The sequence below is a fragment of the Fimbriimonadaceae bacterium genome (genome assembly GCA_019638775.1).
Taxonomy (GTDB): domain Bacteria; phylum Armatimonadota; class Fimbriimonadia; order Fimbriimonadales; family Fimbriimonadaceae; genus JAHBTD01.
Window position 1 is genome coordinate 1 of the sequence record JAHBTD010000003.1, and the last position, 57,671, is coordinate 57,671.

Annotated in this window: 50 protein-coding genes (1 of these 50 running past the window's edge); 27 read left to right on the forward strand and 23 right to left on the reverse strand. The window is 54.9% G+C overall.

The features are described from left to right. Window positions 1–108: 108 nt before the first annotated feature. A complete protein-coding gene (locus KF784_11630) occupies window positions 109–393 on the forward strand; it encodes a hypothetical protein (GenBank protein MBX3119708.1) in 285 nt (94 codons plus the stop codon). Window positions 394–529: 136 nt separating this feature from the next. Here KF784_11630 and KF784_11635 read toward each other — a convergent pair whose 3' ends face one another. After that, window positions 530–1,144 carry a hypothetical protein gene (locus tag KF784_11635; GenBank protein MBX3119709.1) on the reverse strand — a complete coding sequence of 205 codons (615 nt, stop codon included), beginning with the start codon at window positions 1,142–1,144 and terminating at the stop codon, window positions 530–532. 217 nt (window positions 1,145–1,361) lie between these two features. On the opposite strand from KF784_11635, the gene KF784_11640 reads away from it, so the two are divergent. Further along, window positions 1,362–2,492, forward strand: coding sequence for a TIM barrel protein (locus KF784_11640; GenBank protein ID MBX3119710.1), 1,131 nt, complete (start codon window positions 1,362–1,364; stop codon window positions 2,490–2,492). A gap of 131 nt (window positions 2,493–2,623) precedes the next feature. Here the strand turns inward: KF784_11640 and KF784_11645 are convergent, their stop codons facing one another. After that, window positions 2,624–2,848: a hypothetical protein gene (locus KF784_11645; protein MBX3119711.1), complete on the reverse strand. Its 225-nt coding sequence runs from the start codon at window positions 2,846–2,848 to the stop codon at window positions 2,624–2,626. Between the two features lie 163 nt (window positions 2,849–3,011). Between KF784_11645 and KF784_11650 the strand changes: the two genes are divergently transcribed. The 4 genes from KF784_11650 (at window position 3,012) to KF784_11665 (ending at window position 6,361) form a co-directional block, all read left to right on the forward strand. Beyond that, window positions 3,012–3,230: a DUF433 domain-containing protein gene (locus KF784_11650; protein ID MBX3119712.1), complete on the forward strand. Its 219-nt coding sequence runs from the start codon at window positions 3,012–3,014 to the stop codon at window positions 3,228–3,230. Between the two features lie 90 nt (window positions 3,231–3,320). Continuing rightward, entirely contained in the window at window positions 3,321–3,890 is a 570-nt protein-coding gene (locus KF784_11655; GenBank protein MBX3119713.1) for a GNAT family N-acetyltransferase, read from the forward strand. Between the two features lie 32 nt (window positions 3,891–3,922). Beyond that, complete coding sequence (locus KF784_11660) at window positions 3,923–4,255, forward strand: hypothetical protein (GenBank protein ID MBX3119714.1); 333 nt, start codon at window positions 3,923–3,925, stop codon at window positions 4,253–4,255. Between the two features lie 183 nt (window positions 4,256–4,438). Then, window positions 4,439–6,361 (forward strand): GAF domain-containing protein, encoded by a 1,923-nt coding sequence (locus KF784_11665; GenBank protein MBX3119715.1) that lies wholly within the window; start codon window positions 4,439–4,441, stop codon window positions 6,359–6,361. Between the two features lie 29 nt (window positions 6,362–6,390). Here the strand turns inward: KF784_11665 and KF784_11670 are convergent, their stop codons facing one another. Continuing rightward, complete coding sequence (locus tag KF784_11670) at window positions 6,391–7,917, reverse strand: alkaline phosphatase (GenBank protein MBX3119716.1); 1,527 nt, start codon at window positions 7,915–7,917, stop codon at window positions 6,391–6,393. Between the two features lie 193 nt (window positions 7,918–8,110). Here KF784_11670 and KF784_11675 point away from each other — a divergent pair, with 193 nt between their 5' ends. Continuing rightward, window positions 8,111–11,101, forward strand: a complete 2,991-nt coding sequence (locus KF784_11675; GenBank protein MBX3119717.1) for a hypothetical protein — start codon at window positions 8,111–8,113, stop codon at window positions 11,099–11,101. Between the two features lie 108 nt (window positions 11,102–11,209). Here the strand turns inward: KF784_11675 and KF784_11680 are convergent, their stop codons facing one another. After that, a complete protein-coding gene (locus KF784_11680; protein MBX3119718.1) occupies window positions 11,210–12,376 on the reverse strand; it encodes a TlpA family protein disulfide reductase in 1,167 nt (388 codons plus the stop codon). A 113-nt stretch (window positions 12,377–12,489) separates the two neighbouring features. Between KF784_11680 and KF784_11685 the strand changes: the two genes are divergently transcribed. From KF784_11685 to KF784_11700, 4 genes are all read left to right on the forward strand, one after another. Further along, on the forward strand, window positions 12,490–13,611 hold the full coding sequence (locus tag KF784_11685) for a Gfo/Idh/MocA family oxidoreductase (GenBank protein ID MBX3119719.1): 1,122 nt from the start codon (window positions 12,490–12,492) through the stop codon (window positions 13,609–13,611). A gap of 241 nt (window positions 13,612–13,852) precedes the next feature. Then, entirely contained in the window at window positions 13,853–14,296 is a 444-nt protein-coding gene (locus tag KF784_11690; GenBank protein MBX3119720.1) for a DUF559 domain-containing protein, read from the forward strand. 216 nt (window positions 14,297–14,512) lie between these two features. Further along, a complete protein-coding gene (locus tag KF784_11695) occupies window positions 14,513–15,493 on the forward strand; it encodes a hypothetical protein (protein MBX3119721.1) in 981 nt (326 codons plus the stop codon). Between the two features lie 198 nt (window positions 15,494–15,691). Continuing rightward, entirely contained in the window at window positions 15,692–16,747 is a 1,056-nt protein-coding gene (locus KF784_11700) for a hypothetical protein (GenBank protein ID MBX3119722.1), read from the forward strand. Between the two features lie 10 nt (window positions 16,748–16,757). Here KF784_11700 and KF784_11705 read toward each other — a convergent pair whose 3' ends face one another. Beyond that, window positions 16,758–18,998: a family 20 glycosylhydrolase gene (locus KF784_11705; GenBank protein MBX3119723.1), complete on the reverse strand. Its 2,241-nt coding sequence runs from the start codon at window positions 18,996–18,998 to the stop codon at window positions 16,758–16,760. 424 nt (window positions 18,999–19,422) lie between these two features. Between KF784_11705 and KF784_11710 the strand changes: the two genes are divergently transcribed. Continuing rightward, window positions 19,423–21,363, forward strand: coding sequence for a hypothetical protein (locus KF784_11710; GenBank protein ID MBX3119724.1), 1,941 nt, complete (start codon window positions 19,423–19,425; stop codon window positions 21,361–21,363). A gap of 57 nt (window positions 21,364–21,420) precedes the next feature. On the opposite strand, the gene KF784_11715 is transcribed toward KF784_11710, so the two are convergent. The 3 genes from KF784_11715 to KF784_11725 all read right to left on the reverse strand — a co-directional run bounded on the left by KF784_11715 (window position 21,421) and on the right by KF784_11725 (window position 27,160). Further along, on the reverse strand, window positions 21,421–23,358 hold the full coding sequence (locus tag KF784_11715; GenBank protein MBX3119725.1) for an MCP four helix bundle domain-containing protein: 1,938 nt from the start codon (window positions 23,356–23,358) through the stop codon (window positions 21,421–21,423). 175 nt (window positions 23,359–23,533) lie between these two features. After that, the gene (locus KF784_11720; protein MBX3119726.1) at window positions 23,534–25,597 is read right to left on the reverse strand and encodes a methyl-accepting chemotaxis protein; all 2,064 of its coding nucleotides are present in this window, start codon (window positions 25,595–25,597) and stop codon (window positions 23,534–23,536) included. Window positions 25,598–25,945: 348 nt separating this feature from the next. Further along, window positions 25,946–27,160 (reverse strand): hypothetical protein, encoded by a 1,215-nt coding sequence (locus KF784_11725; protein MBX3119727.1) that lies wholly within the window; start codon window positions 27,158–27,160, stop codon window positions 25,946–25,948. Window positions 27,161–27,231: 71 nt separating this feature from the next. Between KF784_11725 and KF784_11730 the strand changes: the two genes are divergently transcribed. The 7 genes from KF784_11730 to KF784_11760 all read left to right on the forward strand — a co-directional run bounded on the left by KF784_11730 (window position 27,232) and on the right by KF784_11760 (window position 34,233). After that, the gene (locus tag KF784_11730; GenBank protein ID MBX3119728.1) at window positions 27,232–28,074 is read left to right on the forward strand and encodes a hypothetical protein; all 843 of its coding nucleotides are present in this window, start codon (window positions 27,232–27,234) and stop codon (window positions 28,072–28,074) included. A 280-nt stretch (window positions 28,075–28,354) separates the two neighbouring features. Next, complete coding sequence (locus KF784_11735; GenBank protein MBX3119729.1) at window positions 28,355–29,926, forward strand: OmpA family protein; 1,572 nt, start codon at window positions 28,355–28,357, stop codon at window positions 29,924–29,926. Between the two features lie 5 nt (window positions 29,927–29,931). Continuing rightward, entirely contained in the window at window positions 29,932–30,720 is a 789-nt protein-coding gene (locus KF784_11740) for an ABC transporter permease (GenBank protein ID MBX3119730.1), read from the forward strand. Continuing rightward, the gene (locus KF784_11745) at window positions 30,717–31,523 is read left to right on the forward strand and encodes an ABC transporter ATP-binding protein (GenBank protein MBX3119731.1); all 807 of its coding nucleotides are present in this window, start codon (window positions 30,717–30,719) and stop codon (window positions 31,521–31,523) included. The genes KF784_11740 and KF784_11745 overlap by 4 nt, the downstream gene beginning before the upstream one ends. 42 nt (window positions 31,524–31,565) lie before the next feature. Then, window positions 31,566–32,492 (forward strand): hypothetical protein, encoded by a 927-nt coding sequence (locus KF784_11750; GenBank protein ID MBX3119732.1) that lies wholly within the window; start codon window positions 31,566–31,568, stop codon window positions 32,490–32,492. Window position 32,493: 1 nt separating this feature from the next. Further along, complete coding sequence (locus KF784_11755; GenBank protein ID MBX3119733.1) at window positions 32,494–33,195, forward strand: hypothetical protein; 702 nt, start codon at window positions 32,494–32,496, stop codon at window positions 33,193–33,195. Window positions 33,196–33,255: 60 nt separating this feature from the next. Then, window positions 33,256–34,233: a Gfo/Idh/MocA family oxidoreductase gene (locus KF784_11760; protein MBX3119734.1), complete on the forward strand. Its 978-nt coding sequence runs from the start codon at window positions 33,256–33,258 to the stop codon at window positions 34,231–34,233. Window positions 34,234–34,320: 87 nt separating this feature from the next. Here KF784_11760 and KF784_11765 read toward each other — a convergent pair whose 3' ends face one another. The 8 genes from KF784_11765 to mutL form a co-directional block, all read right to left on the reverse strand. Continuing rightward, on the reverse strand, window positions 34,321–34,497 hold the full coding sequence (locus tag KF784_11765) for a hypothetical protein (GenBank protein ID MBX3119735.1): 177 nt from the start codon (window positions 34,495–34,497) through the stop codon (window positions 34,321–34,323). A 175-nt stretch (window positions 34,498–34,672) separates the two neighbouring features. Further along, window positions 34,673–35,830, reverse strand: a complete 1,158-nt coding sequence (locus KF784_11770) for a DUF2961 domain-containing protein (protein ID MBX3119736.1) — start codon at window positions 35,828–35,830, stop codon at window positions 34,673–34,675. A gap of 37 nt (window positions 35,831–35,867) precedes the next feature. Next, window positions 35,868–36,539 carry a hypothetical protein gene (locus tag KF784_11775; GenBank protein MBX3119737.1) on the reverse strand — a complete coding sequence of 224 codons (672 nt, stop codon included), beginning with the start codon at window positions 36,537–36,539 and terminating at the stop codon, window positions 35,868–35,870. Window positions 36,540–36,580: 41 nt separating this feature from the next. Then, window positions 36,581–37,291 carry a hypothetical protein gene (locus KF784_11780; GenBank protein MBX3119738.1) on the reverse strand — a complete coding sequence of 237 codons (711 nt, stop codon included), beginning with the start codon at window positions 37,289–37,291 and terminating at the stop codon, window positions 36,581–36,583. 48 nt (window positions 37,292–37,339) lie between these two features. Further along, window positions 37,340–38,467: a threonine synthase gene (locus KF784_11785; GenBank protein MBX3119739.1), complete on the reverse strand. Its 1,128-nt coding sequence runs from the start codon at window positions 38,465–38,467 to the stop codon at window positions 37,340–37,342. 10 nt (window positions 38,468–38,477) lie between these two features. Continuing rightward, complete coding sequence (locus KF784_11790) at window positions 38,478–39,992, reverse strand: restriction endonuclease (protein MBX3119740.1); 1,515 nt, start codon at window positions 39,990–39,992, stop codon at window positions 38,478–38,480. 179 nt (window positions 39,993–40,171) lie between these two features. Beyond that, complete coding sequence (gene ruvC / locus KF784_11795; protein ID MBX3119741.1) at window positions 40,172–40,648, reverse strand: crossover junction endodeoxyribonuclease RuvC; 477 nt, start codon at window positions 40,646–40,648, stop codon at window positions 40,172–40,174. Window positions 40,649–40,754: 106 nt separating this feature from the next. Then, entirely contained in the window at window positions 40,755–42,659 is a 1,905-nt protein-coding gene (mutL, locus tag KF784_11800; protein MBX3119742.1) for a DNA mismatch repair endonuclease MutL, read from the reverse strand. 88 nt (window positions 42,660–42,747) lie between these two features. On the opposite strand from mutL, the gene motA reads away from it, so the two are divergent. Together motA and KF784_11810 are read left to right on the forward strand one after the other, a co-directional pair. Next, a complete protein-coding gene (gene motA / locus KF784_11805; GenBank protein ID MBX3119743.1) occupies window positions 42,748–43,602 on the forward strand; it encodes a flagellar motor stator protein MotA in 855 nt (284 codons plus the stop codon). Between the two features lie 116 nt (window positions 43,603–43,718). After that, window positions 43,719–44,612, forward strand: a complete 894-nt coding sequence (locus tag KF784_11810; GenBank protein ID MBX3119744.1) for an OmpA family protein — start codon at window positions 43,719–43,721, stop codon at window positions 44,610–44,612. A gap of 11 nt (window positions 44,613–44,623) precedes the next feature. On the opposite strand, the gene hutH is transcribed toward KF784_11810, so the two are convergent. Next, window positions 44,624–46,126, reverse strand: coding sequence for a histidine ammonia-lyase (gene hutH, locus KF784_11815; GenBank protein MBX3119745.1), 1,503 nt, complete (start codon window positions 46,124–46,126; stop codon window positions 44,624–44,626). Between the two features lie 115 nt (window positions 46,127–46,241). Here hutH and KF784_11820 point away from each other — a divergent pair, with 115 nt between their 5' ends. Continuing rightward, window positions 46,242–46,943, forward strand: coding sequence for a prepilin-type N-terminal cleavage/methylation domain-containing protein (locus tag KF784_11820; GenBank protein MBX3119746.1), 702 nt, complete (start codon window positions 46,242–46,244; stop codon window positions 46,941–46,943). A 96-nt stretch (window positions 46,944–47,039) separates the two neighbouring features. Here the strand turns inward: KF784_11820 and KF784_11825 are convergent, their stop codons facing one another. After that, window positions 47,040–47,666 (reverse strand): alpha/beta hydrolase, encoded by a 627-nt coding sequence (locus tag KF784_11825; GenBank protein MBX3119747.1) that lies wholly within the window; start codon window positions 47,664–47,666, stop codon window positions 47,040–47,042. A gap of 110 nt (window positions 47,667–47,776) precedes the next feature. Between KF784_11825 and KF784_11830 the strand changes: the two genes are divergently transcribed. Further along, on the forward strand, window positions 47,777–48,979 hold the full coding sequence (locus KF784_11830) for a bifunctional 3,4-dihydroxy-2-butanone-4-phosphate synthase/GTP cyclohydrolase II (protein MBX3119748.1): 1,203 nt from the start codon (window positions 47,777–47,779) through the stop codon (window positions 48,977–48,979). A 71-nt stretch (window positions 48,980–49,050) separates the two neighbouring features. On the opposite strand, the gene rplK is transcribed toward KF784_11830, so the two are convergent. The 3 genes from rplK to KF784_11845 form a co-directional block, all read right to left on the reverse strand. Then, window positions 49,051–49,476 carry a 50S ribosomal protein L11 gene (gene rplK / locus KF784_11835; protein ID MBX3119749.1) on the reverse strand — a complete coding sequence of 142 codons (426 nt, stop codon included), beginning with the start codon at window positions 49,474–49,476 and terminating at the stop codon, window positions 49,051–49,053. 228 nt (window positions 49,477–49,704) lie between these two features. Further along, window positions 49,705–51,177: a M28 family peptidase gene (locus KF784_11840; GenBank protein MBX3119750.1), complete on the reverse strand. Its 1,473-nt coding sequence runs from the start codon at window positions 51,175–51,177 to the stop codon at window positions 49,705–49,707. Between the two features lie 68 nt (window positions 51,178–51,245). Further along, window positions 51,246–52,205 (reverse strand): ABC transporter ATP-binding protein, encoded by a 960-nt coding sequence (locus KF784_11845; GenBank protein ID MBX3119751.1) that lies wholly within the window; start codon window positions 52,203–52,205, stop codon window positions 51,246–51,248. An 80-nt stretch (window positions 52,206–52,285) separates the two neighbouring features. Between KF784_11845 and KF784_11850 the strand changes: the two genes are divergently transcribed. The 4 genes from KF784_11850 (at window position 52,286) to KF784_11865 (ending at window position 56,317) form a co-directional block, all read left to right on the forward strand. Beyond that, a complete protein-coding gene (locus tag KF784_11850) occupies window positions 52,286–52,948 on the forward strand; it encodes a response regulator transcription factor (GenBank protein MBX3119752.1) in 663 nt (220 codons plus the stop codon). A gap of 98 nt (window positions 52,949–53,046) precedes the next feature. Next, window positions 53,047–53,607 (forward strand): hypothetical protein, encoded by a 561-nt coding sequence (locus KF784_11855; GenBank protein ID MBX3119753.1) that lies wholly within the window; start codon window positions 53,047–53,049, stop codon window positions 53,605–53,607. After that, window positions 53,607–54,164: a hypothetical protein gene (locus KF784_11860; protein ID MBX3119754.1), complete on the forward strand. Its 558-nt coding sequence runs from the start codon at window positions 53,607–53,609 to the stop codon at window positions 54,162–54,164. Before KF784_11855 ends, KF784_11860 begins: the two co-directional genes overlap by 1 nt. A 74-nt stretch (window positions 54,165–54,238) precedes the next feature. After that, window positions 54,239–56,317, forward strand: coding sequence for a beta-lactamase family protein (locus tag KF784_11865; protein MBX3119755.1), 2,079 nt, complete (start codon window positions 54,239–54,241; stop codon window positions 56,315–56,317). Window position 56,318: 1 nt separating this feature from the next. Here the strand turns inward: KF784_11865 and KF784_11870 are convergent, their stop codons facing one another. Then, window positions 56,319–56,765 (reverse strand): hypothetical protein, encoded by a 447-nt coding sequence (locus KF784_11870; protein MBX3119756.1) that lies wholly within the window; start codon window positions 56,763–56,765, stop codon window positions 56,319–56,321. A gap of 123 nt (window positions 56,766–56,888) precedes the next feature. Then, window positions 56,889–57,671, reverse strand: partial view of a dTDP-glucose 4,6-dehydratase gene (gene rfbB / locus KF784_11875; GenBank protein ID MBX3119757.1) — the 3' portion only. Its footprint extends 240 nt past the window's final position; 783 of the gene's 1,023 nt are visible here — the last part of the coding sequence; the start codon falls outside the window, past its right edge — the gene reads right to left on this strand; it ends in the stop codon at window positions 56,889–56,891.

Consider the following 57,671-nt stretch of genomic DNA (forward strand, 5'->3'; position numbering starts at 1 on the left):
CCCCCCCCCCCCCCCCCCGTATTTCCACCGTGTTTTTTGCAAGATGCAGATTTCGGAATGGATCTTGTCTGAAAGAAAAACGTTCGTAATTCTAAGGACTGCCCTCCCATGATTCACGCATTTATCGCATTAGTTTCTATACAGTCGGCGGACGTGACCTACAAAGTCATGGACGTCGAGACGCGCACCGTTCGTGTCGCCCGATACGGTACGCAACGTTCCGACACTCTCACGCTTGAGCGAAATGGTCAGACGATTACGATCAAGCTAACGAACATGACTGAGCGCTTTCAGGGTCGCCGAAACACCTTCTCCGTGGGGGATTCGGTGAGCTATGATCGAGAGCTCAAGAGCGGTATGGTGATTGACCGCAATTCGCTTCGCAAGAGTTAGCGGTTAGCAAAGCGCTAACAGCAGACAGTTATCGGCGATCTTTGCAATTCGTCGCTGGTGACTGCAAAAAATAGAAGAGGCTGATGGAGATTCCGTCAGCCTCTTTGTTTTGGTGAGATCGGATTTCTGATTGAAGTTAGAACCTAAATCCGTATCCAACCCAAACAACGTATTGCGCCTTCGCGCCCTTTAGATTAGGCTGTCCGTAGCTAGCGGTGAACGAGAATCCTTCAGGCAAGAACTTGATCGGGCCACTAACTCCGACCCATGACGAGCCATCACGCCCGGTGACGTGGTCCGCCATGATCGAATAGTCCTTGAAGATCGGGAAATCGACACCGAACATTCCGCGGCTATCGCCATCTTGCATCCACCCGAGATGGATGTTCGCGCAGCCTACGTCGGCGCGGCCCACAAGATAGGATTGCGAGTAGGGCTTGCTGACGGCCATGTATCCACCAGAGAGGGCATATTTGCCGTTGTCTGAATCGAAAAGTTTAATCTTCATGTGAAGGCTGGTGCCGCCGTCGAAATCGTTCTCCCAGCCACATTCCACGCGATCGGCAAAGCCAAAGTTTCCAGCGTTGAAGCTTGGCCAGCGCCTGATGCCGCGCTCTCCGGTGGCAAACCATTCGAGGGAGCACTCTCGATGCCCGAGCATATCGGCAATGGGCATCAGGTTCAGCCCTGTGGGACCCGCAAGGGTCGATGAGGCAGCACACATCAGTCCGCCTAAAACAAAGAATCTCATCCGCATTTGTGTTCTCCAGCTAAGGGCGCACCCTTGAGTGCGGATTTCAACTACGGCCTGCCCCAGCTTCGCCAAGCCCGAGACACGACAAATCATCCGCTTCTTGCTAAGTCATAGATTCCATGTCAGGAGCCGGGGTCTCCAGGTATTTCTTGCAGGTGAAGCAGTCACCGAGAATTCTTCGTGGGCTCGGGGCAATAATGGGTTGGGAGATTCAATGAACTTATCGAACGAAAAGCTGACACTGTTAGGATCGAAATACTCTGGCTATTTGGAGGGTTCGCTTGTCGATGACCTGATGTCGGACTTCGGTATCAACTTCGCGGCGGGGCATTGGTGTGCGGGGGAGTTCTTCGACCGCTTTTGCACTGTCGGCTACAACAGCAACGACCCCAGTTTCGTCGATGGTATTGTTCATCAGATTGAGCGGGTGGCCAAGGCCAGTATCAAGGGAATTGAGTTTCACGAAGTCGTGTTTTTGGATAAGGCGGGGCAGCCGGATCGAGCCCAAATCGACGCGGTTCGGGGGGCGCTGACGAAGTATGGCGTGGTCCCTACGAACATGAACATGAACACCTGGACGAACCCGAAATTTAAGTTCGGGGGCGTCACCCACCCCGATGCCGGCATTCGCAAAGAGGCTTTGGCGCAGATCCACACGGGCGTCGAATTGGCGAAAGAGATTGGCTGTGTGAGTTGCAATCTTTGGCCAGGATCGGACGGTTGGGATTACCACTTTGAGGTGGATTACGGTCAGCGGCTGCGGTGGTACATCGATGCGAATACCGAGATCGCCGAGCATTGCGACCGCCTTGGGCTGAAGTTCGGCAACGAATCCAAGCAGAAGGAGCCCCGCGAGGGCAACATGATCATCAATACCGTCGCCAAGGCGGCCTGTGTGGCGGTCGAAGTGAACCGCAACCTTGGCAAGACGGTGATGGGTGTGGTGATCGACTACGGGCACGAGCAGATGGTTGGCAACACCCCTGCCGATTCGCTTTATCTGCTCAAGACTCTTAATGTCCCCATCGCCAACTTTCACATCAACGGTGCAAAGTTCAACAGCAACGACGAGGACCGTATTGCGGGCACCGACGATATTTGGCGGCTCGTGGAGTTCTGCTATGCCGCCATCGACACCGGATACGACGGCTGGTTTGGAGAGGATCAGTTCACGTATCGGACCGAGCAAGTGGAGTCGATGATCCTCTCACGCGAGTTCTTTGCGAACTGTATGAAGAAGGCGTTGATGATCTATGCAAAGCGGCCGGACTTGGTTGCCGCACAGAACACGGGCGACGCGGGCCGGGTGATCCAGGTTGTGAAGAAGATTATCTATAACGGGTGAGTCGTGAGTCGTGAGTAGTGAGTCGGGAGTGGTGCTTGAGACTGTACGGCGATCATTCTTGAATGCGGGCAAGGCAAAACGCTCGTTCAGTTCAGATAACGGTCAGTACCCTTACAAAGTGAAGCAGAGCTCTAATCCCAGAGCCTCGCTGAGCCGTCACGCGGTCCCATTTCATTCCAGCTGCGGTCATCGATGTATTTCCAAACGATGATAGCGATTCCAGGGATCGTGACGAGAAGCAACCAGGGCGAGACAAGGAAACTGAGCAAGAGGGCGACAACGATGAGCCCGATACCCATTTCGTATCGGCCTGTTCCGAGCCAACAAAGGAATTCAAAGAAGGCGAAAATCTCCACGCTTAAGCAACTTCTACGCAGGTTCGGAGCTCGGGTTGCGTGGACCCGTCTAAGGGTTGATGCAGGGATCACTTGACTCGAATTGAACCCAGACGCTGCCTTTCCTGACCTCTGTCCCAAGTTTTTGGTCGCACATTTAGGAAGACCGTCGTATACTGTGTGCATGGCTTCGCCCGTAAAGATTGATCCGGAGATTCTCGCAGGTACCCCGGTCTTCTGGGACACGAAGGTACCGGTTCAAGCGTTGCTTGCCTATATTGAAGGTGGGGAAACGCTGGATGAGTTTTTGGTGGACTTCCCGTCGGTTAGCCGTGAAACGGCGATCACGTTTTTAGAATCCGCCAAAGCAGCGCTCGTCGAGAAGAGCTTGCAACTGGCTTGATTTTCTGTTACCTGTCTGTTCCTTGTGATATCTGAAGTCGGATATCCCAGTCTCCGGTAACAACTGCCACGGGGCTTTACCTATTTTCCTATGATCATTGCTGAAACGCACCGTCTTATCATTCGGCCCTGGACGCTTGACGATACTGCTGATGCTTATGAGGTGTACCGGCATGATGAGGTTACTCGCTGGCTCAACGCACAACCTATGGCAAGCATCGAAGCTCAGCGAGAGGCTTTGCAAACTCGGATTCACCTGTTTAAGGAGACCTACAACTGGGAATACGGCTTCTATGCCCTTGAATTGAAGAGCACTCAGAGGGTGATCGGCGCGGCGATCTTGAAGCCCTTGCCCGACGATGAGCGGGTCGAAATAGGGTGGCATCTCGGCCCCGAGCACTGGGGCAAAGGCTACGCTACGGAATCGGCGCGGGCGCTGCTTGCGTATGGTTTCGTGAAGCGAGACCTCAAAACAATCTACGCGATCACTCTTCCCGAGAATACACGCTCGCAAGCGGTTTGTCGGCGACTGGGAATGGAGGACATCGGACTCACCGAACGTTATCACGGTCTGGTGTTGAAGCTCTATTCTCTAACGCGGGAAGATTGGGATGCGGATACGCGGTCAAGCCTGCCGAACGAATTTTATCAGCCCATGTAGGGCGATGGGAATCTATGCCGCACATTCACCTTATGACCAGCGCGAACCTTGTGGAGAACGTCGATGTACCAGATATTCTGCGGTATCTCGTTGAAACGTTGTGTGGGCAGGACACGATTCAATCGGCCTCGGTCAAGGCTTATCACAGCATGTTTACCGCTTGGGAGATGGGTGAAGGAGCCGCGCATGGCTTCGCCCATTGTCAGGTCAGCATCTTGGCGGGGAGACCAGAGTCGACAAAAACTGCGATTGCAGACGCGATGTGGGCCACGCTTCGGGACGCGTTTGCACACTCGGTTGAAGGGCAAGAGGCCAACCTAACGCTTGAGGTTAGGGAGATGGAGATGCGAACATATCGGAAGTGAGCGACAGGTTGTGAGTGGTGAGTCGCTAGGCACGATTGCATGGTCTGAAATCGCTCTCAACCTCTTTCAGGAATCTTCAGAGATCGCATCACTTGATCCCAGTTCATCACCCATCGCGAAACACGACTCACTCCCATCAACTTTCCCCTAATTTTTACGGGCACATAACCGAAACCTAAAGTGATGGTCGAGCTTTTGTGTCGCCTGCTGGGAGCGTGGTTTCTCGCTGGCTTGTCTTATGCGTACGAAGTACCTCCTTTCGAGGGCGCTTGGAAGACGCTATTGTTCTTCGGCGCGTATTCGATTTTCGGGTATCTGCTTGAGCGTCGCAAGTTCAAAAACGCAGGCGTAGCCGGGATTTTCGCCGTTGCCGATGCCTTCTGCATAGCGCATCTTCTTGGCGTTGCCGGATACCTCGATCAGGCCGGCTTTCTCGTTTTAGCTCCACTTGTTTATGCGGCGGCTAAGTACGGCTCGCTTCCCACCGCAATGGCGCCGCTTTGTGCGGGCAGCCTGCTGCTGATGGACAACATTTTTCGCAACGCAAAAGCCCCCACTCCCATGCTGCTTGTGCAGGTGATTGGTGTGATGGCGGTCGGGGTGATGGCGAATCATCGGCGGATCATCGTTACGACGACCCGGCAGCTTATCCAAGAGGAGATTCAGCCACTTGCCGGAATTGAGCCTGAAGCGTACATGGAACTGCGCGAAAGCTTCCGGAAGCTACGCGATCTCTATCGTGATCTTGAGTTTAAGAGCCGCCGTGACCGACTTTCGATGCAGCTCTTTGAGGCTTCGCTTGGCGAAGGCGAGAATTTCTTCCGCAATCTTTCTGCCCAGATTCAAGAGACGACCGGGGCTGAGAGCGCGAACATCTATACACTGGCCCAGTTTGCAAACCACCTCGTCGTTCAGGCCTCTGCTGGAGAGGTTCCTGCGACTCTGCAAGATGCCTCGCTTAACGTCAACCTCAAGCAGGCTCCCTCCTCGATTCTCGCCGATGCTGAAGAGGCTCTCTCGGCGATCTCGGAGGAGAACCGCTCCACGTTTGCAAATGTTTTGCTTCGTGATAGCGGACGTGTGATCGGCATGCTCACTCTACGGCACTCCAATGCAGCGCAGCTCGATGAAGCACGGGTTATTGGCAGCGAGATTGAGGCTATCACAGTTAGGCTCATCAAGGACGAACAGGAGCGGCAGGTTGTACGGCGGCGAGTCAAGCAGGCCGAGCTTTTGTACGATATTTCGATCACGGCTGCGGGGGCGGAGACAGCGAATAGCCTCGGTGCGCGCGTTCTGCGCGAGATGGCCCCGATGTTCGATGTCGATCACCTGGGAATCAGTTGGCTTGACGGTGAGGAGGCGATCTTGGCTGCTCAGCACGGAAAGCCTGCTCGTGTGCTGGACATTATGAGTTTTGCGGGAGGACCCGGACTAGCGGGATGGCTGAACACAGAGGCTCCTGAGTTGATCCTCTTTGATACCGGCGACGATGCACGCTGTTCTTCGAAAGAGGCGCTCAAGATGCGCATCGGCAGTTTTGCGCTGATCCCGATCTCCTTTGACGATAAACCCTATGGCTATCTCACCGCCGCGACTCATCGCGTTGGGGGAGTGGACATTAAAGAGGTTGAGTCCTTGCGGATGATCGCAGCAGAGATGGGCCAAGCGCTTGCTCGACTCCTACAGCTTGAGTCGGGCGCTACTGGTATGGCGACACCCGGCGAGTTTCAGCGAATTGTTGCAGCTTCGGGGAACGGTTGCATGGTTTATTTGCAGCCGTTGAAAGTCGAGCAGATGATCGAAACCTTCGGCAAGCCGATGTTTGAGAACGCTCTGCGCACCTATGCACGACGATTGCGAGCGAAGCTCCCTATTGGTGGAGCGGCTTGTCGGCGGGCCGAGGGTGACTTTGTTGTCTTTCTGCGTGACGTGGACGACAAGGCGGCGCGAAGCTGGGCAAATGAAGTGGCGGCAATGGCCTCTTTTATCGGTATCACGCTTCCCGATCATAAAACGCGCGTTCCGCTTGCGATGCGCAGTAAGGTTGCGTTGATCGGTTCGGTGGCAGCGACAACGGACGAATCGGAGCAGTTGATCGCCTAGCGGTCAATGTTCATTCCACGCCTCATCCCTTAAAGGTGATAGCCGGATTCCTCTTCGTCATCGGAAGCGTAAAGCTCAATCCACTCTTCGGGAATCTTGGAGCCGCCTTTTTCCCGAGCCTTCATTGCTTCTTCAAAGGTCATCTGACGGGGGTTCTCCCACTTCAAATCCTTGGAAGCCAGCATATAGTTGAAGTAATCGACATTGTCGCACAGTCCAGCAAACTGCTCCATTCCCGGGCCGTAGGCCGTTGTGATGACGTACTCATTGGTGTGGTTTAGGCAGGTCCACCCGGTCTTTGAGTAGTTTCCGATGACCATTCCCAGTGTTGCGTTCAATCCCCGCATGAAGATTGACCCCCCGAAGGGGGATTTGCCGTCGGTGGCGTCTGCGATCAACTGTGCGTCCTCGGTCGACATTTTCAGACCGAGCTTGCTTTCCATAACATCCTTTACATGCGATGCCTTTGCTTTTGAGCCGAGGGCGGAGCTGAGGGGGCCGTAGCTGCACTTCATGCCAAGCAGGGTACGAAGACCGCCAGTGGAATCGAAGTATTCGTCGCCCGAGCCGTTAAGGTTTATTCCGCCAGTCGCGTGGTCAGCGGTGATGACGACCAGTGTTTCGCCGTCGGCCTGAGCGAATTCTATAGCGACCTTGACGGCTTCTTCAAAGGCGAGTTGATCATAGATCGCACCGGCGAGATCGTTTCCGTGGCACGCATGGTCGATGCGTGCCCCTTCGATCTGAAGCAGAAATCCGTTTGAGCCCCCCTTCAGATTGTCGATGGCGGTCATTGCCATTTCAGCAAGGGTGGGTGTGACGCGGGATATCTCTTCGCTGTTCATGGCATCCACCGAGTACGGGACATGACTGTCGTTAAAGATTCCGAGAATCTTGCCTGCTTTTAGACCCTTAAGCTCGTCGCTTGTCTTGACCACCTTATAGCCCGCAGATGCGTACTTGGCGTACAGGTCCATCTTGTCCTTTCGTTTGGCGGGGTTGAAGAACTTGTCGCCGCCGCCCATGAGAACGTCCAGCTTATTGTCAAGATACAGCTCAGCAATCTTCCCTTCGAGCCCTCGGCTTTCGATGGCGACACCGAATCCAGCCGGAGTCGCGTGGGTGATTGTTGCTGTGGTGACTAAGCCGGTGCGAACGCCTGCCTCGTGCATGATGTCGGCGATGGGTCGCAGCTTGGTGCCGTCCGGATACATGTTGACCTGGGCGTTCCAAATCCTCCTGCCCGACCCCCACGTGGAACTTGCCGCAGAGGAATCGGTGACCAGCGAGCTTAGCGAGCGGGTGTCTTGGAGGCCGTTGACGACGAAATCCTGGCGCATCAACCAGCTCCAATAGCTGGCGCTTCCGTTCATCATTTCCGAAAGTTGGGTTGCCATGGTTGGCACACTCGCAGCCATGCCGTCGGAAACGCAAAAGATGATGTTCTTGGCCTTTTTGCCGGGCCTCTGTGCATGGGCAAGTTTTGGGATGCCTAGGAGGCTTCCGGCGAATCCGGCAGAACCAGCAGCGAGCAGATTTCGGCGTGAAAGTTTCATGGCGTCGCTTTCATTTTACGCTCCTCTGACGCTCTTAAACCGGTGTTAACGAAGTCTTAGCAGAAGTCATGACTTGGCAGACCGTGCCGTTTCGTTACAGGGTTTGATCTTTCGCTCGCTTTCGATTTGACGTCGGATTGAGCCTGCCGCAGGGGTAATCTGCCTGTCATTGACTATACAGTCGAGGCTAACCGTGACATCAAGATTCCCCAAACTTCCCTTTGCGCTCCTTTTGCTGATCTTCGCAACGTTATCGCTCGCTCAGCAAACGACTCGCCCCAAGCCACCTATGGATACTCGGGAGGAGATCTCCAAATTCTTCCCCTACCGCAAAGGTTCCAACACGGCCGAGCGTCTTGCAGGGTACGAGATTCGGATGAAGATGGAGAAAGACTCGTTCTTCTCCAAGTTGATGTGGCGCAACGTCGGGCCGGAGCATCAGAGCGGGCGCGTCCTCGCTATCGCAACACCGCTGAACAAACCGGACGACCTCTATGTAGCGTTCGCTACAGGCGGGTTGTGGCGAACCCGAGATTGGGGTATTAGCTGGGAATCGCTCTTCGATCAAGAGAGCAGCTTTGGTATCGGGCAAATTGCCCTGAGCGCCGATGGTCAGACGATTTGGGTGGGCACGGGAGAGCCCAATAGCCAGCGAACCAGCTATCAAGGCACGGGAGTCTTTAAGAGCACCGACAGCGGCAAGACTTGGCAGCACATGGGGCTTGCCGATACGAATCATATTGGCGCTGTGGTGATGGACCCGAAAAACCCGAACACGGTCTATGTCGCGGCTTTAGGACACCTTTACTCGGCTAACGATGATCGTGGGGTTTTCAAGACGACCGATGGTGGTAAGACTTGGCAGCACGTCCTCAAGATCAACGATTTGACGGGCGTTGCTGAGCTTGTGATGGACCCCACCAATTCAAATGTGCTGTACGCATCGGGATGGGAGCGCGAGCGTCGGGCGTGGGACTTCCGTGATTCTGGCCCGGGCACGGCAGTTTTTAAGTCGGTGGATGCGGGCAAGACCTGGACGAAGCTCACGAACGGCCTTCCGAGTGGTGACCTTGGGCGTATCGGGCTTGCCGTGGCGAAGTCAAAGCCCAACGTCCTTTATGCGTTTGTTGACAACTGGAATGCCGACCCTGACTCGATCTACGAGGACGAATATACGCCCTCGGGCCAGCTGACCCCACGTCGATTTATGCTGCTCGACAAGGATAAGTTTGTGGCTGTCGAAAAGGCCACGATGACGGGATTCTTGCGCAGCACCATGCCGGCAGGAACCGATATCGACAAGGTTATCGCCGATGTCGGCAGTGGGAAGATGACGCTGAGCGATGTGATGGCGGCGATGGAGAAGAGGAACCCCGAGATCTTCACACTGGAGCGCGTCACCCATGAGATTTATCGCTCGGATGACTCGGGCAAGACCTGGAAGCGGACGCACGGATATAAGTTTGGCAATCACGGCGGATACTACTGGGGCAAGATTCGAGTAAATCCGAACGACGAAAATGACCTTGTGACGATGGGCGTGAGCCTGCTTCGATCACGCGATGGCGGCAAGTCGTGGGAGCGGACTGGCTTTGGCCTCCATGCCGACCATCATGAGTTTTTCTATGATCCAAAGGTCAAAGGAAGGCTGCTCTCTGGCAACGACGGTGGTCCCTACATCTCGGGCGATGACGGCAAAACTTGGCGACATCTGAATAACCTCCCGGTTGGGCAGACGACCACGTTAGCCGTGGACATGAAGACCCCTTACAACATCTACGTGGGCCTACAGGACAACGGCACGATCGTTGGGCCGAGCAACTCCCCGATCGGGCGAGGCTCGACAAGCCCGTGGAAGTCCATCGGAGGTGGAGACGGAAGTTGGGTTGCAGTTGATCCCCGTGATAATGGGGACGTCGTTTACATCGCGTCGCAGTTTGGATTTCACTCGCGGCTAAATCAGGCCACGGGCGAGCGTGCTTCGGTGACTCCGCCCGACCGTCCCGGCGAATCTGAGAACCGCTTTAACTGGATATCTCCACTCATCATCTCTTCGTTCCACCCGGACATCCTTTACTGTGGAGCACAGCGTGTTTATCGCTCATTTGACCAGGGCAGAACTTGGTCGCCGATCAGCGCCGATCTCACGAAGAACCGGCCTGTGGGCGATGTTCCGCACTCCACGATCAAAACGCTGGCCGAGAGTCCGCTGCGATTTGGGCTCCTTTATGCGGGGACCGACGACGGCAAGGTGATGATGACGCCGGATGGCGGCCTCACCTGGCGAGACATTTCGACTCCAGAAAACGACAAGTGGGTGTCACGCGTGGTGGCTTCGAAGTGGGATGTGAACACGGTTTACGTGACCCAGTCGGGCTATCGAGACGACGATTACAAGGCGTATATCTGGAAGTCCACGGATCAAGGCAAGACTTGGACGTCCATCGTCGGCGATCTTCCGGAAGGGTTTATCGAATCTATGTGTGAGGACCCGGTTCGGAAAGAGATGCTGTATGTCGCTGCTCTGAACGGGGTCTGGGTCTCGTTCAACGGTGGAAGGAATTGGGAGCCCCTAATGGCGGGCATTCCGCACATCGCAATTCATGATGTGTTGGTACACCTTCGCGATATGGATATCGTCGCGGCGAGTCACGGACGAAGCGTCTTTGTGATGAGCGCGAGGCCGCTGCAGATGCTAACGGATGAGATACGGGCCAAGGCTCTCCACGTTTGGACCGCCCCCGATATGCCGTACTCATCACGCTGGCCTTATCAGCAGCGTCCGAACTGGGACGCAAGCCCGCCCAATGAACCCACGGCGAGCGGTTGGTTTTGGTCGAAGACAGCCGGGCAAGCGTCAATCATCGTCAAGGATAAGGATGGCAAGACAGTCAAAACGGTCGAGTTTAATGCCGTGAAAGGGATGCAGCAGTGGGAGGTCTCGATGCTGCTTGATCCGGCAGGTGACAAATCGAAGGTAGACGTCAAGAATCGGAAGGTAACCACGGCCGAGGAAGCTCTTGCCGACCCATTGGCGGGCCTCCGTGCAAAGTACATCCAACCGGGTGAGTACACGCTTGAACTGACGGTTGGCGGGCAGAAGGCAACAACGGCCTGGAAGGTTGTCGTCCCTCAGCAGCCACAGGGTCCGGGTGGCAGAAGGCGTGGCGATGGAGATGGGTAGAAGCGGACAGCTTGGAGCCCGATGTTGGTATTTGGGAACTGAGGGCAGGGTCAAAAAGCCGCCAACCCTGGATAGGGTTGGCGGCTTTGTTTTTGATCGTTGTGTAGCTTACTTGCCGCCTTTGCTCTTGTTCAGGAGGGCTGTTCCAACGGTATCCACAATCTGTGGGCCGCGAAGCTTCGAGTGATCGGCGAGAATCTCGCCAGTGTCTCCATCGACGAGCAGCACGAACGGAATACCTTCCACGCCGTAACGCTTCACGAGGGAGACATCCCAGAACTTGCCTTCGTAAATCTGAGCCCAAGGCATGTTGCGCTCTTTGGTGAAGGCGTTGACCTTGTCCTTCATGTTTGCCTGATCCAGGCTGATGCCTAAAATCTCGAAGCCCTTGTCGTGATGGGTTTCGTAAGCCTTAATCACGTTCGGGAGTTCGGCGATACACGGTCCGCACCAGGTTGCCCAGAAGTCGAGAAGGACGACCTTGCCCTTGTAGCTCTTGGGGAAGCTGATCTTTTCGCCGTTGATTGTCTCTGCATCAAACGGGACAACCTTCTGGCCAACGCTGAGGTTTGGCGGGAGCGGAATCTCCTCAACTTGCTTTTCGCTTGCGCCTACGCTCAGTTTGCCTCCGGAATAGCTAATGACGTAGCTCTTGCCTTCAAAGTTAAATGGAGAGCCGACGACCACCGATTCCGAGCGTCCTTCGCTCTTGCCGTTGGCGTTGCGGTCGACCCACATGCGAGCCTTATCGCCAGGGAATCCGGCCATAGCGACGTTGTACGTCTTTCCACCGATGGTGGCTTTCCCTGAGTATCCAAAGTCCCCGTAGTAAAGAACAGTGTTCTTTAGGGCTGCACGGCCCGGATCGTTCTTGTCGAATCTGTACATTGAAACCGCGGCATCTTGACCATCAATTTTCACCGTGGCTGAGCCGAAGTACATGGTCGATTCGCCCTGCTTGCGAGCGTCCCATTTTGCGGGTGTGTCGTTGGTGAAATCGCCGTCGGCGTTCGAGTCGACGAAGAGGGCCTGACTGCCGTCGGCTTTCTCGTCAAGAACGAAAGCAAAGCTCTTTTCGCCGAAGACAAACGTTCCGTACATCGGAGAGCTCAGTGAACTCGGGGCCTTTTTGACACCGGTTGCTTCGGATTTCATCTCGGCTCGGACGGGTACATATCCGCCCATCTTCGCGGTCATACCGGAAGACACAAAGCTTAAGTTAAAGTCGTCGGCTAATCCAGCGCCGACCATGCTGAGGAGAAGAGTTGTAATCATAGATTGACCCCTAAGGTTTGGTTTACGTCTCAAGCGGACACGAAATCAGCCGTTCCGCGCTTCTTAGCGCAGAATACCGCGTTGGCGCTGAAGGTTCCGCCAAAATGGCATTGATGCACCCTGACACACTCCCTACCGGACACCCCACCGTTGGCGAACGACGATCCTATGGCACCCTTCCCGAATCCGAACGGTTTGGGATCGGCGTTTTGGGCTTGCATGAAGGCCACACAATGCTAGTTGCCCTTCGCGCAAGTGGGTTGTGCAAAGCCGTCGCCGGGTGTGACTTATCGCCGGGGAAGCGTGGAGCGGCGCTGGGGGCTGCACCAGAGATTCGGATTTTCGACGATTACGACGCGATGCTGAAAATGCCGGAGGTCAAGATCGTGGCGATCTACACACCCGACCATCTCCACGCCGAACATATTGAAAAGGCGTTTCGGGCCGGAAAGCATGTGATCTGCACGAAACCGCTCATCAACGACTTCGCCTCCGCGCCAGCTTTGAAGAAGGTCGCCGAGGAGACCGGGATGCGGCTGCAGGTGGGGCAGTCCACCCGGTTTTACGAGCCGATGCAGCGGCAGAGGGAGCTTTTTGAAGCGGGGCATTTTGGGGAGGTTGAGGTGCTGGACGCGCACTACAACCACCGGATGGATTGGTGGTACGAAAAGAGTCCATGGACGGTGGACAACACCCACTGGGCATACCTGGGAATGAGCCATCCGCTGGACCTGATGCGCTGGTATCTGGGGCCGATCCGCGAGGTCCACGCCTTCGGCACCACTACCGAGCTTGGCAGGAAGTACGGCATGAAGACCCCCGACGCAATTGTGGTCAACCTGATCGCGGAGAATGGGAAGATCGGGCGGGTGCTGGGCAACTACGGCATTCATGAGCTGCCGACCGGGCGGTCGATGATCGAGTGTTGGCTGATGGGGTCTAAGGGTTCCTCCGTGGCGCGGTATCCCGATCTGCGGTTTACGTATCACGACGGTCGGGGCGTGGAGATTGAAGAGGATTATCACCACGCAATGGCGGGCTATTACTATCGGCACGAGCTGAAGGGGATGCACTTCGGCGAGTTCTGCAACTACGCCGACTACTTTGCGTCCTGCCTGCTCAGCGGCAAACCGAACTCCCCAGACTTGAGCGAGGGGCTGGAAACCCTGGCGTTGATGGCCGCGGTGGTGGAGAGTTTGGAGTCGGGGAAGAGTGTGGCGGTGGGAGGGAAGTGAGTCGGTTGACTTGATAGGTCAGATAGGACGAGTAAGACCTATAGGATTTATCCATATCTGGCCAAAACTGATCATTCTCTATCCGTTGGATGGCTCACCCTCCCCCTCGACGGGGGAGGGACGGGGTGGGGGTGGCACTTGCCCAAGCCGCTAACTACAAATGAGGTCCCCTTCCCCCTTGACGGGGGAAGGAAGGGATGGGGGTGGCAGACGCACAAGTCTCAGGTGCTAGATTAACGCCATGCCAAGAAAGCTTAAGCGTCTCGTCGAGTTCGCCCGCGACAACCGCGTCAGCGCAACCGACGCCGAGCGGCAACTTTGGCAATATCTGAAGGGCAAACAAATAGGCTTTCGCTTCCGCCAACAACACCCACTCGACGACGATTTCGTCGTCGACTTCTTCTGTCCAGAGGCTCGGATAGCGGTTGAGCTTGACGGCTCAGTTCATAACGGAGAGGAGGCCTCTGACGCATCGCGTCAGAGGAAGATCGAGGAGCTTGGAATCTTGGTCATTCGATTTAGGAATGAGGAGGTTTATGACAATGTTGAGGCGGTGGTTCGGAAGATAGTTGAGGTTTGCGAGAGCAGGCTTGGGTTGAGAAGTGCGCGGTATTTGCGGAAAGAAGAAGTGCCACCCCCACCCCGTCCCTCCCCCGTCGAGGGGGAGGGTGACTTCACTTCATAAATGTGAATAGAGAACATGTCTCCCCATCCTCAACCTTTTCCAACCTCTTCACTTGGTCGGAGCCACAGTCGAGGCGGAAGGAGACGCTTTCCGACGCTTTAGGAGGAATCTCCACAACCGCACAGAAATCAGCACAAGAGGTTAACTGCTGACGTGCATGCCATGTTGATACAATTCATAGCACTGATATGCTTTGCGCCAACAGATAGCCCCGAAATGCGAGCATACCGGGAGGCTATTCACGTCTTCGAATCCTCGCCGCTCAAGACGGTTCAGGATGAACGAGTGGCTTGGTTCCGGGCTCAGAAACCTTTGGGCCAAATGTTGCGCAAGTGGGTGCCAGGAAAGTCACCGGACCAGTCGATCAACAAGTGCCTGAACGCACTATCGTCACAATCCAAAGAGCAGGGGCTTATCTTTTGTAACACCTCCTGGCTCAATGTTCGAGAGGCGACCTCGGTTGTCAGGGTACAGCCTGAAAATCAGGATGTACTCCTAAACATCTCGTATTCCTCCAATTTAGATGAGAACAACAAGTACACACAAGCCATCTTGTACCTGCAACGGACCAAGGACGGATGGTCGGTTCAGCGGCTCTTAACTCAAAAGGGCGTCACTGATGAATTGCCGTGGCCGACCTCTGCTGTCCGCGTCGGTGACCAACTGCTTATTGGAACTGCCTCTTGGTGGATGAGCAACAGCCCCAAAGTCTCCGCTGAGCTGCTTCGCTTGACTCCTGGAGGTTGGCGATGCGAACAGCATCTCATGCCTAAGTTTGAATGCTGGCAGATTGATAGATTTTCAAAGAACGGGAAACTGTGGGAAAGATCGGTCAGCGGATACGCCTATCCCAAGAACGTATCCGTCGCCCATGTCGCGGCAAACATTGAGATGAAGGCGAGGTTCGTTTGGAAGCCTGGTGGAGTCGTACATGTCGTAGAAACTCGGATAGCAACCGCTTATGCCGCTTTCGACGATTTGATTGGGGCCGTGAAACGAGGAGATCGGGAGACAACGCGAAGGCTTTGCTCAACAAAGAAGCTTGCAGATCGAATCATGACGGTACGAAAAGACCTATCCGAGCATCCCAATGCTGGTCCAGCAGGTTCGACTTCGTTTACGCTTCACGATATCGGCCTTGAATGCCACTTTAAGAAAGTTGATGGTGTGTGGAAACTCTTCCGACTCACTCAGTAGCGGCATGGAGACTATTGAGAGCGGCTAATTTGAGGGTCAGGGGTAAGTGAGGTTTGCTGTCACTTTAACATTCGATTCACTTGGTTGGGACCATCATCACGCGGAATTGATGCGTCACTTATCTGTTGCAACTTTGTAATCTTGAGGGCGTAGGAAGGAATCCTCGGCTTCACCCAGAACACAGCATTACAGACTTCGATGTTGCCTCTTTTGTTATTATCAACGACCCCAATCAGCCCAGACACTGCTGTTCTGAAACAAGCCTATGCCCAAGCGCAGGAGTGTGACTGGGACTCAGAAGAGGGGCAACGAGCGGCTTGGAGGATCATCGGTGACAGTCTCGCTAAAATCACAATCAATTGGCCCATCAATAAGATGTCCAGCGTGACGATTTCCTCGCGGATAGATAGGCTAGTGAAGCAAGCAGATATGGAGGATCAATCTAACAGGATTGAAGAGAGCCTTCTGACAATGCCCTTTTGCACCCGCATCTCACCAAGAACCGTAAAGGACGGCATCGTGTGCCTTGTCGGTATCCGACGCCGCAATAGTTACGACGAGTTAGGAGCAATATTCTTCATTCGAAGGGAGCAGAGTGGCATGGTGGCTTCAATTCTCAAAACAGGCAATAGTGATTCGACATTGCCGGGACCAACTGCCGCTATCATGACTCAGAAAGGCCTTATCGTTACTGGGATGCAGCATTGGTACGGCAATCGTCCCTCGTCGGCAATAAGCGTCTTCCAACGCTGGCCTATGCGATGGGCTCGCACGCTGCATAGAGAGACCAGCTTTGAGAGTTGGAGAATTGATAAGCCAAGACGTGTCGCTGGAACGAAGTTTGCCTATGAGGCGATGGCCATAGGCAGAAAGTATCCGCGAAATGTAAGTACTAGTCACGCTAACGCTAATGTTGAAATGTGCGCAAGATTCTTTTTCGACGGAAACCACCTCTACATGCGCGAATGGCGAGGAGAAAACGCATGGGCCAAATTTGACGATCTTATTGGTGCCGTTGTGCGTGGAAGGAAGGGCGAAGTGCAGCGCATATGTCTTCGCAAGCGGGACGCTGAAGAACTCATGAAGTTTCGCGGTGAGCTTGAAGGGGGCCTGAACGCTTTTAACAGCGACAGTAATTGCAGCATAAGAGACTATGATTTTCTCTTGCCCGATATCCGTAAGCGCTTTCACTTCATCCGAAAGGACAGCGAATGGCGTCTCGCCAAACTTACCACTTACAAGCCACACCCGTGACGTAAAACTCCTATCCCCCAACAACAGCAACCTTCATCAAATCCGTCCTGCCCATGCCTGGGCCTTCCACAAACGCCGCGAGCCTTCGCGCCTCGCGCTGCTCAAAATAGCCAAGCTCCAGCCGGTACCAGCCTGGCAAAAGGTAGGCCTTGCCGGAGCGCTCCGTATACCCTTGCGCATAGTCGTTGTTCACCACGAGCGCGCCGTCGATCCAAAGCTTGCTGCCATCGTCCGATCCGGTCGTGAAGGTGTAAACGCCCTCCTGCTCGATCTTGATGAGGGCCTTATACTGCAGGGCGAACGAGGGCATATCTCGGTACGGCGTGAAGTCGAAAGTCGTCACATGAGACTCCTCAGCGGGCGTGAGTTTGGTGAAGTTGGGGGTCTTGTCAAATCGTTCGCCGGACGCGGGCATGAACCTGCGCAGCTTCATCCCGGGGAGAGCGTCGGTCGGCCCAACAAGCGAGACCGGCTTCATCGCCCTGACCACTACAGGCGTCTCCTGCATCTTGCCGTTGCGGAAGTATGCCGCCGAGACCGTGGTGTCTTCAGTGACGACGATCGGGCCGGTGTATCGGCGGCTGCGGCTCGTCGGTTCCGTGCCGTCGGTGGTGTAGCGCAGCTCGATGCCGGCGATTCTCGGCTCGGTGAGTTTGATTTCGGCTTTTTCTTTGAAGATGACGAGATTCGCGGCGGCGGCAGGCAGGCCCGCGTAGACGTTCACTTTGAGCTCGTCCAGACGGGGATAGTAACCGTCGAGCCGACCGCTGAAGTCTTCCCAGTTCCGGACGGCTTTCGGGCTCCAAAGCACCTCCGCCATCGCGAGCATTCGCGGGAAGATCATGTATTCCACGCGGGAAAAGTCGGGCATCCACTCGGTCCAGACGTTTGCCTGAGCGCCCAGCACGCGCTCGGCCTCCTCCCCAAAAAGCTCCGACGGCACCGGCTCGTAGCTGTAGACGTGCTGCGTCGACGTGCCCTCATAGCCGTAGTCGAAGTAGCAGTGGGACGTGGGCGACATCACCACGTCGTGCCCCGACTTGGCGGCTTCGATGCCTCCCGCCACGCCGCGCCAAGACATGACCTGCGCATTGGGTGCCAGCCCTCCTTCTAAGATTTCGTCCCAACCCATCAGCACACGACCCTTGGAGTTCAGATACTTCTCGACGCGCTTGACGAAGTAGCTCTGCAGCTCGTGTTCGTCCTTCAGCCCTTCGTCGGCCTTGCGCTTCTGGCAGTCGGGGCAGCGCGACCAGTAGAACTTATCAACCTCGTCCCCACCGATGTGAATGACTTTCGAAGGGAAGAGCGCCATCGTCTCGTCCAGGATATCCTGCAAGAACTCGAACGTCCGCTCCTTCCCGGCGCAGTACGCCAGCGCGCGATAAGGCCGCTCGGGGGACTTGTCGATGGAGCAGGAGACTTCGGGATAGGCCGCCATCGCGGGGAGGCAGTGCCCAGGCAGCTCGATCTCCGGCACGACCGTGATAAAGCGGTCGCCCGCATACTTCACGATCTCTTTGATCTGGTCCTGCGTGTAGAACCCGCCATAAAGCGGCTTGCCGGAGCCCTTCCCCGGAAACTCGATGTTGCCGTAGTTCCAGACCTCGCCTTCGCGCTTGGTCCGCCACGCGCCGATCTCGGTCAGCTTCGGGTACTTCTTCGACTCCATCCGCCAGCCTCCGTCGTCGATGAGGTGCCAGTGGAAGACGTTGAACTTGAATTCGGCGAGATAGTCGATGTACTTCTTGATCTCCTTGACGGTGAAGAAGTGCCGAGAGACGTCCAGATGCATGCCGCGCCATTTGAAACGGGGGCTGTCGGTGATGCTGAGCGCGGGAAGGTAAACGGATCGGCCCGACTTGCCGAAGAGCATTTGGCGCAGGGTTTGAGCGCCAAAGAAGACACCGGCGGGCTCCTTACCGACGATGGTGATATCGTTGGGGGTGATGTTCAGCGTGTAGCCCTCGTCTCCAAGGTTTGTCTGGGTGCTGTCGAGCTTCAGGCGTACGGTTGTGCGCGTTGACGAGCTGGCGATGCCGCGGTTGATCCGGCTGCCGATCACGCGGCTGAGGTCGTCGATCAGCTTGCTGGAGACTTGTCCAAGCGGCCTGTCGGCCTCGACCCGTGTGAGCTCGGTCAGGCGGAAGGAGCCTTCGCGCAAGGACATGGCGGCGGGCTTGGGGATGAGCGAACCAAGCTCGTTGGGAGTTTGGACGATCAGGGTGGAGGCGAGCAGCGCGGCAAGCATAGATTATCGTAGCATGGGAGGCGGTGATTCTTTGCGCATGAGCAGGAACGCTGAGGCGCAGAGTTTCAAAGACTGTCAGTCATTATCAGCGTTCGTTAGGGGCCAAGCCCCGCCGGGAAATCTCACAAAGAAGCAAAGAACCACAAAGTCACAAAGGGGGAATCTCTCACAGAGACGCAGAGAGCGCTACTTAGTATTTGCAAGAAACGAAGTCATTTTCAGACATTCGGACCTCCCACCCCTCCCCCTCCCTCCATTGCAACTGCGTCGCAATAGAGGGAGGGGAGAGTAGGCGCTGACCCAAGGACAAGCCATCACAAGCAGGACAACCGGCTGAGCTTGTCGAACACATTGCCCAATGGCCAACGCGCCAACCAGGGCCCCCGAATCTGAACCCGAAAGACGCTTCGAGGAAGGCTTCACCGTGAAGACCCTCATCGGAGCGTTCTTTATCGCGCTCTTCATGCTGCCCGGCGGCATTTATCTGGGTTTGGTGGCGGGGCAGGGGGTTGGCGAAGCAGCGGAATGGGTCACGATCGTTCTGTTTGCCGAGGTTGCTCGGCGAAGCTTTATGCCGCTCCGAAAACAAGAGATCTACATCCTGTTTTACATTGCTGCGAGCCTGACTACGGTCATCAATGCCACACGCGGTATGGGCGGCGGACCGTTTTCAAACCTTATTTGGAACTCATATTTTGTCAGCAGCGAGCAGGCGCAACCCCTGCTCGATCAGATTCCGAGATGGGCGGTGCCGAGCCCAGCCTCATCGGCGATCATCGACCGCAACCTTTGGCATGCCGACTGGTGGTCGCCCAGTACATGGCAGTTCTGGACGCAGGGATTCTGGAAGCCTGCGCTTATTCTCATCATCACCGAGATCTGCGGAAAGCTGAGCTGGATCGGTATGGGATATGCGCTGTTTCGGGTCACCAGCGACATCGAAAAGCTCCCTTTTCCTTATGCGCCAGTGGCGGCCTCGGGGGCGACGGCTCTTGCCGAAGCTGGCACGGAAAGTTGGCGATGGAGTGTTTTCTCGGCGGGCTCAGTGGTGGGGATGCTGTTTGGCCTGGTGTACGTGGCCTTGCCGGTGATCACAGGAATGCTGTTTGGGGAGCCGGTGGAGGTGTTCCCCATCCCATTTGCCGACTACACGCGGGTGATCGAAAACCTGTTGCCAGCGGCAATTATTGGACTCAGCTTTAGCCTTGGAAACATTTTGGTGGGCTTTGTGCTGCCCTACCACATTGTGCTTGGAGCAACAGTTGCAAGCGTTTTGACGATGATCGTAGCGAATCCGATTCTTCACAGCTACGGATTGCTGCCCAGCTACCGATTTGGATCGGATGCGTTTCTGACCAAGCTTGCTGCCGACATGGACATCTGGCTGTCGGTGACGATTGGCATCAATCTGGCGATTGCGATTATCGGCATCGCACTTGTCATCAAAGCCACAGCCCAGGCCAGACGCTATCGCGACGAACGGAAGTATAGTCTCGCTCCGCCGGAAGGTCGGGGCGACTTCCCAATTTACACGGCGTTGCTTGCCTGGCTTGGGGCGACGGTGACGCTGATTTGGCTGAGCCATGTCCTCATTCCGGATTTCCCGATCTGGCTGCTGTGTGCGTTTGGACTGTTTTGGAGTCCATTCAACAGCTATATCAGCGCGCGCTTGCAGGGCCTCACGGGGCGAACGGTGGGATTGCCCTTTTTGCGCGAGGCAGCGGTCGTGGCTACCGGCTATCAACGCGCCGACGTTTGGTATGCGCCAATCCCCTTATGGGATCACGGGGCGGTTTCTCAGCGATTTCGTGAGGTGGAGCTGACAGGGACGAAGTTCACAAGCATCATCAAGGCCGAGGCGGTGATGCTCCCATTGACACTGGTCTTTAGCTTCCTCTTTTGGGCGTTCTTCTGGAAGACGAGCCCTGTCCCGAGCAACCAATTCCCCTATGCTCAGCGGTTTTGGCCGATCGAGGCGACGATTCAATCGGTTTTTCAGCAGGTGAACCTCCCGAAAGAGGCGGGCCAAACCAACTTCCTGCTTGCCGCGCTGAAGCCCTCTGTGATAGGGATAGGTGCGTCTTTTGGGCTTGCGTTTTATGGCGTCTGCTCGTTCTTCAAGCTTCCTCTGCTCTTCTATTACGGCTTTGCGGGGGGCATTGGGGCGTATCCGGCGAACACGCTGCCTCAACTCTTTGGCGCTTGGTTCGGCAGGAAGTATATGAGGAAGCGTTATGGCGAGGAGAACTGGATCCGTTATGCACCGGTTCTGCTTGCCGGGTTCAGCTGCGGCACAGGTTTGGTCGCAATGGCGAGTATTGCGCTGGTCTTGGTCGGCAAGGCAGTCACGCAGTTGCCTTATTAAATGAAACGGGCTCTCCCAGAGGAGAGCCCGTCCACTTGTTCAACAGCCCGTTGATTGTTAGGCGGCTAATCGCAGATCGGGCGTTTCAGACTCGCCGTCGATCTTGAATGCGCTCACCATGGATTGGAGTTGTGCAGAAGCATCCTTGAGGTCCATCGCCATTCGGCTGACTTCACCGATGCTTGCCGTCTGCTCCTGTACGGCTGCTGCTGCTTGCTGAGTGGCGGCTGCCATCTCTTCTGCAGAGGCGCTCATCTCTTGTGCACCTGCGGCAGTCTCTTCGCTGACGGAAGCGACGTTCGAAATCGCATCGGTCACGATGCGGGCATCGCTTGCCATTCCGTCTACGAGCTGGCTGTTCTGCTCAGCAAGAGTCTGGACGTTGGCGATGCCATCAAGAATCTCCACCAGAGCGGCCTTCGCGGCATCGCTGGACTTCGATCCTTCGCTGACCTCAAGTGCGCTTGCGGTCATGGACTCGATTGCCTTTTCAACCCCTTCGCGAACGCTCTTGATGAGGTCGGCAATCTCCTTGGTGCTGGTACTCGACCGCTCGGCAAGCTTGCGAACCTCTTCGGCAACAACGGCGAATCCTCGACCGTGCTCTCCAGCACGAGCGGCTTCGATAGCTGCGTTAAGAGCAAGCAGGTTTGTCTGCTCAGCAATTTCGTCGATAGCCTGTACGATGGCTCCGATCTGAGCCTGCTTGTCGCCGAGTTCGCGGATGGCATCTTCGGACAACGAGACCTGCTTTGAAATGCGCTCCATGCTGGAGATGGTCTGCTGAACGGCTTGTCCGCCTTCCATTGCAATCTCGTTTGCCTTTGCGGCGGCAAGTTGCTGATCCTGACTGCCCTTTTGGACAGACTGGACTGCTGTGTCAAGCTTCTCCATCGCTGCGCTTGCTTCCGTTGCTCCGATGGCGAGTTGCTCGCTGCCACTCGCAATCTGAGTGCTGGTCTGAGCGCTTTCGTTTGCAGCGCATGCAACCTGCTGGATGGTTTGAGCGATCTCTTCGGATGTCCCGTTCGCTTGGTGAGTGGTGTTGTTTAGCGAATCGCTTGAGTTCGCGACAGAATCCGCCGTTCGGGACACGTCGCCTACGAGCGCTCGCAGATTTGATCTTGCTTCGTCAAAGGAATCAACAGTTGACTGCAGATCAGTCAACAACGAGTTAAAGCTGGATGCAACCTGCCCAATCTCATCCTTGCTCTCGTAAGGCACGGCCGTCGTCCCTGTCTTAACGTGCTTGACCAGATCACCCTGTGCCAGAGCTTCGATGCCGCTCCTCAGAGCCGACATACAAATCGTCTGAAGGGAGTGCATCCTGTTCACGACAAGTGCAAGCGGAAGCTTGACCGATCGAGTCACAAAGAAGCAGGAAGCGATCGCGGCAATAATCGCAACTGCGAGCATGATCCAAACTTCAAGAGCAGACTCCTTATAGGTCGCGTCGGCTGCAGCAGTGAGGCTATCAGCGCGCTCAAGGTTCCACTTTTCAAGGGCCTCAAGATCTTTTCGGAATGTACTGTAAGCGCCATCAAGCTGCTTAAGGGTAGCTGCTTGCTTTGCAGCGTCGTTGCTGACACTAGCCGCGACGAGAGCTGACTCAAGTTTTTCACATTCTTCCCACTTGGTCTTAAGAGCATCGAACATCTTACGATCTTCATCTAGTGCGATGGATGTGTCGTAGCCATCGAAGCTCTTATGCAGAGCTGTAAGTTCTTCCTTTATAAGCGATTCGATCTCTTTCTTGGCAGCATGATCCTTAGTAGCGAGGTGTCGGTAGCCCAGTCCTTCAATCGTGGATGAACTCCCAGTCATCTGCGATAGGGCTTGAAAGGCGACAAGACTGTCTGATTGGAGGGCCTTGGTGCTGTCGTCAAGTGCGCCGAGTCTCACGATGCTAAACAGACCCAAAAATACAGTAGTAGCGACGCAAATGCCGAAGCCCAACCCTAGCTTTGCGACGATTTTGAGATTCTTAAACTTCATTGTTGTCCTCAGGAAGCGGTACATCCCCTAAGCAATTCTTGGAAACTCGAAACCTTGCCATCAGCAGGGGCACCAAATTAACACAAAAACCGCAATAAGTGGCAAAGACCTAGGGGAGGTGGGTCGACCGCCTAGGCTTCTTTACCCAAGCGGTCTGTGATTACTTAGCCTCGGATTAGGCGGCCTGCTTGACCTCAACAGGATTGGAGCTGGGTTCGACTTTGAACTTTGCTACGATGTCCTGCAGCTTTTGAGCTGTGTTTCTTAGGTCTTCGGACATTCGGCTCACGTCTGCGATCGCAGCTACTTGCTGCTGAATGGCAGCCGAAGCTTCCTCTGTCGCGGCGGCCGTCTCTTCTGCGGCTGCGCTCATCTGCTCAGCGCCAGCAGCAGTCTCTTCACTAACCGAAGCTACATTGGCGATAGCCTCGACGACCGTTCGCGTGTTTAGTCCAATCCCCTCTACAAGGGCGCCGTTTTTCTCAGCAAGTGTTTGAACGCTGGCGATACCGTCAAGTATCTCCGTGAGCGCTGCCTTTGCGGCATCGCTTGCTTGAGTACCCTCGGTGACCTGCTGTGCGCTGGTGGTCATCGAGTCGATAGCGTTCTCTACGCCTTCGCGTATCATCGAGATGAGATCGGCAATCTCTTTGGTGCTAGCGCTGGATCGCTCGGCAAGCTTGCGTACCTCTTCGGCAACGACGGCGAATCCGCGTCCATGCTCGCCAGCTCGGGCAGCCTCAATCGCGGCGTTGAGTGCGAGCAGATTAGTCTGCTCGGCAATTTCGTCGATTGTTTGAACAATCGCGCCGATCTGAGCTTGCCGCTGTCCAAGTTCGCGGACGGCCTGCTCCGATAGAGCGACCTGCTTGGAGATACGATCCATGCTTGAGATGGTTTGCTGGACCGCCTGTCCACCTTCCATCGCAATCTCGTTGGCTCGGGAGGCTGCAAGCTGCTGGTCATGACTGCCCTCTTGCACTTGAAGAATGGCCTCTTCAAGCTTCTCCATTGCGTCGCTGGCGGATGTTGCCCCAGAGGCAAGTTGCTCGCTGCCCCTTGCGATCTGCCCGCTGGTTTGAGCGGATTCTGACGATGCCTTGGCCACTTGCTGAATCGTTTGGGCAATCTCTTCAGACCCCGAGCTTGTCTCTGACGCAGCTGAATTGAGGGAATCGCTCGATAAAGCTACTGCTTGAGTTGCAGTTCCAACGTGCTTGATGAGCTCGCGCAGATTGAGAATCATCGTTGCGAAGGCGTTGCCCAGTGAGTCGTTCTCTGACTTCGCTTGGACACTCACGGTGAGGTCGCCGCTAGCAACGGTCTGGGCAATTTCCGCCATTGCTCGCTGATGTTCGATCATCGTTGCAAACGAGAGTCCCAGCACATCGCCCTCAGACTTCGGCTCAACGTTTTCACTAAGATCGCCAAGAGCCGCTGCACTGGCTATGCTGGCCATGTCTCGCTGGTGGAGTATGAGGCTCTTGAATTCGGTAGCAAGATCGCCAATTTCATCCTTAGTCTCGATCTTGATCTCTTGATTGATGTCGCCAACAGCCAAGCCCTTTGCGGCAGTTCCAATTTCGGCAAGCGCTGAAGAAATCATGCGTGTGATGATTACCGCGAATAGTATTGCGACCACTATTGCAAATAACAACAAAGTGATAACGGTCGCCTTTGACCAAAACAGAATTGACTTGGTTACCTGCTTTTCTTTAACAATAAGCGCGTCATTGTATTTGTTGTAGACCGACAGCGACTCGTCAATGTCGTCTAGAATAGGGCGTGCACTTCTTGAAAGAGTCTCAGCTTTCGCTTTCTGGTTAGATTCGGAGAGTTTAAAAACTTCCTCGGCATTCGCAAAGTACTTCGGTAGCAGGTCATCGAGTTTTGAAAGAAAAACTTTGCCCTCTGGCGAAAAAATCTCCTTCTTGAGCTCTTCCAGCTTTGCCTCTACATCTTTTCGATCACCATCCGCGTGTGTTCGTTGAGGTCCCATTTGTGCCGGCGTGTCGGCCAAGATGTGGTTCTTTTCGGATCGCACAAATTGAAGGAGTCTTGTACTCAATTCTCCGCTTGTTTGTGCAAGTTGAAACTCCCCGGCTAGGCGCGTCGACAGACCACCGAGCTGATTAAGACGGACGAAGGCAACGACGCCAAGCACTGCCATCAGGCCAATGCACATGCCAAAACTGAGCGCAAGCTTACGCCCGATTCTTAGGTTTGAAAGCCATTTCATATTCACAATCCCCAGCTAGACCCTAGTCGTCGCGATCAGGATGTGAATGATTACCCGAGCACCCGCCTTGACAGGCGCATGAAAGTGCTTTCCAGGCGATTCCCCAATCGACAGCCTCACGCTTGAACGCGATTCGACTACTGTCCCTTAGACAATAGTTTCGGTATCGAACCCGCAAAACCAACAGGGCGAAGTTTTACTCAGGATTTAGCGCAAAAGAGGCGATCAGAAATTTGAGTTCAAATTGATGTAATTTGATAGTCGTCCAAGAAATCTTGCGTCAAAAGGCGCAAGAAAACTGAGCCATACATGCGCCCATTTCGATAGGGATCGCGATTGCCCGTGTCCCTAAGAGGCCGATCCCGCCAGTTGTTCGAGGGCCCGCTTGACCACAAGATCGGTTCCGGCAGGGTCGTACTCGGGGTCAACCTTAATGTGGGGCGAGACTCCGACACCTTCAAGCGTGACGCCCTCGACGATGACGTTAACCATCGGGATTTCTAAAACGGCCCAATCGTCAATGAGCATCGGCGACGTGCCGAGCACGTGTCCGGCGGTGGTTTTTCCGATCAGAGTTGCGCGTTTGGAGGATTTGAGCACGTGGCTTAGGACCTCTTTGGCGCTGCGCGAGCCTTCATTGATGAGCACGATCAACGGCTTGTCATAGCCCATCTTCGAGGTCATATTGATGTTCCCCGCTCCGTATTCAACCTTGATGCCGGGGGCATAGAAGAGGTCGGCAAACCCCTCGGGGCGGCCACCAAAACCATCGCGAAGGTCCAGTATGAAGCCGTCGGTGTTCATGTTTCGCGAGACTCCTGCGGCAAGCGCGTCTTTGAAATCCTGTCGTGGGAGTAGAGCCCACATGTGCATATAGCCGTACTTCTTGCCGTTGTAGTCGATCGTCTTTACACTGCGTTGGCTAGCCCGCAGAAACATATCGGCTGGCCTCATCGACTCAACATCGACATCCTTTGCCATCTCTTGCCCATTGCGACTGACCGTAATCTTTGCCGTCTTGTCCACCCAATCCGCCAGGCTTTGCACGGGAGAGAAAGGCTTGCCGTTGATGGACTTAAAGACGTCGCCTTTTTGGATGCCTGCCCTTGCGCCAGGCATGTCGTTGAGAACCATCTGAGCAATCCACTGACCGTTGACCTTCTTGAACCAAACGCCGATGTGCGGCATCGCCTCCGCCTCGGGGTTCAACAAGTTGCGCATCATGTAGTAGCCCTGATCGGCCTTGGTCATAAACTCGAAGTGGGAATCCCCAAATTCGGCGATCATCCGGTTGACCACATCGCGGAATTCGTCGGCGGTTTTTGCGGCCTTGGCAGGAGCCTCGTACTTGTTGAGGAGCCCATCCATTTTTGCCTTCTGCGTGTCCTTGGCATAGTATCGGGCCGCGATGGCGCCGCGCGTTTTTGCCCACGCATCAGTGGCGCTGAACGCCTTTGCCTGCGTGTACGCGACCGAGGCATCCGTGAGCAAAGGCGTCAGGTTTGGCGCTGTGGAGGGCGATAGAAGGGGAGCAAAAGCGGCAAAGACTACGAAGGCTGTCATAGATAGACCTTACCGGATCGGCCTCTTGCCGGGTTCCCCGCAGCCTCAAAGGTACACTCGAATCCTTCCCTATGGCCCAGAAAAACCACCTCACGTTTCCGATTCGAAGCGACAAGTTTATGCAGTCGGTGCTGATTGAGGAGCACCTGCTTCATGAGGAGACTCCTTTTCAGACCATCGACATCTACAACACGCAGTGTTTTGGCAAGGTGCTGATGCTGGACGGACACATTCAGCTCACCGCGCTTGACGAGCACGTATATCACGAGGCGTTGGTCCAGATCCCGCTCTTGAACCTGGAGAGCCCGACTTCTGCGCTGGTTGTTGGGGGCGGAGATGGGGCGGTTGTTCGTGAGATCATCAAGCACAAGAGTATCGAACGCGTGGACATGGTGGAGATCGATGAAGCGGTCGTGAAAGCGTCGGTGTCGGTCTGGCCAGAGCTGAGCAATGGCGCGTTTGGCGATCCGAGGTTGCATCTGCATATTGCCGATGCGTTCAAATTTGTAAAAGCTGCCACCCAACAGTACGACCTCATCGTGATGGACAGCACCGACGTTTATGAGGAGGAGGATCAGTCGCTGAGTGAGATGCTTTTCACCGAAGAGTTCTACCGAGATTTGCGACGACTGCTTAAGCCGGGTGGCTTTGTTGTGACTCAGGCTGATAACTTGGTATTTTGTCCGTACTCGTTGGAGGAGATTCAGAAGATGTACGCCAAGGCCTTCGACAAGGTGGGTTCATACTTCGCCGTGATTCCTTCGTTCGGCGGTTATTCGGGATACTGCTGGGCGAGTCTGGGGCAGGAGATTTCGTCAACTTGGGAAGGTCTGCGAAAGCCTGAGTTTCCGTTGCGATATTTGAATGAAGCCGCCTACAACTATGGGTTTGCTCCGTTGCCATTTGGGCTGTGAAGGCATTGTTGATAAGGATTGTCACTGATGTCGGACTGGCAGGCTTGGCTCTCTGAACCCCCTGCGTGAGAGCACAAAGATCATCCATCTTGCATTCAACTGTCTTTCACACCGCGCAATAGCGTCAAAATGAACTCGACATTGAGTTCCTGCGGCTAAACATCGTTTGTACGATTGCAACCCTTCGAATTCCTTGTCCGTCAACGATTTGGACTTATTGCTCGTCTTGAGATTCGAATAGACAGGAATCTTACAAACGCGCGACGAAAGAGAAAACAACATGAAAGTAAAACCTTTGGGCAAGGTCGTTATCCTAATCATCGTACTTGGGGTGGTCATCGGCGGCTATCAGTACATTAACAGACCAAAGGATGGTAGCCCGTTCTTTGGGATTGGAGGTTCTGGTGGGACAAAGATCGAAGGCGATCAGGGCATCCTGGGACGGCCTCTGCGGGTTGGAATTGTAACCTGGCCTGGATACGCAGGTGGTCTTGTCGCTAATGGTGGGTTCAAGCCAAACAAGGAGTGCATCTACTACAAGAATCACAAGCTGCTTGTTGAGTTTCTTCTGATGGAAGACGTCGATGTGAGGGCCAAAGCGTTTGCTAAAGGTGGCCCTGATGGGGTCGATATCGTTTGGTCGACCGTTGACTTTTGGGCGAATGAACTCCCTGGCCTAAACAAGGGTGGCGTAAAGTCTCGGGCCATCATGCAAGTGGACTGGTCTCGCGGCGGCGATGCAATAGTCGCGGCAGGCAATATTAACCGAATCGAGGATTTAGCGGGTAAACAGGTTGCGCTGGCTCTATTTACTCCGTCTCACTGGCTTCTCGAATACAGCCTTCAAAACTCAAGCTTGGATGAGTCTCAACAGGAGCGCATTGTTAAGAATATCGTTGGAAAGAACGCCTCTCCTGATGCTCGTATTGACTTTGTTGCGGGAAAAGTCGATGCCGCTGTCGTGTGGGAGCCCGACGTCAGTGAAGCCCTCGCGAAGCGCCCTGGTTCGAAGGTCATTGTCTCGACCAAGACGGCTGCAAATTTGATCGCCGACCTCATGGTCGCGCGTGAGGATTTCATAGCCGAACATCCCGATGTGATCAAGGCTTTCATCGAAGGCTGGTTTGATGGCACAGCGGAGGCAAACCGTCGCCCCGACTTGGCTGTAAAGGTCTTGATGGACAATGAGCCGCTGTACAAAGACTTAGGACAAAAAGAGACTCTGAATCAACTCTCGACCGTTAAATGGGCGGACCTTGTAGATAACACGAAAATGTTTGGATTAGACGGAAGTGAACCCTTGTTTGACCGTATTTTCAAGCAGGCGAGCACCTCATGGGTCCGTAGAGGGTACATCACACAGGCGGTGACCCCTGGCCAAGCCAAGAACGACAAGTTTTTGAGGGAGATATACGCTGCAACTCCCAAAGATGCACGTGTCAAACCTGAAGTCGACGAATCCAAGTTTCCGACAAAGCCTCCAGAGGAGAAAGTAACTGAGCGGGCGATCATGACGAAGCCGGTGAATATCTACTTTGCAACAGGCCAGTCCTCCTTGGATCCGAATGCGAAGGGTGTTCTTGATCAGATCGCACTCACAGCGCAGACCTACTCGAACGCTTACATTCGCGTGGAAGGTAACACTGACAGCGTGGGATCGGCTGACAAAAACGTCCAGTTGAGCCAACAGAGAGCACAAGCGGTCGTAAACTATCTAGTTAATCAATACGGGTTCAACAGATCGCGATTTATCGCGAAAGGAAACGGTCCAAACAAGCCTATCGCTTCTAATGGCACCAATGAAGGTCGTGCAAAGAATCGCCGGACCGACATTCTGGTCGTGCCTAAATAGGTTCGATGAAACCCCTCCTTGGTGTACGCGAAAAGATTTCTGGGCGGCTTGACTTCGCACTCGGGCTGTCCGGAATTCTTGTCGCCGTCGCAATATGGTGCTTCCTGACATACGGCGGCCATCTCAGGCCGTTATTTCTCCCATCTCCGAGTCAGCTTTACGAATCGCTTGCCGAATTCAATAGCCAAGGTTGGCTGCTTTCCGCCATTTGGAGAAGTTTTATAAGAGTTTCGTTGGCTTTAGTGATCGTTATTGCGATCGGTGTTCCTATCGGCATTCTGATGGGTGCGTTTACGCCCGTTGATGCCCTTTTGCGGAAGCTTGTTAATGGGGCCAAAAGTGTTCCTACGACAGGCTTGGTTGGGCTGATTGTGTTGTGGTTCAGTATTGAAGAAAAGGCCAAGATCGTTTTCTTGTTCCTCGGGTCGATTTTCTACATGATCATCCTGGTGCGTCAGGCAGTGCGATCCGTTAACGAAGATTTTCTTAAAGTTGCCATCGACATTGGGGCCACACGTTGGCAGTTGATTTGGAAAATTCTTCTCCCTGGGGCACTCCCAGCCATTTGGGAGGCAATCGCAGTGTGTAACGGCATCATGTGGACCTACATCGTTCTCGCGGAGTTCATCAACAACAGTGAGGATCAGATTGGCGTCGGTTATCTTTTGTATATTGGTAGCCGTACCCAAGAGTCGGGCAAGGTGTTCGGCATATTGTTAGTGGTTGCCATCATTTCCGCATCGACAGACTGGTTGTTAGGCGTAGTCAAACGGAGGTTTTTTGCCTGGTCATGAGCGATGTTAAACCCCCGGTCATTGAGTTTAAGAATGTTTGCAAGGATTACGAGCGCAACGGTCAAGAACCCGTGCGCGCCCTCAGCGACTTGGATTTCACTGTCCACGACGAGGAAGCAGGTGAATTCTTGGCGATTATCGGCCCTTCCGGCTGTGGTAAGAGCACGATCCTAAACATGATCTCAGGCTTGTTGTTGCCTACTCAAGGCGAGGTTCGGTTGCTTGGCGAACTCGTCACGGGCCCTACGAGCCAGGCAGTAACCGTTCAACAGGCATACACTTGTTTCCCCTGGCGAACGGTGTTGCAGAACGTTGAGTTCGGGCTCGAAATACAAGGTTCAGAGGCTCAGGAGCGAAGACAGATCGCAATGGATTACCTTGAAAAGGTGGGCCTGGCGGATCGGCACTCCGCGTATCCGAAGGAACTGTCGGGAGGGATGCAGCAGAGAACAGCCATCGCCCGCGCGCTTGCTCTCAAGCGGCCCATTGTTCTGATGGACGAGCCGTTTGGGGCACTCGACGCACAAACGCGAAGCGGTATGCAACAGATGCTTCTCAGTCTATGGGCCGTCGAAAAGAACACAATCATATTCGTCACACACGATATTGCTGAGGCTCTCCTGCTTGCGGATCGGATACTCGTACTCTCACCTCGACCTGCACGGATCATTCACGATATGATCGTGCCCTTCGAGCGTCCGCGCAATCCGATGCTACAAACGGATCAGAAATTCGTCGAGATGCTCCAAGCCCTAATGTATCTGTTGAAGAATCCTGATACTAAGCTGTCAGCTTCAAAGTAATCAAGGTCGGGTAAATTCCCTTCGGGCACAGGCTCAACGAACATGCGTCCTACTAATAAGCTAGCCGAGGCCTTCAAGGAGAGTTACAACGTTGTTGGACTCGCTGGCGCTTTTGCGCTATCGGCGGCGCTATTGAACCCGCTTCCGTTCCTCGCTGCGATCGTGCTGGAAGCGGCGTACCTGATGTTCGTGCCCGACTCCCGTTGGTTTGCACGGAGGTTGGAGAAGAAATACGACGATGAGATTGTGCGACATCGCGAAGAGTTGAAGGCGAAGGTGTTGCCGTTCGTCCGCGACGAGGTTCGCGACAAGTTTGCACGGCTCGAAGATACGCGGGCGCAGATTGAGGCGCAGGCCAAGGGCGAGGATCGATGGTTCAGAGAAGCCCTTCGCAAGCTCGACTACCTGCTTGAAAAATTCCTGCAGTTTGCCGAGCGTGAATCCCGATTTGTCACTTATCTGCTATCGGTGTTGGAAGAGGTTCGGAACGACCGCCGATCAGATGCCCCGCCCATCGTCGAGCAAAGTCAGAAGAAGCGTCGTATTGCGGCGGGCCAACCACAATTCCAAGTGACCGCTCCAAGCCGAATCATCGTGCCAACTGAAGAGTGGATCAATCGCACGACGACAACGATACGAGATCACTACAAGCAGGAGCGCGAGGCCTTGAGCGCCAAGATCGAATCGGGAATTGACGAGCCCACGAAACGCGTTATCCAGAAGCGTTTGGAAGTATTGGAGCGCCGCAGCGACTACGTGAGCAAGATCGGGATGATCCTTTCCAACCTGCACAACCAGATGGAGCTAATGAGCGACGCCTTTGGCTTGATCAACGACGAAATCCGGGCCCGCTCGCCAGAGCAGGTCCTTGCCGATATCGACGAAGTCGTGCTGACCACGAATTCACTGACCGAGGCCATCGAAGCCGTGACCCCGCTCGAAGAGCTTGTAACCCGAATAGGTGCCTAAAATGCCGATTAGAGACGCCCTTAAGAAAGCTGCCGGACTGTTCGTCGAAATCGAAGGCGACGGCCCCGCTGTTTCCAACGATCCATTTGCCGATTTAGCGAAGACTTCGGCTCCAGAGCCGAAGCCAGCCCCCGCGCCTGCTCCAAAGACAGAGACCAAAACGGTGGAGCAGATCGTCAAGGCAGCCCCGGGACCGAATCTGGATGAAGTCAAGGTTGAATCAGCTTCGGTTGAGCCGGTGAGCGCGCCCGGTGGGCAACCGGACTTTGCCAAGATTTATGAGAGCGCAAACCTGCCGCCGGTGTCCTTCTCTGCTGAGCAAGCTTTGGAGTTGATCAACGCGTTGCCTGGGGATTTGCCGTTGGAAGTGAAGCGCAAGACCGTCAGCGTTTCCATTACTTCGATGGGTAAGGCATTGGGAGTCACGTCGGAATCGGTTGTTGCAGATGCGTCGCGCAAGCTCGCTGCGCTTTCGTCTTACACCGATGCTCTCTCGGCGAAGACTTCGGAGTATGTCGCTGCGACGCAGCTTCAAATTGCGGCAATGGAGTCGGAGATAGCTTCAAAGAAGCGCGGAATGGAGGAGGCCAAGCGACTGCTGGAGCAAGCTCTTAGCACGTGCAACGCAGAAGGCGATCGGCTCGATGATGTGCTTGAGTTCTTTAGCCTGGACATTCCACCGTCGAAGAACGCGAAGGGTTAATCTGGGGGCAGCAGCTCCGCCGTGCGCCACATGACAAAGTAAATTCGCCACAATAGAGTCATGGCCTTGAGAATCGGCTTCGTCGGCATTGTGCATATGCACTCCTATTCTTACGCGAACTGCGTCAACTCGCATGCGGATACAGAGTGTGTGGGTGTGTGGGACAGAGACCCGGACGCAGCGAAGAAGTTTGCGGAGTTTGCAAAATGCCCGGTCTTCAGCAGCGCCGAAGAAGTGATTGGGCTGTCCGACGCCATCATCGTTTGTTCGGCAAACAATCACCATGCCGACGATGTTGTTGCCGCAGCTAAGGCCGGAAAGCACGTTCTGTGCGAAAAGCCTTTGGCGGCAACTTTGGAGGATGCTCAGCGAATTCTTGATGCCGAGAAAGAGTTTGGTGTGAAGGTGATGACGGCTTTCCCCTGCCGATACTCACCTGCTTTTCAAAAGCTTCTTCAGCGAGTCAAAAACGGCGACATCGGTGAGATTCAGGCCATCTGCGCCACCAATCGGGGAAGCAACCCTGGCGGGTGGTTTGTAGAGAAGGAGCTTTCGGGTGGCGGGGCAATGATCGACCACACGGTCCACGTTGCCGACCTTCTCTATGTGCTTCTCGGGCATGAGCCTGTTCGTGTGCAAGCCCAAATTGGCAACAACATGTACAGCCAGTCATGGGAGGACACGGCAATGGTGACCCTCGAATACGCAAACGGCGTTTTCGTCACGTTGGACTCAAGCTGGTCACGACCGAAGTCGTACAAGACTTGGGGTGATGTGACGATGAACGTGGTCGGCGATAAAGGCGTGATCGAGCTGGATATGTTCAATCAGGCTTTTGATGTTTATCGAAACAGCAATATGCGGCACGGCCTTGCTGGTTATGGCAGTGGAACCGACGACGGCTTGGTGAACGACTTCGTCAATGCGATCAAGAACGACACGCCGATGCCAATTTCTGCCGAAGACGGTTGGCGGGCGGCTAAGATTGCGGTTGCGGGTTATCGAAGCGTTGCAGAAGGGCAGCCGGTTGTGCCGTAGGCAACTTTTGATTGTAGATCGTAGATTGTAGATTGCGGATTGCAGATTGCAGATTGCAGATTGCAGATTGCAGATTGGCTCCTACAGTCATGAGTCGAGGATAACGGGTGCGAACGGCACGGCTTCCTTGTTTCTCGCAAAGACGCTAAGGCGCAAAGAACAAAGCTGTGCATCGGCGGTTCTTTGTGACTTTGTGACGAGTCTGTCGCACGGCAACGACAAAGCATTGCCCTCACTGTCCGACCGTCTGCCGATTACTCTCATGCCTCAATCCTCCTTAGGATTGAGGCTAAGCCATGGCTCGTGCAGAGCCTCAACCCTTTGGGAGGGTTGAGGCATCCAGCGCAGGCGCAGGCAAGATGCCTGCACCACAATCGCTGACGATCACAGATCAGTCTTCAGGAACCGAAGGAGCGGTTCCCTCCCGGCCGATCACTGATTACGGATTACTCAATTTCTCATTCCCCCAAAGCTTTCCTCCGCCTTGCATCCGACGCCACGCGTCCCGCCAGGCGTGGATATCCGCCGGACGAATGCTCTCTCTCGGCTTCCTCTCCTCCGCGCTGGGCAGTTGCGGGAACGGCTTCGACGGCATCGTCTGATACCAATAGGCCACGCTCGCAAGTTCCAGAGTGAGCACGTTCGCATGTCCCGCTTCGATCGACGCTCGCAGGCTCTTCGTGAACCGGATCGGGTCCTCCAGATGGAAGCGATAGCAATGGGTCTGCCCAATCCAGCCGAAGAGCTGATCGTCGTTTCCGATGCGTCCGGGAGCGTAGGGAGTGCCGAAATACGGGTGCATGTAAATCTCGTCGGGGCTCCACGATTGGTTGAAGTAGTCCTCCGTGCCAGTGCCGTGGGCGCTTCCGGGCCACGGCTCCCCATCGACCATAAACATGTCGTCGCCCTCGCCGTACCAGACCGGCGAAGGGCAGTGGACGTAGTAGTTCACGCCGACGAAGTGTCCAGCCCCCTCGACCTCGCAGAAAAGGTAGTTGTTCTTGTCGGTTGGGTTCTTGGGCGTCGGGCCAAGGATCGCCCATTCGTTCTCGCGGTCGCCAAAGTCCGACTCCGGTCCGGTGTATTCCTGGTTGTACCAAGCGTGGAACCGCCCCATGTCGTCGGGAATCGAGGCGTGCTCTTCATAGTCCATGTAGTAGTAGAACGCCCCGGTTCTGTGCTCGCTCTGGTTCTCGACGGTGATCCTCGCGCCCTTGGCGAAGGGCATCGGGAAGTAGCAAACCAGTGCGTTGCCGCCCTTCGGCGCGGCTGCCAGAGGGAGCGAGTTGAAGAGGTACTTCTTGCCCCAGCCCTGCCCGAAGAAGTCGCCGATGGGAGCTTCCACGCTCGGGTGCTCCTGCCCGTCCCAGTACATCCGCAGGATCAGGTTCTTGCGGAAGAGCGGGTCTTGCGAACTGATGGTGATCCAGATGTGCTTGACGATGCCCGCGCCCTCGATGTCGGCAAGAACCAGGGTTTCGCCGGGCTCGATGGGGTGGTAGTCGCTGTTGCCGCCGTCGCGGGCGTAGCTGCTGATGCGCTTGGAGCGGACATCGGTTTGAATCTGGCAGATGTTGGCAAGGGGGCCGTGACTCATTGCGGAGTGAGACTACCCGCCCGCCATGCCCGCAAAGCTATTCAAGCTTGAATGAATCTTGAAGCTTCTGGAGCAGTTCGTAACGGTCTCCGCTGGCGGGCATTACAGCGCCAACAGTTAAGCTGAACGATCTGTTCCCCTCTACAAGCAACAAGGTGTCCGCAAAACACTTTCTGCCATCTTCCATGTACTCCACATAGACCCTCGCGGCGTTCAAACCTTGGACGGTCAATCTATCGTCTTTTATCGAAGTGATGTCCTTGCCCAGCCACGACTGCGCCCACTCTCGCGTGACCCGGATCCCGACTTCGATATCGGCCTGCGGATAATTGTATTCATACATGTTTGCGATCGTCCAGCAATCCGGTGTATTCGCTCGGTAAGTGGCATATCTGCTGACTTCAGAACTGAACGAGGAATCGAGCGGTGTCTTGTCCGGGCTGGGCGGGCAAGGCAGAGCGATTTGAAATCCGGCCCCTTCGAGTGAGTAGACAGTCCATCCCTGTACCGTCTGCCCGGTTGTGCTGCTGCCTCGATTGGCAAGATCGCGTGTGCCTTGCTGAAAGCCGAGATAGGCGCCATAGCCAACAAGCCCGACGAATGTCAAACACCCGAAGAACATCACGATGCCCAAGATGATCAGGGGCAGAGCCTTGTTCGGAGGTTTGGGCGCTGGAGCCGGAGGGGTATGAAAGTCGGGCGTGTTCATGAGGCCTCGAATCTATTATCTATCAACTCAAGCCGCTCGCCCTACTTCTCTTTCATCGAAGAGTTTGAGTCGTGTATCGTCACCGACGCGGATACTCGGTTGGCGACGGCATCCAGGTCGGCGTCAGGGTCGGTGTAAACCTGTAGATAGTACGTCACCCGTCCATCCAGAAATACAATCAACTTGCAATGGAGGGGCATACCGTCCTCGGTGAACCTCATATCCACTAGACGCGCCTCTTTTCCTGCGCAGGTTGTGGTGGTGATGATATGCGTGAGGCCACTGATACCCGGGTCGGCCTTATATCCGTCGACGAAGTCCGTGGTCTCGTCATCAAGCTCAAACAGCGCACCAAATTTGCTGGTCAGCGCCATGATATAAACGGTCGTGCTGTCGTCAGCGGCCCAATAGCCCGCAAAACGCGAGTAGACAGACACATCTGGGTCGTCCATCGCCAACGAATCGTCCCGTTCGGGCAGCGACGGCAGCTCCATCGTGAGACCGATTGCATCAAGTTTGATCTGTTTCCAGTCGTTTGCAAGTTCGGCGACGATGCTGGGGGGCAGGTTTGCAGCGGGGACAGCGTCTTGTCCAATCGCCCTTACGAACCAATAGCCGATTCCGCAGACGATCAAACACCCTCCGAACAAAATGCCAAGGATCACAAAAAGCGGCGCCTTGCTTGAGTTTCGAGGTGGGGGTGGGGGAGGACTGTAAGAATGCTGCTGTGGAATGACGGGTGGCGCTGACATTACTAATCTCTTACAAGCACGGACGGTATGCGTTGCAGTAGCTCTTTGCTATCTCAAGGCTTCGATGTATTTTACGCCTGATCCAGTATTGAATAGAACAGTTTTTTGTTCTGGCTTTAACCAGCCCATTCTCTGCAGTTTTTGAGCTGCCGCGAGGACCGCTCCCCCTTCGGGCGAGGCGAAGATTCCGGTTATGCGTGACATCTCTTTGGCGGCAGTAATGGCTTCGTTGTCGGTGACCGTCAGCGCTGTTCCGCCCGACTCCCGAATCAAATCCAGCATGATGAAGTCGCCGATGGCGCGGGGCACGCGCAGGCCGGAAGCGACGGTGTGGGCGTTCGGGAACATCTCGGCAAACCGCTCGCCCTTCTCAAAGGCGGTCACGATCGGCGCACACCCTGCCGCCTGCACGCTCACCATCTTTGGTCTTTTGCTGCCAATCCAGCCCATCCGCTCCATCTCGTCGAACGCCTTCCACATCCCCACCAGGCCGGTGCCGCCGCCGGTGGGATAAAGAATCACGTCGGGCAGATTAAAGTCCATTTGCTCGGCAAGCTCATAGCCCATCGTCTTTTTGCCCTCGATGCGGTACGGCTCTTTGAGGGTGCTGGTGTCGAACCATCCCTCCTCGACTTTGCGCTTGCCGATCTCGGCAGCGCAGTCGGTGATGAGGCCGTCGATCAGTTCCACATGGGCTCCGTGAATCCGGCACTCGACAATGCAAGCCTCCGGTGTGTCTTTGGGCATGAACACAAACGCTTCGATCCCGGCTTTGGCGGCGTAGGCCGAGAGCGCTCCGCCCGCATTGCCTGCGCTGGGCACCGCCATCTTCTTCACCCCCAGCTTCTTCGCCATCGAAACCGCCGCACTCATTCCTCGGGCCTTGAAGCTGGCGGTTGGATTCACGCCTTCATCCTTGACCCACCAGCTTTCTCCCAGTCGCGGCGTGTGGTGGATCGGCGTCATCCCCTCTCCCAGACTGACCGGCTCGCAGTCCGGCATGACCTCCCGGTACCGCCACATATTGGCTTCTCGCCCTGCCAAGTCCTCTTTGCGAAGGGTGGTTGGAGAGAGGTCGTATTCGACGCGCAGGGTGCGTCCGCATTCGCAGGTGGTTTGGAGGGTGCGATGGTCGTACTGCTTGCCGCAGAGGTAGCAGGTGAGGCCGGTGATCATGGGGTGGAGTCTACTCTTCAATTTCAACTGACTCCGCAAGGCTGAGAGCGGGTTCTCGAAGTACTTGCAGTGCCTTTAACTTTGCTGCAATCACCTCATATGTAGTCAAACGCCGGTCTAACCAAACTTGTAAATCAGCATCCGTTAGCAGCATCAGATTTTGACCAGGATTCAGTTTTATTGTTTCGAGCGCTTCACTAGTATAACCAGACATTGAAATCAATAAACCCTGAGTCCCTGCACCAGACCGAGCAAGTTTCATGCTAAATGGGTCGATTAGAAGTGCACCTATCCGTTCGGAGTAGAATTTACATTCAATAAGCACAGCATTTGAATTAAAAGAGATGGCTCCATCAATTTGCTCAATATTATTCTGCCTTCGAAACTGTCCTGAAACGCCAACAGTGCCATCATCACAAAGCTCGTATATGAACTTCTCAAGCGCATAACCTTTAGCGCGATGATCAGTCATATTAGACAGCTCAAGGAAGTTTTGCGCCAAGATATCAAACCGATCCCGCATTCGCTTTGAAAGGTCAGGCCATAATTCAGAAAGTTGTCTGAAGTACTTTCTATAAACAGGATCCTGCCATCCCCTTACATGCCCGATGTACTGTAGCCTGCCTAGCAACACCCACCTAAATTTTGGAATTCTGCCAGAGGGCACATAATGTTTGTTTAAGTGCTTCTCTTCAAAGGTTTTTTGAGCAGATTCTTCTCCATACTTTTGCCACGCGTGAATCATTCCCCGCACTTGTCTTATATATTTCCTTCTCACATTGACAAACTTATTCACCGTCAATCCAGTGACACTTTGCCTCTGGCGGCGTTCTAAGCACCGAGTCTTAAGTCCATTCACAGTAAACCCGTTTCCTGATATTATCTGCTCCAGCGAGTCTGCAACACGTGTACCTTCGTGATCTACAGTTAGTAGTTGATTAGGGAATTTAGATTGCCAAGTTGAGAAGGTGATATCATCTGCATACCTCGTATAATAAAATCCATGTGATCGGGCGAATTGAATTAAGGCAATGTCTAATGAATACGAAATAATATTTGAAAGAATGGGTGACGAAGGAGCCCCTTGAGGAAGAGCGTGGTTCCTAGTACAAATCGTCGCAAGGACTTTAGCGGTACTCGCTTCCAAATGAAACGGTTTGGATTGAAGAACACCGCAGATTCTCCCAAAATGGATAGAAGGAAAGAAATCTTTTATGTCTATATTTACAATCCACTTTTTTCGCGTATGCAGGGCAGCATTCTTCACTGGGCTGCGATTCGATACATAGGCGTAAGCTGAAGTCGTTGGCACATATTTGTCTTCCAAGAATTCCTTGATTTTACGTTGCACTCCTTTGAGCAATTCGTCTGGCTCATCGATCTGGCGGTATCCTTGGGTGCGCTTTCGTATGTTATATGTCGTATAGCGAGAGTCGATGTTAGTACGATATGCAACAAATGCTAGCGTTCCTGCCTCATAGCCCCACTCTTCTTCCAGTTGCCACAGACTTGTTATGATTCGCATACTGAATTCAAGGCCCCTACTTTCGTTTCCTTACGCGAAGGTAGACAACTGGTAGCTACTGACTACATAGCCGTCGTAGCGCCAGTGTACTGAACACCCTAATCATGCTGCAGTATCAACAGCAAATTAGAAAGCGGGGCCATGGCGAAACTACCCGCTCGTCAGGCTTTTTTACAAGCCTATACTTTGACCCGTGAACGGAAAGCGTGGCAAATCGCCACGGCGAGAGCGTCGGCGACGTCGTCGGGCTTGGGTGTCTCTTTCAGGCTAAGCAGCTTCGTCACCATAAACTGAACTTGCTTCTTGTCCGCGCTGCCGTTGCCGACGACGCCCTGCTTGATCTCCGGTGGGGAGTATTCGGCAATGTCCAGACTGGCCTCCCCGGCAGCGAGAAGGGCTACTCCGACGGCTTTGGCAACATCCATCGCCGTGGTTTTGTTGACGGCGAAGAAGAGTTTTTCGGTGGCGAAGGCATCGGGCTGATGCTGCTTGATGAGGTCTTGAACGCCCTTGTGCAAAAGGATAAGCCGGTCTTGGATCGGTCCCTTCGGGGTTTGGAGCAGGCCGTAGTCGAGGACTTCCATCTTGGAGCCCACACGTCGGATAACGCCGTAGCCCATCCGCTCTAGGCCAGGGTCGATGCCGAGGATCACCACGGAGCTGCGCTCCTGCTTTGGGTGTGAGGAGTATAGGACCTATTGGCCATATATGTCCTATAGGTTCTGCCTGACCTATAGCCCGACGCCCAACACCTAACGCCCCTCATATTCTCTTAAACCTCTTCATCAAGTCATCGCTGGTCAGGGTGAGGGTGATCGGGCGGCCGTGCGGGCAAAGGTAAGGGTTCTCGGTCGTCGCCAGCTCCATGATCAGCCGCTCCATCTCGGCAAGGCTCAACGGGTCACCGGCTTTGACCGCCATCCGGCAAGAGGTCGTGATCCATATCTGTTCGCGTGTGGGTACGAGCTTGCGGGTGACGGTCGTCTCCACCAGTTCATCGATCATATCGCGCAGGATCTTGAGGGGGTCTTTTTGACGGACCGCTGCAGGCACCGAGCGCACCAGGAAGCTCTCACCGCCGAACGGCTCGATGTCGAACCCAACGGCCTTGATTTCATCCAGCTTATCGGAGAGTAAAACCGCCGACCGCTTGTCGAGGTGGAGCGTCTCTGGCGTCAGCAAGTGCTGGACCTCGATTGCGGTCGGTCCGCGCAAGCCGCAGAGATACTCATAAAGAACGCGCTCGTGGGCGACGTGCTGGTCGATGACCACAAGCCCGCGTTTGGTTTCGGCGATGATGAAAGTGTTCATCGCCTGACCGATCACCCGCAGACCCTCGATCAACTCGGCAAAGGGGTAACGCTCCGTACGATTGGGTTGAAAGGCCTCTTCGGACCCCGCACTGAACGGCTGCCCGCCAACATCCACCGGTGACTGAGCCGCGATGCTCGCATCCACATAAGCGGAGTGAGGCGCTCCTGGCATAGGCATGGCTCTGGGGAGATAGTTTGGAATCCCGCCGAGCATGGCTTGTGAAGAGGCGATGGCTTCGTTAGCCGCGTTCACGTCCACCGCGCTGGGCATCATCCCATGCTCGGCAAGGGCGTTGCGGATCGCGTACTTGATCGCGTCGAAGGCCGCGCCCTCCTGCTGAAACTTGACTTCGCTTTTCGTTGGACTGACGTTCACGTCGATCCGGCTGGGGTCGATCTCTAGTTTGAGCACGACGACGGGATATCTGCGTTCCGGTGTGAGCATTCGATAAGCCTGATCGAGCGCAGCGGTCAGGGTCCGAGTGCGCACGGGGCGCCCGTTCACATAGATGTATTGGTGGGCTCTTGTGGCCTTGGTGAGGTGGGGTGGGGAGATGAATCCGGTGACTCGTATGCCAGCGATGTCGGCGTCAATCTCGGCAAGTCCACGGGCCAGGTCTCGGCTCCATGCGCCGCTGATTGCGTCGAGGAGGTCGCCCGAGCCGGTGGTCGTGATGGCGTTTTGTCCGTTATGGCTGACGATGAAGGCGATGTGTGGATAGGCTATGGCGTATTTGGAGAGAACGTCAATGCACTGACCAAGCTCAGTCGTATCCGATTTTAAGAATTTGAGCCGGGCCGGAGTGTTAAAGAAAAGGTCTTCAACGGTGACCTCGGTACCCTTCGCTCCCGAGCCCGATCTGGGCTCTCGCAGTTCCCCGCCTTCGATTTCGAGGATATGGCGTACTCCGTCCTCGGTGCCCGTCGAGAGGGTCATACGCGACACGGAGGCGATGGAAGGGAGGGCCTCTCCGCGAAAGCCTAGCGACATCACACCCAGCAGATCGTCAGTGGAGCGAATCTTTGAGGTTGCGTGGCGTTGGAGGGCGGCACGTGCATCGTCCAGCGACATTCCGCAGCCGTTGTCGGAGATCCTAATCAGATCCTTGCCTGAGCCCCGAAGCTCCACTTCGATGCGCGTCGCGCCGGAGTCGATGCTGTTTTCGACCAGTTCTTTCAGGACTGAAGCGGGACGTTCGACGACCTCGCCCGCCGCGATCTGGTTAATCGTGTGAGCATCGAGCAGAAGTACCTGTCGGGCGCGTGTCTCCAATCCGATCATTAGTTTGGACGACGTATCAAGCGCGTTGTTTGTCCCGGCAAGTTTTGTGGGAAAAAGGCTCAGCGAGCCCATAAGAATTACCGGGAAACGTGGAATAGCTTTTTTGGACGCTGTGACAAGGAAGTCTAAGCATTCTGGATGAGGGGATCAAGACAGGGATATGTTTACATTTATCGGGATTGGAATCGTTCTTGTTGCGACGATGGTGGGTTACATCATGCACGGTGGCAACATCGGCGTGCTTATCCAAATCAACGAGTTCGTGATCCTTGGTGGTGCAGGCATCGGCTCACTCCTTGGTGCGGTTGGCATGAAGAATTTTCAAGCCACGATCAAGGGCGTGATGGGCGTACTCAAGCCAAGCCCCACAAAAGACACTTTCCTTGATCTCCTGAAGATGATGTATCAGCTGTTCAACGTCGCTCGAAAAGAGGGCTTGTTGGGGCTGGAGCAGCACATCGAAAACCCGGAAGAGAGCGACATTATCAAGAAGTACCCGTCTTTCTTGAACAATCACCATGCGGTCGGTTTCTTCTGCGACACGATGAAGGTGATTCTGTCCGGCTCGGTTGGACCGCATGACCTGTCCGAGATGATGGAGCTTGACCTTGAGACGGCCCACAAAGAGGAGCATCTTCCCGCCCACGCCATTCAAACGGTCGGCGACGCTATGCCGGGCTTTGGCATTGTTGCCGCGGTTCTCGGCGTTATCATCACGATGGGCAAGATCGGCGGAGAAGCCGCCGCAATCGGCGAATCGGTTGCTGCTGCGCTCGTCGGTACATTCCTTGGAATTCTGCTCGCCTACGGAGTTTGCGCCCCGCTGGCAAGGGCGATGGAGCTACGGATTGAGGCGAACGGGCAATACATGAACTGCATCCGTTACGCCCTGTTTAGCTTTGCACGTGGCGAGTCGCCCATCACCTGCGTCGAGTTTGCCCGCCGAAACATCGAACCCAGCGTCCGCCCTGGATTTACGGAGATGGAGAACTCGGTGAAGGAGAAAGCGGCGTAGGGATTTTAGATTTTAGATTTTGGATTTTGGATTGGAGATCGCGAATAACTGACAACTGATCATTTACAGCGACTCACGACTCACGACTCACGACTCACGACCAACCACTCACTACAATGGCTGAAGTACAACCGATCATCATCAAGAAGAAAAAGGTCGTCGCCGGGGGGCACCACGGCGGATCTTGGAAGGTCGCTTATGCCGACTTCGTCACCGCGATGATGGCGTTCTTCATGGTCATGTGGATTATGGGGATGGACTCGGAAACGCGCTCAATGATCCAGGGTTACTTCAACGACCCGCTTGGATTTGTCAAGAACCCGCCAAAAACCCAGACCGCTTTCTCTATCCCAGGCTCTCCGAAGCCGAAAGAGGGAGTGGCAGGTTCGAAGGGCATGAGCCCGGACACCCGGTCGACAAGTGAGAAACAGTCGGCAGAGATGCAACTTCAAAAGGAGAATCTGGAATCGGTAAAGACGAAGATCGAGAAGGCTTTGTCTGCCGATCCTGAGCTCAAGGGCCTGCTCAAGTACGTCTCGCTTACGGTAACTGACGAGGGCCTGCTTGTGGAGCTAACAGAAGCTGTTGGCGCGGTCTTCTTTGAGTCTGGCTCCTATGCCATTCGCCCGGAGGCGATGAAGTTGATCAGCAAAGTCGGGCCAATTCTGAGCCATTCCGGCTACAAAATCATCGTGAAGGGGCACACCGACGCGATGCCCTATGCCGGCTCGGGTTACACAAACTGGGACCTCAGCACTGACCGTGCCCAGGCGATGCGCCGTGCATTGAGCCAGAACGGCGTCGCGGAAGATCAGTTCGTCTCAGTGACTGGCCTTGCCGACAAGGAACTTAAGAACACGGCAGACCCAAATCACTTTAGCAACCGTCGCGTGACTCTTTTGCTGCCTTACAAAAAGCCGATTGGGATGAGCGAAGATTTAAGCATCGACGCCTTTAAACAGGTCAATCAAGGGGCTTTTTCGAGGGATGTCGTCATCGCACCAAATTAGGTGTGCCGCGGTCAGAAACCATCGAATTCGCCATCGCGAATAGCGAGCGCGATCCTCTCGATGTCTGCAGTCATGGACCGGTCCTTATCGAGTCGCGATACATGGCTCCGAACGGTTTCATACGCTTTCAGGGCCCCTTTTCCGGGTTTTAGGGGCTTCCGGTACTCCAGACCTTCTGCGGCAGCAAGCATCTCTATAGCCAGCACCTGCTCGGCGTTGGTAACGATCTGCCGCAGTTTCAGCGCCCCCGTCATCCCCATCGAAACATGATCCTCTTTTCCTCCCGAGGTTGGAGCATTGTCTACGCTGCTGGGGTGGGACAGGACTTTGCATTCGTTGAGCAATGCCACGGCTGTTACATGGGGGATCATGAATCCTGACGACGTGCCAGGGTGAGCGGTGAGGAAGGCGGGAAGATGCTCGTTGAGATCGGGATTGACCATCCGGTCAATACGGCGTTCAGAGATGCTGCTTAGGTCGGTGATAGCGATGCTTGCATAGTCCAATGCAAGCGCTAAGGGCGCGCCGTGGAAGTTTCCTCCGCTGATGACGTCGCCCTCGTTGGCGAAAACAAGGGGGTTGTCCGTCGCGGAGCCGCTTTCGGTTTCAATCTGGCCTTGGACGTGATTGAGGGCATCGCGAACGGCTCCATGTACTTGAGGCATGCAGCGCAAGCTGTAAGCATCTTGTACGCGTGGGTCATCTTCGAGGTGCGACATACGAATCTCAGAATCCTCAAGCAGGGCCATCAAATGGCTTGCCGAGGCCATTTGTCCGGAGTGTGGGCGTACTTGATGGATACGGGGATCGAAGGCCGTGGGCGTTCCGAGCAGTGCTTCGAGCGTCATAGCGCCGACAACGTCGGCAGCGTGGGCTACTCTCTGCGCGCGGGCCAGCGCCAGTCCACCGACTGCACAAATAGCTTGTGTGCCGTTGAGGAGGGCCAGTCCCTCCTTGGCCTCAAGTTCAATGGTGGGAATACCAGCCCACTGCATGGCATCGTCACCCGCCATGCGCACCCCGTCATAAAATGCCTCCCCTTCTCCGAGAAGGACGAGGGCAAGATGGGCCAGCGGGGCCAAGTCTCCAGAAGCTCCGACACTTCCCTTTTCGGGAATAACCGGGTGGACTCCCTTCTCCAGCATCTGCAGCAACGTTTCTAAGACCAACAATCGCGCCCCACTAAACCCCTTGGCGAGGACATTCGCACGAAGGAGGAGCATGACGCGGACTTCGGGGATCGAGAGGGGGTTGCCAACGCCGCATGCGTGGCTGCGAACGAGGTTGAGCTGAAGGTCTTTAAGCTCCGCCGCTGGGATTTTCACTTCTGAGAGCTTGCCGAAACCCGTGCTGATGCCGTAAACAACCGCATCGTCGGCAACGATGTTCTCAACCAAAGCACGAGCTTTCTCAATCCCTAGGATCGCGGCTGAGTCGATACTGACTTGCCGCTTGCCAAACGCGACGGCCTCAATCTCGGCGAGGGTCAGCGGTTGGCCGGAGAGCTTAATCATGGGTTGAATTGTACCGGGGACCAAGCTCTCCGGCCTCATTGTTCAGTCCGACCTGGGAGTGACGAGAATGCTGTGGGTAACGGATTGCGTAAGATAAAGTAAGTTGTCTTTGCAAATTGACTCGCCCCGAAAAGGATTTACGCTCATAGAGCTGCTTGTGGTGATCGCAATCATCGCGATCCTTGCCGCTATTCTGTTCCCAGTTTTCGCCCGAGCAAAAGATAAGGCTAAACAGATTGCTTGCCTGAGCAACATGAAGCAGCTTGGTACCGGCATCTACATGTATCTCTCCGACTACAACGACTATCTCCCCGACCGGCGTGACCTCAAGACATCACTCCCCGGGGGCTATCGTCCATGGACAAGCTGGCCCCCATCTGATCCGCGTTCGGGTTGGGCGGCAGTCGTGTTCGATCCTTACATCAAGAACAACCGGCTTTGGACATGCCCCAATGGAGAACCGCTCTTTAGGGGGGTCGTCCAGGCCGAGCAGACGATTCCGAGCGCTCAAAACCCGGCTCCCAGCACTTACTTTTGGATGTGGCGGTTCGACCGTTTTGACGATCCGATCCCGCTCGACAACTTCTGGGGGAAATCGCCTGAGCAGTGTGTCTTTGATCTGCGAGACGCAAACAATCCTCAAGCAGGAATGCCGGACGGAGTTGCCGATATTGAGCTGATTGTAGACCCGTACTTCCCCAAAACGATCCCCTCGGTTCTTGCCAATCTGAAGGGAAAGACCCCCCACTTTGGTGGACGGAATCGGGTGTTCTTAGACACACATGCGAAGTTCCTCAGAGATATTCGAACGGACTAGGATTCAGGAACGATGAGTTAAGAATGGGCATCAGAACAACGACACCCCCTTTTCTTCTATCCTTCCGTGCTCACGAGCAGCAATGAGGCTTCGAGATTAGAACTCCAGCAGAAAATCCCGGACCTGGTCGACGTCGTCCTGAGTGAGGCCGTGCCCCGCATTGACGATTCGGGTGGTCACCGATGCGCCGTAGTCGGCGAGCATGTGCCCAAATTGCACCGCCCCTTGCATGGGCGAGATGTGGTCTTGTTCACCGGCAAGGATGAGAACCTTCTTGCCGGTGAGGTCAGGGGCGGGGATGGGTTGGAGTGGGACCATAGGTCGCAGGAGAACTCCTCCTGCAAGCGTTTTTGGGTGAAGCATGAGCATCGCTCCTGCCATGTTCGCGCCATTGGAATAGCCCATGCCGATGAGCCGATTGGGGTCATAGCCGTTGTCGCGCGGTGTGAGTTGGAGCCAGTCGGCTAGCTCTTGGGCCTTGATTTGGATGTCTTCTTCGTCAAGGACTCCTTCTGAGAGTCGACGAAAGAATCGGGGATATCCCTCTTCGTCAGACCTTCCCCGCACCCCAAGCATGGCTGCGCCATTCCCAACCATATCGCCAAATTCGAGCAAGCTGGTTTCGTCGCCGCCCGTGCCATGAAGCAGGAGCAGCGTCCAATCAATTTCGGGGTTGGAGACGGGGCGAAAGATACGGTTAAAGCTTGAAAGGCTAACTTCCATAGTGGGCTCCGATCATCTCATTCTACATATCTTGACGGCGAAGTGAGCGCTGTAAGTGTCCCTGTCAGTCTCAGTGCATTCCCCTTGCACGACGTAAAATGAACATAGAAATGAGTTTTTCAACTATCGAAGAGGCCCTAGAAGACATCCGTGCGGGAAAGATGATTGTCGTCGTTGACGATCCCGACCGCGAGAATGAGGGCGACTTGATCATGGCGGGCGAGATGTGTACCGCCGAAGAGATGAACTTCATGATCAAGTTTGGGCGCGGGGTGCCATTCATTCCGACCACAGAGCAACGACTTGCCGAGCTTGGCATTCCGATGATGACCAAGCAGAACACGGCGCGCCTGGGCACGGCTATGGCGGAGACAGTTGACGCTCGCTACGGCACCACAACCGGCGTTTCAGCTGCGGATCGCGCCAAGACCGTCCAAGTTTTTTGCGATCCGAAGGCAAAGGCTGACGATCTGATGCGCCCAGGACATGTCATCCCTTTAAGGGCGGAGGAGGGAGGAGTTCTGGTCCGAGCAGGGCACACCGAGGCATCTGTCGATCTGTGCGTGCTCGCAGGGCTGCAGCCTGTTGCAATTGGGTGTGAGATCATCGGCGACGACGGTGAGATGATGCGGCTTGACGGCTTGATCCCGTTCGCTGAACATCACGGACTCAAGATCATTACGATCGCTGATCTGATTGCTTACCGACGCAAAACGGAAAAGTTAGTTGAGCGGATCGCCGGCCCGATCGACTTTCCCACGAAATTTGGGCACTTCACCCTGTATTGCTACCAGCCTGCCGTTGAGAGGGAGCCGTATGTAGCGATCGTTAAAGGTGATGTCTGCACGGATGAGCCGGTGCTTGTGAGGATGCACTCAAGCTGCCTTACCGGTGACTTGTTGGGCTCTTTCCGATGCGACTGCGGCGATCAGCTTGAGATGGCTTTACGACGGATCGAGGAAGCAGGGCGTGGCGTTGTGGTTTACATTGCACAAGAAGGCCGAGGGATCGGGCTTGCCAACAAGCTGAAAGCCTACGAGCTTCAAGATTCGGGGCTGGATACGGTGGAAGCGAATAAGGCGCTTGGTTTCAAGGCGGACCTACGCGATTATGGAATCGGCGCCCAGGTGCTCGCCGACCTTGGTCTGCGCCGGTTGCTGCTCATGACGAACAACCCCGCCAAGGTGGCAGGAATTCAGGGCTACGGTCTGGAGATTGTCGAGCACGTCCCGATTGTCGCGCCAGGAAATGAGGCTCGCGAGAGGTATTTGGAGACAAAGAAGTCGAAGATGGGGCACATGCTGCCTGATTAAGCGCCACCGGTAGGCACAAAAATAGGCTCACCGAATTCTCGGTGAGCCTATTTTTGTTTAAAGGGTTCGTGTTAACCGACGACTTTGACGCCCATTTGGCGGCAGGAGCCAGCGATGACCTTCATGGCCTGCTCGATGTCGGTGGTGTTGAGGTCGGGCATTTTCTGCTGTGCCACGGCTCGAAGCTGGTCTTTGGTGATCTGCTTCACAACCTCTTTTCCGGGGTTGCTTGCACCCTTTTCGATGCCGATCGCCTTCTTGATGAGGTCGGTCGTCAACGGCTGCTTGACCACGAAGCTGTAGGAGCGATCTTCGTAAACGACGATCTCCACCGGCATGAGCATGCCCATTTGCTGAGCAGTCATCTCGTTGAACTTCTTAAGGAACTCCATCATGTTGATGCCGGCTTGACCGAGCGCGGGACCAACGGGAGGTGCGGGAGTGCCTTTGCCAGCGGGGATATTGAGCTTGATAACGCCTGAAATCTTTTTTGCCATGATCGTAACCGGTCCAAATTCTTATTGCATTGCGCGGGGTTACCAGCCCAGCGCGTGCGGTTCAAGGCGTTTTAGGAAGCGTCATCCCGAACCACGAGCGAAGAATTATACCTTCGAGTCGAAAACCGATTTGGGCATGAAGCAACAATCAGGGGCTATCGGCCATCAGCGACCAGCTATCCATTCTCCGTTTGATAGCTGACCGCCGATAGCTTGACGCTGATGCCTCTATGCTGCTTTCAGAAGCGGGGGTGGGACCTGACGGTCTTCTGGGCGGTTGCCTCTTTCCACGCTTGGGTTAAAGGTCATTTTGCTGTTGAACGAGTCGATGATCCGCGCTGTTTGGGCGACGGCTTCAAGGACCTTGACCATTCCCGCGAAGTTAATCGTATCGATGGTGTCGGCTTCGCTGTGGTAGGTATTTGTCAGACCCGTGTGCCAGAAGATAACCGGAACATTTCGTCGGACAAAAGATGCCTGGTCGCTGTCTCCACGGGTGTTTGGTCTCCAAACGACGTTCAGCCCGTCCACTTTTAGCTGCTTGCCGACTTCTTCCCATTGAGCGGAGCTGCTTGTTCCATAGCCATAAACGTTGTTTCGGCGCACGGTGCCGATCATGTCCATGTTCAGCATTGCGCTTGTCTTGGCGAGGATTTCGGGGTTGTCTCTGCACCACGCGTCCGATCCGCGAAGGCCAACTTCTTCCGCCGAATACAGTTGGAAAATGATCGTGCGTCGGTTGCCCTTTGTTTTGGCGAAGTGCTGGGCAAGAGCGAGGACGCCAACTGCTCCACTGCCATTGTCGTCGGCGCCTGGGTGGAGCGCGTCAACCCCCGTTCGGCTGCCCGTATCTGCGTAGCCGAGGTGGTCGTGATGTCCGCCGATGATGATGTACTCGTCTTTCAAAACGGGGTCGTTGCCGGGGAGAATGCCGATCACGTTTCGATCTTTGCCCGCATTCACTTCCGTCTCAAAAACCATTCTCGCGGAGAATGGCAACGCTTTGCTGGCAGGTTTCTTGGCTGATCTTGCTTCGGCAAAGCTCATCCCTGTGAGGGTCTTAAAGTACTTTTCGGAGACGCCGCCTGCGACCATATCCATGCTGGCAGTGATGCCTTGCAGTCGGGAATAGGTAGGCAGATCGCTTCGACCGGGTGCGGATGGCCCGACAAAGAGGATTGCTGCCGCTCCCTTTTCCTTGGCCACACGGGCCTTGACGCTGTTCGATGCGTTGCGACGTCCTTCGGGAACCCCTCGCAGTGCGATGACAACCTTATCGGCCACATCGGTGTCGAGATAATCGTTCCAATCGTCTTCCGCCAATCCGAATCCGACATAGACGAGATCGCCGCTGGTGAGCCTCATCGCGGAGCCGGCGAGAGGCCGGAAGTCCGTATCGAGATTCAGCATCATCGACTTGCCATCGTTGCCTTTGATCGTGAGGAAGTTGTTCGCCGTTGGCCTTTGACCAGCGGTGATTTCGAAGTGGTGGAAGTATGTGCCGTCGTCACCACCCGGTTTGAGTCCGAGTTTTTGAAAGCCGTCGGCAAAATACTGCGACGTTTTCATGATCCCTGGTGAAAGAGTCATACGCCCTTCGTGGGCGTCGGTCGCGATCACTTCAAGGCTTTTCCGAAGCTGAGCTTCGGTGGCAACTGGGGGCCCTGCCAAGGCAAATAAGGCAACAAGTGTTGTAAACATTCTGGTCTCCGGAAAAACCAGTTTACGTGACAAGATTGCGTATTGAGCAACCTTTACGCGGCGAAATCTTAACTTTGTGCGACATAGCCCGATTCGAGCTTCCAGCATGCCGCATTCTGCCCCGAAGGCGACGCAAGCAGCGGAGGGTCGTTTTGGCAATGGTCAAATCGAAATGGACAGCGGGGAGCGAAAGAGCATCCGGCGCTGAGGTTGGCAAGGTCGGGAGGTTGTCCGATGATGGATTCGAGCGTCTTTTGGCCTGCACGGGGGAGCGCCGAAAGCAGCGCAGAGGTGTAGGGGTGTTGCGGAGTCCGCAGAACTTGCTCGGCATCGCCATGCTCGACGATCTTGCCTGCATAAAAGACCGCGATCCTCGAAGCCATTGCGGCGATGACTCCGATATCGTGTGAAATCAGCATGACCGCAGTGCCTTCGGTCTCCTTTAGTTCGCGCAGTAAGCGAAGTATTTGGGCTTGTAAGGTCACGTCAAGGGCGGTTGTGGGCTCGTCGGCTATCAGCACTTTGGGCTTACAGGCGAATGCCATCGCGATCACAACGCGCTGCCGCTGCCCTCCCGAAAGCTGGTGAGGATACTTCTTTGCCGAACTCTCGGGGGCGGGAACACCTACCTTTTCGAGCATATCAATTGCCTGAGTCCAAGCAATAGCGCGCGAGAGTCCGTGATGAATGCGCAAAACCTCGGCAACCTGGTGCCCGATTCGCATCATGGGATTAAGGCTTGTAAAGGGATCCTGCATGACCAAGGCAATCTGCTCGCCACGAACGTCAAGCCATTGCCGTCGACTGAGTGTGGTTAACTCTTCGCCTTCGAGCCGGATGGAGCCCGCCACGATTTTTCCGGTGCCGGGAAGCATGTTCATGATCGCAAAACCGGTCATCGATTTTCCGCAACCGGATTCGCCCACGACGCCAAGCGTGTGTCCAGCCTCAAGCTCGAAGGAGACGCCACGAATAATTTTGTTAGGACCGAACGCGACCTCAAGGCCCTCAACTTCAAGTACAGCCATGCTCCTCAGCATTATGGCGTACACGGGACAAAGGTGCCCGGGGTATTTGCAGAGTTGAATCGTAATTGTATACTGCACCCATGTCGCAGAAAATCAGGGTCGTCGTTGCCGACGACGAAGCGCCGTATCGAAGTGCGCTTCAGCGCACACTCACGCTGATGCCGGAGTGCGAGGTTGTCGCCGTTTGCAAAGACGGGCAAGAAGCCCTTGACGCATGTTTGGCCGATCCCCCGGATGTCGTGTTGACCGACATCAATATGCCGAGAATGACGGGCATTGAGATGATGCGCCGCCTGCTCAAGCAGGAGAAGGACATCCATTTCGTGTGTTTGACAGTTCAAGAGGACGATGAGACCGTGTATGAGGCTTTCCGCGCTGGAGCGTTGGGATATCTCCTCAAAACCTCCACTCCTCAGGACGTGATTGACGCGATCCGGTTGGCTTACAAGGGTGAGGCTAAGATTACGCCGAAGATCGCAACCAAGGTCGTCGAAGACTTCCGCAGAGTGAAGGACGATGATGAGACCGACGACAGCGAACTGTACGTGCTGAGCGATCGTGAAGCCGAGATCCTCGACCTCATCGCGAAGGGTATGCGCAATAAGGAGATCGCGCAGCAGCTTTGCATCGCCGAGAAGACGGTGAAGAACCACGTCAGCAACATTTTGAAGGCTCTTCAGGTGAACAGTCGAACAGAAGCCGCGATGAAAGCGGTGAAGTCGAAGTTCGTCGCCAAAGAGTAGAGTCGACGTTTTAGGGGCCTAAGATAGCGGATCCGGAAGAGTTCGTCCCACGTGTGGCGACGGGCGTCCTTGCGGTACCCTGCCGAACAGATAGCGACATGAGTGAAACGGAAGCTGAAGCCCCCAAAAAATCTCGCGATCACTGGATCATGTTCGGGTGCCTCGCCTCCTTCTTTATCTTCCCATGCCTGATGGTTTCCCCCGTATCGAAGATGATTCAACAGTGGGGAGCAGGGGGATTTCTCAAGAAGGTCGACAAGGACTGCAAGGAGAGACTCGTGCTGGTCCACAAGGGAATTGAGCTGTACGCAGCCGACAATGACGAGCATTACCCGCCCGCGGATCGTTGGATCGACTCGACTTGGAAATACGCAGCGAAGAAGAGTCCTGACGATGAGTCCGAGTCGATTTTCCGATGTCCGGATGTCTCAATGACTAGGACCGGGGACTTCGGTTATGGGTTTAACAGCCTGCTCTCTTCCAAGCGCAAAGGCGAGGTCGCCGATCCAGACTCGACTTGGCTGATATTCGATTCTTCCAACCTCAAACGCAATGCAGCTGGCGACCCGAAAGAGATGCTGCCAGAACCTCGCCGACACGTTGAGGGGAAGAACAACAACGCCATAACCGCCGGTGGAACCGTCAAAGAGGTTCCCTGATGCGTCCTGGCAGTAAAAGCCCCGGAGCCCTGCCTGAGGCGCCTAAAGGCGGCTCGCGAGCATCCTTCGCGCTGGGGGTAATTGGCTTGATCTTGTTCTTGGCTTTGGTCGGTGGCGCGATCTTTATTCCGGTCTATCTCAAGTCCGTTCAATCGGCACGGGATAGCGCATGCATCGACGGTCAAAAAGACCTCGCTCGTGGACTCACCCTGTATGCGATGGACTTTGACGGGTTGCTGCCGCATGCCGAATCCTGGTGCGATGCGATCAAGACAGGCGTATACGCCGAGTCTTTTCAATGCATCAACGACGAATCGTTCCAGCAGGGAGGCTCCAGCTACGCATTTTCAAAGGCGCTTTCACGGGCAATGTTGGATGGCATAAAAGACCCGGCAAAAACGCCCATGGTGTTTGATGCAGCTTCGGGGAGATGGAACCTGAATGGCGATCTAAGTTTGCTTCCCAAACCGGGTCGCCATCAACAGGGGCAACCGGGGAATGTGATCGCTTTTGCGGATGGATCGGTCCGATTTGTGGGCGATAACACAGCGCCTTAACCTCGTTGTTCTACTTCAAACGGCTTGCCCAAATTGCAACCTGGATAATCGGGTACACGTAATGGAGAGGGTCCATGAAGTCCATTTTTTATAGAATTCCGTTCGTCTTCGCGTTGGCAGCGTCGGCTGTTGTTTACGCATACGCTGGCCAGGATGCCGATCTTGCCGCCAAGCTTTCCACGATTGAAAAGACCATTGATGCCAAGCGCAAGGAGCTGAAGGTTCCCGGCATGTCGGTCGTGATCGTCAAAGATGGCAAAGTCATTTACATGAAGGGGCTCGGTTATCGCGACCAAGAGAAGAAGCTGCCAGTAACGCCGAACACACTCTTCGGCATCGGCTCTTCGACGAAAGCATTTACCAGTCTCGGCATTGCCCTTGCGGTTGATGATGGCAAAGTGAAGTGGGATGACAGCCCGAAAAAGTATCTGCCTTATTTCAACCTGTGGGACAAGCAGGCGGATGAGAAAATCACCATCCTTGATCTGCTATGCCATCGAAGTGGGTTAAACAGGACAGACCTTCTTTGGATTACGGGGGCGCTGACCCGTGAAGAAGCCATCCGCGCGCTGCAATTTGTGAAGCCAACGATCCCCTTCCGTGCAGGATTCCAGTATCAGAACATCATGTTTGCGGCGGCGGGAGAGATTGTCGGTCAGGTTTACGATTCGAGTTGGGAGCAGGTGACGCGTGACCGCATTCTTAAACCCTTGGGTATGACCGGCTCGAACCTAACGATCGACGAACTACTGAAATCGAACGACAAGGCCACAGGTTATTCGTTGACGAGTACCGGGGCCGACGCTGTTGAATACAGACCCGTGATCAGCTGCGCGCCTGCAGGCTCCATCAACTCGAACGCGGTTGATATGGCGAAATGGGTTCAGTTTGCGATGACGGGCACCTATGGTAACGGGCAACGGCTCGTCTCTGAGGAGAGTTACAAAGCGTGGCTGACACCGATCACCCCGGTAGGTCCGGCGAATGGTTATGCCCTGGGCTGGTTCGTTCGCGAATGGAATAAGAAAAAGGTGATTGAGCACGGTGGAAACATCGACGGCTTCAACGCCCAAGTTGGATTTTTGCCTGACGAGAAGTTGGGAATCGTCGTTCTCACCAATGTGGGGGTCTCCGAGCTCGCTGGTTACTCCATGAACGTGGTGATGAAGACCATGTTTGGAGAGCCGAAGGATCCGCGAGAGACTTCCGATCCGCAGGGAGATCCTGCAAAAGAAGTGGGCAGTTACAGCACCGAAAACATTCCCGTCAAGCTCAAAGTTACTTTGAAGGGCAAGACCCTTTCTGTGAGCCCCACAGGGCAGCCGACTCTTGAACTCAAGAACCTTGGAGGGCGAGTTTACAAGTTCGCACCTCCCGCTCCAGACGGCATTTATCTCACATTCAGGCCGGATTCGAAGGACCCCAGTAAGACTGAGGTTCTGCTTGAGCAATCCGGGGCAAAGGTCGTTTTCACACGAGAAGACTCGGACTATAAGCCAGACATCTCTATCCAAGATTTGGTTGGCAAGATGATCAATGCTCTTGGGGGAGAGCACGCGCTTCGCGCTGTGAAATCGTTAGAAGTTCATTCGGACATGCTGATTGCAAGCCAGGGGTTGACCGGCACATCTGCCCGCTATGTTTCTGGCGGTAAGTTCGCTGAGGATGTGTTCTTTTCGGCGATGGGCAAAGAAGTTGCCAGCCTTCAACAAGTCTTTGACGGCAAGCAAGGTGTGGCAAATCAGTTTGGCCGATACTCAAAGATTGAGGGGACGACCCTTTCCGACATGCGTACTCAATCCGATCTGTTGGCCCTTGTGAACTACAAAAGCCACTTCGCTTCTCAGCGTATCCTTGCGAAGGAGAAATTCAGAAATGAGGAGGCATACCTTGTGGAGTGGACCACCAAGAGCGGGTCAAGCTTCAAGGAGTTTGTCTCCACCACGACTTTCCGCATCCTAAAGCGTGAAGGAGAGAACGCAACGGAGGAGTTTTACGACTTCCGCACGGTCGAAGGGCTGGTTCTTCCGTTCCTTGCCCGAATCAGCAGCCCGACTCTCGGGTCAATTATGGTGACGACAAAGTCGGTGAAGGTGAATGGAAAGATAGACCCGAAGGTTTTTGATATCGGGCGACTGAAGGTCGGTGCGTGAGCTAAATCGCGATCCCGATTTCTGCCAAACGGGCGGCGAGTTTGATTGCGAACTCGCCGTCCTCTTCTTTTGAAAAGGGCCGCGCCGCGCTCCAATCGTAGAACCAGATCGGTTTGGCTCGTAAATCGTCGGGTTCACTGGCGTACCTTGGGAAAAGGTGGGCATGGAGGGCTGGTTCCAGGTTCCCCAGCATCTCGTAGTTGATGCGAGCTGCCCCTGCTAGCTCAAGGATAGCATCGCCGATTGAAGCCATGTCTGCGAGAAAGAGCAGCCGGCTCTCCGCATCCATGTCGTTTAAATGAGCCGGTACGGGATCAGGCAAGAGTAGACAGTAGCCTTTGACCACTTGCACCCCTCCCATGATGAGCCAGCCAGAACGCACTTGGCAGACGAGGTTCGGCAGTTCTCCGGCTTTGGCTTGTTCGACGAACTTGTGGATGGCAGTCATTGCAATTTACGATTCTAGATTTTGGATTTTGGATTTGCGATTGTGTGAGTTCAAATTGGAGTGATCGGTCCTGGTTTAGGAACTGAGCAGCCTGCTTATGTTATTCGTTCCGTAGCAGTAACGTTATAAATCTTCACCTAAGCTTGGACCATAGAAGCGCTTGACGAAGGCTTGAAAGTCTTCAGTTTCGATAAGGGGTCTCCACCAAGCTTCGTTCTCCTTGTACCATCGGACGGTTTTGCGCAGGCTCTCCTCAAATGGATACTCGGGCGCCCAGCCAAGACCACGCATCTTGTCCGCTTTCATCGAATACCGTTTGTCGTGCGCTCCTTTGCGGGGGTCGGGGATCTTCTTCACCAACGATTCATCACGGCCCGTTTCTTCAAGCAGAATCTTCACGACTTCGCTGTTCGGGCGCTCGTTGACGTCGCCTACATTGTAGATTTGCCCTGGCTCGCCCTTGAGCAGCGCCGATAGCACTCCAGAGGCGTGGTCCATGGCATGAATCCACTCCCGAACCTGGTTGCCCTCGCCATAGACCGGTACTTTCTTGCCGTCGAGGAGTCTCACGGTGAAAAAGGGGATCAGCTTCTCCGGGAATTGATAGGGCCCGTAGGTGTTGCCGCCTCGGGTGATCACGGCGGGGGTGCCAAAAGCCTTGACGTGCGAGCGCACTTGCAGGTCACCGCCCGCTTTGCTGGCGGAGTACGGTGTGTTCGGCTGAATGGGACTGTCTTCGGTGAAGTGTCCACTGTCGATGGAGCCGTAAACTTCGTCGGTCGAGACGTGCACCATCTTCTCCAGCTTAAAATTGCGGGTGGCTTCGAGGAGAACATAGGTTCCAAGAACGTCCGTCTGGATGAAGCTGCCCGCTTCAAGGATGGAACGGTCGTTGTGGCTTTCAGC

Bases quoted from the DNA above. Each gene is read 5' to 3' on its own strand.
- KF784_11630 (MBX3119708.1), top strand. From the start codon at position 109: ATGATTCACGCATTTATCGCATTAGTTTCTATACAGTCGGCGGACGTG.
- KF784_11635 (MBX3119709.1), bottom strand. From the start codon at position 1,144: ATGAGATTCTTTGTTTTAGGCGGACTGATGTGTGCTGCCTCATCGACC.
- KF784_11640 (MBX3119710.1), top strand. From the start codon at position 1,362: ATGAACTTATCGAACGAAAAGCTGACACTGTTAGGATCGAAATACTCT.
- KF784_11650 (MBX3119712.1), top strand. From the start codon at position 3,012: ATGGCTTCGCCCGTAAAGATTGATCCGGAGATTCTCGCAGGTACCCCG.
- KF784_11655 (MBX3119713.1), top strand. From the start codon at position 3,321: ATGATCATTGCTGAAACGCACCGTCTTATCATTCGGCCCTGGACGCTT.
- KF784_11660 (MBX3119714.1), top strand. From the start codon at position 3,923: ATGACCAGCGCGAACCTTGTGGAGAACGTCGATGTACCAGATATTCTG.
- KF784_11665 (MBX3119715.1), top strand. From the start codon at position 4,439: ATGGTCGAGCTTTTGTGTCGCCTGCTGGGAGCGTGGTTTCTCGCTGGC.
- KF784_11670 (MBX3119716.1), bottom strand. From the start codon at position 7,917: ATGAAACTTTCACGCCGAAATCTGCTCGCTGCTGGTTCTGCCGGATTC.
- KF784_11680 (MBX3119718.1), bottom strand. From the start codon at position 12,376: ATGATTACAACTCTTCTCCTCAGCATGGTCGGCGCTGGATTAGCCGAC.
- KF784_11685 (MBX3119719.1), top strand. From the start codon at position 12,490: ATGCACCCTGACACACTCCCTACCGGACACCCCACCGTTGGCGAACGA.
- KF784_11690 (MBX3119720.1), top strand. From the start codon at position 13,853: ATGCCAAGAAAGCTTAAGCGTCTCGTCGAGTTCGCCCGCGACAACCGC.
- KF784_11695 (MBX3119721.1), top strand. From the start codon at position 14,513: ATGCGAGCATACCGGGAGGCTATTCACGTCTTCGAATCCTCGCCGCTC.
- KF784_11700 (MBX3119722.1), top strand. From the start codon at position 15,692: ATGTTGCCTCTTTTGTTATTATCAACGACCCCAATCAGCCCAGACACT.
- KF784_11705 (MBX3119723.1), bottom strand. From the start codon at position 18,998: ATGCTTGCCGCGCTGCTCGCCTCCACCCTGATCGTCCAAACTCCCAAC.
- KF784_11715 (MBX3119725.1), bottom strand. From the start codon at position 23,358: ATGAAGTTTAAGAATCTCAAAATCGTCGCAAAGCTAGGGTTGGGCTTC.
- KF784_11720 (MBX3119726.1), bottom strand. From the start codon at position 25,597: ATGAAATGGCTTTCAAACCTAAGAATCGGGCGTAAGCTTGCGCTCAGT.
- KF784_11725 (MBX3119727.1), bottom strand. From the start codon at position 27,160: ATGACAGCCTTCGTAGTCTTTGCCGCTTTTGCTCCCCTTCTATCGCCC.
- KF784_11730 (MBX3119728.1), top strand. From the start codon at position 27,232: ATGGCCCAGAAAAACCACCTCACGTTTCCGATTCGAAGCGACAAGTTT.
- KF784_11735 (MBX3119729.1), top strand. From the start codon at position 28,355: ATGAAAGTAAAACCTTTGGGCAAGGTCGTTATCCTAATCATCGTACTT.
- KF784_11740 (MBX3119730.1), top strand. From the start codon at position 29,932: ATGAAACCCCTCCTTGGTGTACGCGAAAAGATTTCTGGGCGGCTTGAC.
- KF784_11745 (MBX3119731.1), top strand. From the start codon at position 30,717: ATGAGCGATGTTAAACCCCCGGTCATTGAGTTTAAGAATGTTTGCAAG.
- KF784_11750 (MBX3119732.1), top strand. From the start codon at position 31,566: ATGCGTCCTACTAATAAGCTAGCCGAGGCCTTCAAGGAGAGTTACAAC.
- KF784_11755 (MBX3119733.1), top strand. From the start codon at position 32,494: ATGCCGATTAGAGACGCCCTTAAGAAAGCTGCCGGACTGTTCGTCGAA.
- KF784_11760 (MBX3119734.1), top strand. From the start codon at position 33,256: ATGGCCTTGAGAATCGGCTTCGTCGGCATTGTGCATATGCACTCCTAT.
- KF784_11765 (MBX3119735.1), bottom strand. From the start codon at position 34,497: ATGAGAGTAATCGGCAGACGGTCGGACAGTGAGGGCAATGCTTTGTCG.
- KF784_11770 (MBX3119736.1), bottom strand. From the start codon at position 35,830: ATGAGTCACGGCCCCCTTGCCAACATCTGCCAGATTCAAACCGATGTC.
- KF784_11775 (MBX3119737.1), bottom strand. From the start codon at position 36,539: ATGAACACGCCCGACTTTCATACCCCTCCGGCTCCAGCGCCCAAACCT.
- KF784_11780 (MBX3119738.1), bottom strand. From the start codon at position 37,291: ATGTCAGCGCCACCCGTCATTCCACAGCAGCATTCTTACAGTCCTCCC.
- KF784_11785 (MBX3119739.1), bottom strand. From the start codon at position 38,467: ATGATCACCGGCCTCACCTGCTACCTCTGCGGCAAGCAGTACGACCAT.
- KF784_11790 (MBX3119740.1), bottom strand. From the start codon at position 39,992: ATGCGAATCATAACAAGTCTGTGGCAACTGGAAGAAGAGTGGGGCTAT.
- mutL (MBX3119742.1), bottom strand. From the start codon at position 42,659: ATGGGCTCGCTGAGCCTTTTTCCCACAAAACTTGCCGGGACAAACAAC.
- motA (MBX3119743.1), top strand. From the start codon at position 42,748: ATGTTTACATTTATCGGGATTGGAATCGTTCTTGTTGCGACGATGGTG.
- KF784_11810 (MBX3119744.1), top strand. From the start codon at position 43,719: ATGGCTGAAGTACAACCGATCATCATCAAGAAGAAAAAGGTCGTCGCC.
- hutH (MBX3119745.1), bottom strand. From the start codon at position 46,126: ATGATTAAGCTCTCCGGCCAACCGCTGACCCTCGCCGAGATTGAGGCC.
- KF784_11825 (MBX3119747.1), bottom strand. From the start codon at position 47,666: ATGGAAGTTAGCCTTTCAAGCTTTAACCGTATCTTTCGCCCCGTCTCC.
- KF784_11830 (MBX3119748.1), top strand. From the start codon at position 47,777: ATGAGTTTTTCAACTATCGAAGAGGCCCTAGAAGACATCCGTGCGGGA.
- rplK (MBX3119749.1), bottom strand. From the start codon at position 49,476: ATGGCAAAAAAGATTTCAGGCGTTATCAAGCTCAATATCCCCGCTGGC.
- KF784_11840 (MBX3119750.1), bottom strand. From the start codon at position 51,177: ATGTTTACAACACTTGTTGCCTTATTTGCCTTGGCAGGGCCCCCAGTT.
- KF784_11845 (MBX3119751.1), bottom strand. From the start codon at position 52,205: ATGGCTGTACTTGAAGTTGAGGGCCTTGAGGTCGCGTTCGGTCCTAAC.
- KF784_11850 (MBX3119752.1), top strand. From the start codon at position 52,286: ATGTCGCAGAAAATCAGGGTCGTCGTTGCCGACGACGAAGCGCCGTAT.
- KF784_11855 (MBX3119753.1), top strand. From the start codon at position 53,047: ATGAGTGAAACGGAAGCTGAAGCCCCCAAAAAATCTCGCGATCACTGG.
- KF784_11860 (MBX3119754.1), top strand. From the start codon at position 53,607: ATGCGTCCTGGCAGTAAAAGCCCCGGAGCCCTGCCTGAGGCGCCTAAA.
- KF784_11865 (MBX3119755.1), top strand. From the start codon at position 54,239: ATGAAGTCCATTTTTTATAGAATTCCGTTCGTCTTCGCGTTGGCAGCG.
- KF784_11870 (MBX3119756.1), bottom strand. From the start codon at position 56,765: ATGACTGCCATCCACAAGTTCGTCGAACAAGCCAAAGCCGGAGAACTG.